The sequence below is a fragment of the Bacillus sp. 3255 genome, from assembly GCF_031456485.1.
Classification (GTDB): Bacteria; Bacillota; Bacilli; order Paenibacillales; family NBRC-103111; genus Paenibacillus_E.
Genome location: NZ_JAVDUS010000037.1, coordinates 1 through 43,268, shown reverse-complemented (window position 1 = coordinate 43,268; position 43,268 = coordinate 1). Strand labels below are relative to the sequence as shown.

The following is a 43,268-nucleotide window of genomic DNA, read 5'->3' as shown; positions in this document are numbered from 1 at the left end:
CCCCGTTTTGGGCTAAATAACGGATCGTATTTCCGCTAACTTACATACAAGAGCAGCCGCTTCGGCGGCTGCTTTTTTCAACTTATACATTCCTGTCCCGCGAGTTCCCACGTTGACATTCATCGGCGCATAGGAAATACAGTGCGCTATTTCACCAAGGACCACCCATTCTGCGAATGAAGAGGAAATACGATTCGTTATTAGGTGGTTTTTCATAGAAATTGGAGGGAAAACCGTGAGATAGCGAATCGTATTTCCGCATCTTCCCTCAAAGGCCCCGTTTTGGGCCAAATAACGGATCGTATTTCCGCTAACTTGCTGGTGAGTGGTGAGTTATACCCTTAGAGTGCAACCGTACCCGCACCTGCCCGATGGATACCGTAAGGATGTGTTTATGCGTCTGATGCTGCAGGTGATAACTGGAAAAACTCCAGTTAATCGAGTGTCCGGGCGGCCCTCAGAAGAGTATAAAAGGAATTTCTCCAGTTAAAATTTGCGATTGATGAGCCGGCATGGCAGTTTTTGCGAAATTAGCGGGAGATTTTCCAGTTACCGCTTCAGTTTAAAGGGAAAGCGGCTGGAATAACTGGAGAAATTCAAGTTACGGCTCATTCTGCGCTCGCCCCGCGCCCCCTGGCGCTCGTCCCGCGCCCCCTGGCGCTCGTCCCGCCCCCTGGCGCTCGCCCGCGCCCCCTTGCGCTCGCCCCGCGCCCCCTGGCGCTCGCCCCGCGCCCCCTGGCGCTCGTCCCGCCCCCTGGCGCTCGCCCGCGCCCCCTGGCGCTCGCCCCGCGCCCACCGACGCTCGCCCCGCGCCCCCTGGCGCTCGTCCCGCGCCCCCTGCCGCTCGCCCCGCGCCTTCCGGCGCCCACGCGCCCGCCGTGGCTCACCCCGCGCCCGCCGTCGCTCGCCCTCGAACTCTCTCCGATCGAGGAGTTTTGAAACGGCGCGCCTGTAATTTATAATAGAGCAGATGCAAGAGAGGGAGGTTCTCCTTCCAATACGAGTAACGAGGATGATCACAGTGGACAATCTGATAACCATTCAAGCAATGAAGTACGGAAATCGGCGGCATTATGAATGGAACACGAGCTTATTGGAAAAGACCGATTCCCATATTTTCGTTTTAGGCGAGTACGGCAGGCAATTGAATCATTATACGAAGCAAAAGGTATTTACCGTCGAGGCTTGGACGATCGAATATTTCTCAACAGAGTCGTGGTTTACGGTTAGTGCGGATGTCGTGAACGGCGCGATCCAGCACTATTATTGCAACATTAACCTCCCTGCGGTGATGCAAGGGAACACCGTTTCTTTCATCGATCTGGACCTTGACTATGTGTTCAGGAATGGGGAATGGAAAGTCGTTGATGAAGATGAATTCATTGTGAATGCAAGCAAGTTTCACTATCCGGAGGATTTGATTCATCGCGCGAGGCAGGAATTATTGAAGCTGCAGGAGCTTGTCGCGAAAAAAGGGTTTCCGTTCGACGGCTCGCTCGAAAGGTTCGTCGAGCGTATTCCTAGATAGAGGTTCTTACCGCTGGGGAGGTCGAAGAGAGCTAGTCATTGCGAATAATCAAATACACAATCAATCCAAGGATTGGAAAAAACAGCATGGTTAACAGGATCAGGATAGCGAATTCCGTGCTTTTTCGTCTCCGTATACAATCCCGGTAAGCCCAGACGCACAAGACGATGTGCGCTGCGAATAGCAGCAGAGAGATGACAAAAAACAAGATAATGAGGCCTGAACCAAAGGCAAAACCAACACTGCTGGACAAGTGTGCATCCCCCTTTTCGAGACCCGCACTAAGCCGCCGACGGTGTCTTTTGTTTATCTTTTTTTAAGATATGGTTTAGATGCAGTTTATTTCAATTTATTATCGTAAGGGTATAAATATAACAAGGGGGTCATGCGGCTTGAAAACCCTGACAATGACACAGAAGAAGTGGCTTCTGAGCCTACATCTCCTATTCGCGGCCATCATGCTGGGGACCAGTGTAACGTTCCTCATCTTGAGCATTACCGCAGCGAGCACGGAGGATTCGGGGTTGCTGCTTGCATGCTACAAAGCGATGCACGTGTTATCCGCAACATCCGTGCGGGCCTCTGTCATCGGGACGATCGTAACCGGCGTTCTGCTCTCCCTATGGACGCATTGGGGGCTGGTGAAATACTACTGGATCATAGCCAAAGAAGTCCTAAGTGCAATCGCGATCCTCCTCGGACCGATAGGTATGTATATGTGGACGCTGCGAGGAATTTCGTATTTGACAGATACAGGGGTGGGGGCTGCGGATCAAGGCGCGTACGTGGTAAATACAATCTCGCTATTCATAGGTATCGGATTACAGATCGCCTCGTTAGTTGCCATGTTTTTGCTATCGGTATTCAAGCCTTGGGGGAAGCGCAGAAAAGGGTGAATACAAATGAAAGGCCGCCGGCTTCAATAGCCAGGCGGCCGTTCCATCTTGTTCTACTTGAGTGTGTTCAAACGCTCTTCCAAACGATCCCAAGTTTCGGTGATGCCTTGGAGCATACCCATGTCCATAACCGTTTTAAGAGCTTCTGCGGAGACATATTCGCCACGGTTGATCAGCTTCGTTTTGCCGCCAAGATCGACGAACTCCAGCGTAACCTCGGTCGAAGGCATAGCGTCATTCGAATTGCCTTCCGCATCCGAGAAGTAATCGGTGTAGATAATTTTCTCCGGCTCGACGATCTCTTTATAGATGCCTTTGCCCCAAGATTCCATGCCATAGAAATCGCCATGATTCTTATCCACGCATTTCATGCAATAATGCCAAACGCCTCCAGGACGGAAATCGACGGTGCATACGGGAATGTCCCAACCTCTCGGTCCCCACCAGTGCTTGAGATGCTCAGGCTCCTTGAACATTTGGAACACGAGCTCGCGCGGCGCATCGAACACACGCTCCAGTACCAGTACCCGATCGTTCTCTACCCTCGAAAGCATTGCATTGTTTGACATTGTAATTCCTCCTTGTATTTTTGAATGATTTGGAATGGTTCTATGATTGATCCTTGTTCTGCAGTTTTCGCAAATAGGCTTCCAAATGATCGAATCGCTCCTCCGTGATGCGATGAAAGGATTTCACCCAGCTCTCCAATGCTTGGAAGGGTTCGGCACGAAGCTTATAGATGCGGCGGTTGGCTTCAGCCTTCACTTCCACAATCCCGTTCTCGCTAAGCACCTTCAAATGTTTGGAGGCCTGGGGCTGGCGAAGTCCCAAGCGTTCGGCGATTTCCCCAACAGTCAGGGGGCCGTCGCGCAAGAGTTCGACGATCTCGATTCGCTTCGGTTCGGCTAGAGCGCTCAGTATCGTCATGTCCATGCCCGGATCGTTTCCTGACATGCCAGTCACCTCGTTAATGGTTGATTTCTCGGTATATGCTCAACTCCTTCACCTGAAAGGTTACCTTGTTGTTGATCTAAATATACCCCATAAGGAATATTCCTGTCAAGGAATATTAAAAATTCCACATCTCCTAAACAGCTCAAACATGGGAATCCCTACGCAGGTAAAGTCCCTGCACCCCTTGCCATAATCGGACTGCCGTAAGTAAAATGTGGAAGTAACCAATCGGCGCAACAAACTGGCAATAGCAAACTTTCAGTTATGGAGGGGAACCCATGCGTATTCGCAACGACCGATTTCCAAATGGCGTCCACAAGGCGCTGACCATCAGCTATGACGATGGCAGAGTGCACGACCGCAGATTCGTAGGTAAGCTTAATGAGTATGGTCTCAAAGGGACGTTTCATCTCAACAGCGGATTTCTGGGCAAGGAAGGGTATATTACAGCGGAGGAAGTGGCTGTGCTCTTCAAGGGGCATGAAGTTTCGGCGCACACCGTCGATCATCCGTTCCTGGAGCAATCGCCGACGGAGCAAATCCTTCAAGAGATTAGCGAGGACCGGAAAGCGCTGGAGCAGCTCGTCGGCTATCCGGTCAGAGGGATGAGCTATCCGTTCGGAACTTATAACGATCACGTCGTCTCCATGCTGCCCGCCCTGGGCATTGAGTACGCCCGGACCGTGGCAAGCCATGGCAAATTCCATGTTCCCGCGGATTTCCTCCGGTGGCATCCGACGTGCCACCACAAGATGATGGTGGAGCTTGCCGAGCATTTCGTCCATCTCGAGCAGCGGCATAGCCGCATGGCGTTATTCTATGTATGGGGCCACAGCTACGAGTTTGAGAACGATAACAATTGGGAGATCATCGACCGGTTCGGGGAGCTGGCCGGCGGCCGCAGCGATATCTGGTATGCCACGAATGCTGAGATTGTCGCTTATATGCAGGCTCTGGACAGGCTGCGTTATTCGGCCGATCGCCGGATCGTGCATAATCCGTCGGCAATGTCCGTCTGGATCAGCGTGGAAGGCGAAGCCGTAGAAATTGCCGGCGGACAGTTGGTTCAGCTGTAGGCCTATGTGCTAATCTCTACATTTTCAGGTATACTATAGCCTGCAGATGTTAAAGGGGGGGATTCGATGTTTACGATTACAAGCTATACCGTGGAAATCGTCAAAGATCCGTTCGGCATTTTGAGCGGACAACGGTATGAATTTCTTATCGATATTGAAGTGGAAGAAGACGATGAGTTATTTTCCGAGAGCGGGCTGTACATTCGAGCCATCTATAACGTAGATGAAGACAAGTCGGGCTTGTTGAAATACGAGATTTATGAGAAAACGACTGAGCTGTATCTGGATTTTGACCTAGAGGACGATGAGGTTGCGGTTGTGGAAGCTTTCTGCAAGGAGCATGTGCTGGAAGCGGACGATGAATAGAGGATGAGTGAAAGAGTGAAAAAGTGAAAGAAAGGGCTGTCTCTGCCGGTCAAGCGACCGCTGATAGGACAGCCCTTTGTCTTGCGCCTAATTACGCATATTTGACGACTTTGTTTTTACCTGTTGTTTTGGCTTTGTACATCGCTTCGTCCGCCTGCTTGATCAGCTCTTCGGCGCTCAGTCCATTCTTGTACTTGCTGTAACCGATGCTGGCGGTGACGATCGTTTCCTTCTCGATCCGGCTGCGAACCCGTTCGGCGAAAGCCTCCATTTTGACACTGGGATCGGTGACCATGACGACCATTTCCTCTCCCCCGTAGCGGCCGGCAATGCCGCACTCCTCGACCTCTTCCTTCATAATCTGGGCGACCTGCTTGAGCACATCGTCCCCCATCTGGTGGCCTTGGGTGTCGTTCAATTTCTTGAAGTTATCGATGTCGCTGAACAGAATGGACACGGGAAGATGTCTTCCGACGTATTGCGTGACGCGGTTGTAGAAAAATTTGCGATTATACAGCCGTGTTAACCCGTCCGTGATGGAGGAATTGTAAATCGCTTGCATCAGCTCGACGACTCGATCGAATAGTAGCATGAACAATAGGAAGTAGAACACGATTGGCAAAACATTGCCGGCGACGGTTAACCAGGGCTGGGCATTCCCATACATGTAAGCATTGACGAGGTGGCCGGACTGCATGAAGAAGTAGACGGTTAACGCCGATTGGTACTTGACCTGCTGGCCGATGTAAGGCGGAATCATATAAAAGCAAAGGAAAATCAGCACGAATACGTACAGTTCAAGTGCGACATCCTGCAGCAGCCGGACCTGCTGAGGGGTTCCGTTATACATTTGCGGTACGCTGAAGTGCAGGATGGAAACGACCAGACCCATCAGAATCAAGCCATAGAAGAATATGTACTGTTTGCGGCGGGTACGGTTGTATAGCTGGTAGATGCCCAAATTCAACAGAACGAAGGAAACGATTTTGAGCATGAGCAGCAGATAGGACGTCAAGCCAGTATCCAGAGCCGTCAGGATGACATATAGTTTCAGAAGGTAATGGACGCCGACAAAAACAAGCGAAATCGTCATCGACATATAGCCTTTCTTCCGGCGGTCCAGAAATAATCGCAATGAAATCACGAACATTAGTGTAACAATGACCACTACGATAGCATTCGATAATAATGAAGCCAAATCACCGAATAAGAGATCAACAGGTCTCATGCGTTCCCCCATAAAAACCAAGATTTCGACAAGCTTTGCTACCTATTATAAAGGAAAATGAAGGAGAGGGATAGAATCGTTTCATAGAGCGCATATTTGTTGTTCTCTTTTCTATTCGACCCGCACAAGTTACAATAAGAAGGTAAGCTCAAGGATTTGGGAGAGGGGCTCATGCAATGAACATCTTGCAAGCTTTGTTTTTCCCCCCGGAACAGCCGGGTGGGGTGTCATCCATGGTTCCCTATATTTTGGACCGTTTCAATAAAAAAGGCTGGGAAATGGAGTTATTTTCGCTGCCTAAGCGGATTCGCAACAAGGGCACAGAGGAAGTGGAATTCGTCACTTTCGATTGGCGGAAATATGCCGGAAACCCGATCGTAGATAAATACATTCAAACGTACAAGGATTATGTTTGGTGGACGAAGCTGAGATTGACGAAGAAGTATGATATTATTCATGCGCATCATCCGATTGCGGCGATGGTGATGAAGCAGCTGTATCCGGAAACGCCGGTCATTCTGACGATTCACTCGAGCTTCGAGAGGGAGCTTATTCTGAACGGGCGCATTCAAGAGAACGGGGTCGAGCATCTCTTCCTGACTCAGATTTATGGAGAGCTGGAAGCGAGGGTCGATCAGATCATAACGGTCTCGAACTCCTTCAAGCAATACGTTGCGGAATATGTTCAGGACAGCGAACGAATCGGCGTGATTCCGAACGGCTTCGACGAGAAGCGCTTCCGTCCGATCTCCCACGAGAACGCCGTGACGCAGTTCATTACCGTATGCCGTCTTGTACCGGCCAAAGGGCTGGATACGCTGCTGATTGCTTGCGGGGAACTCAAGAAGCGGGGCCATCCCTTCGTTCTACATATTATCGGCGACGGACCAAGCCGGCCGGAGCTGGAGAAGCTGGCCATCGAGCACAATATATATGAAGATACGATTTTCTACGGCTATATGCTGCATCCGGAAGAATTTATGCCGTTCTTCGACGTCTTCGTCCTGCCGTCCCGAGCGGAAGCCTTCGGCTCGGTGTTCGCGGAAGCGGCGCTATGTTGGTTGGCGCTTATCGGCACGGATGTCGGCGGGATCGCCGAACAAATCGAGCACGGGCACAACGGGCTTCTGGTGCCTGTCGGCGATGCGATGGCGCTGAGCCATGCATTGGAGAAGGTCGTGATCGATCCGACATTCCGCTACAATCTGGCGAGAACCGCATGGGAGAAGGCGAAGAAGACGTATTCCTTGAACCGTGTGCTCAGACAGCTCAAGAGTGTGTACGAAAGCTATCAGATTGAGGGAGCAAGCGGCGAACAGAACGATAAAAGCTAAGGCGGGAAGGCGTTAGGGACATGAAACGACTGCGGTTTATGCATGCCGCCGACTTGCATCTGGATTCACCGTTCAAAGGCATGTCGGCGCTGCCCGAAAAGGTTCGTGAGCGAATGCGCGAATCGACGTTCAGCGCGCTCAAGGAGCTCGTGGCGGTTGCCACGCAGGAGCAGGTGGATTTTGTTATGATCAGCGGGGATGTCTACGATCTGTCGGATCGTTCGCTGCGCGCGCAAATTCGGTTCCAGAAAGCATTGGAGCAGTTAGCCGCGCACGGCATCCCGGCTTATATTATTCATGGGAATCATGACCCGGAGGATGGACGCGCCGCGAAGCTGGTTTGGCCGGCAGGCGTCCATTTTTTTGCGTGCGACCGGGTGGAGACGGTTCAAGTTGAGAAGCCCGGACGAGGCGTGATCGCCGAGATTCACGGGATTTCGTACCGCCATTCCGCGGTCACCGACAACTTAGCCTTGCAGTTCCGGGCAAGCCGCGTGGACGCAGCGCAGATTGCGATGCTGCATACGAATGTTGACGGCGACCCGGGTCATGACAATTACGCCCCTTGCAGCAAGACGGATTTGCTTGCGGCGGGCATGCATTATTGGGCCTTAGGCCATGTACATACGAGAAAGGTGCTTCACGAACGCCCGGCGATCGTATATCCGGGCAATCTGCAAGGCCGGAATATTCGGGAAACGGGCCCGCGCGGCTGTTATCTTGTGGAGATGTCGGAGGAAGGACAAGCTCACTTGACCTTCCGGGCGCTGGATGCCGTCCGGTGGTTTCATCAGCGTCTGACGATTGCAGGCATGCAGACGGAGCAGGATTTGAAAGACCGGGTCGGCGAAGCGCTGGAGCGTATCCGGGAAGAAGCGGACGGCCGCGATGCGGTCGTTCGGCTCACGCTGGAAGGGCGCGGCCCGCTCTCCGGTCTGCTGCGCCGGGGCAAGATGCTCCAGGAGCTGACGGCGGAGCTGAGGCTCGATGAAGAGGAGCGAAGCCGCTTCGTTTGGGTGGAATCGATCGAGGACCGCACGGCGGGCGAGCTCGATCTGGCGGCGCTGCGCCAGGAGAAGAGCTTCCTCGGCGATCTCCTGCGGTATGCAGAAGCGCTGCAAGGCGACGACGGCGCGCTTCACGCTTTCGCCGGCGAGGCGCTCGCCGCGCTGCAGAGCTTGCCGCAGTCAGCCGGCAACCCGGCTGCGGCGGATCCGGAGCGGCTGCGCGAGTGGCTGCGCGCCGCCGAAGCATTAGCCGCGGATCTCTTGTCCGCGGACGGGGGGTGGGCTGGATGAAGATCGTATCCATCCATGTGGAAGGCTTCGGCAGCCTGCGCCAGCGGCAGCTCGAAACGGACAGCCCGCTGGTGCTGTTCTACGGCGCCAACGAAGCGGGCAAGAGCACGCTCATGGGCTTCGTCCGCGCGGTGCTCTTCGGCTTCCCGCCCCGGCAGCGCGGGGCGGAGCGCTACGAGCCGCTGGGCGGAGGCGCCCATGGCGGCGCACTCACCCTGCTGGACGAGCAGGGTGAGCTCATTCGCGTCGAACGGTTCGACGCGGCGGCCGCAGGCGGGCGGCGAGCCTCTGCAGGGCTCGTCAAGGTGACCCGCGGTGACGGCACCACCGGCGGCGAAGAGCTGCTGAACACGCTGCTGGGCGGGCTGTCGCCCGACCTCTTTCGCAGCTTGTTCGCTTTCGGGCTTACCGAGCTGCAGGAGCTGCGCACGCTGCAGACAGACGAGCTCAGCGGCTATCTGTATAGCGCTGGGCTCGGTGTAAGCGGCTCGGCGATCATGGAGGCCGAGCGCAAGCTGACGGCGCAGGCCGACAGCCTGTATAGACCCCGCGGACGCAATCAGGAGATGAACCGTCTCCTGAGAGAGCTCGAGGGTCTGGAGCAGTCGCTGCGCCGCAGCAAGGATCTGGCAGCCGATTACGACCGGCTGCAGGAAGAGCGCCGCTCCGCGGAGGCGCGCATCGCTGCTCTGGAGGAGCAGCAGGAAGCGCTTCGCGCGGAGCAGCAGCGGCTCAGCCTGGCCGGCAAGGCCCGCAGCGGCTGGATCCGGCTGCGGCAGATCGGCCAGGAGCTGGCCGCGCTGCCGGAGCTGGCGGGCTTCCCGGAGCAGGCGTCGGCGCGGCTGGACGCGCTGGAAGCGGAGCGGGAGCGCATCATGGCGGAGCGCGCGAAGCTCGGGCTGCGCCGGCAGGGGCTGACCGAGCGGCTGCAAGCGATCCGCATTCAGCCGGACGTGCTGGCGCATCAGACGGAGCTGAACCTGCGGCTGGAGCAAGCGGCGGCGTACGAGGAGCAGAAACGCGGTCTGGATCAGCTGCGCGTGGAGCAGGAGCACCTGCGCGAACAGTTGGACAGGCTGCTGAAACAGATAGATACTCACGGCGATGAGAACGGGGAGGAGCTGGCGGCATCGTTCGCGGCGACCATTTCCTTGCGTGAGCAGATTCGGTTGTATAAGGAACGGTTTCAGACCGGCCGTGCGGATGAACTAAGGGTTCAGACCGAACGGGATACTTTGGAACAGCAAGTTCAGCGAACGGAAGAGACGGTCCGGCTGCTGGAGCACGAGCTGCGGGCCGCTCCGGTGCTGCCGGGAGGGGCGGACCCAACCGCAGCGCTGCAAAGCATGGCAAGGGATTATACGCGATGGCAGACGTTGGTAAGAGATATTCAGCACCGGCAGGAGCGGGAAGCGGTGCATAACCAGCTTCAAGCCCGGCTCGAGGAAGCGGCTAAAGCCAACCAAGCCGCCGCGCGGAAATTGCGCGGACGCATGGCCGCGATGACCGGCTTGCTGTCGCTCGTGGTGGCGGGTATCCTCGCCTGGCAAGGGAACTGGGCGCTGGCGGGTGGAGCGCTGCTGCTGCTCGCCGTTGCGGCGCTCTTGATTCTGCGCGGGAACCGCACCGTTGAAGGAGGCCGCGCTGGCCGGACGATGGCCGCGCCTTCGGAGCAGCCCCCTGGCGATGAAGCTCGCGAGCTTCAAGAGCTGGAGCGGCGGCTGCAGGAGCAGATCGCGGCGTTCATGAAGGCGGCGCAGGGGCAGCCCGGTTGGCGCGAAGCTGCTGCGGCTTCCGCCAGTCCGCCTTCCCAAGCGGCCCAAGCAGCCAAGATCCCGCTGCATGGCTTTCAGCCGCAGCTCGATGCGTGGCTGAGAGAGGCGGAAGGGAACAAGCAGCGGATCAGCCAAGGGCTCCGCAAGCTGGAGAAGCTGCAGGATGCCCAAGAGGAGCTGCAAGCCCTTCGCGGTCAAGCCGGACAGAGAAGCGCTGCCGCCGATCAGCTCGCCGGAGAGGCCGCTAGATTGCAGAACGAATGGCGGGGCATGCTGGAGTCGCTTGGACTAAGCGGGCGTTTGTCACCGGATGCCGCCTTGGAAACGATCCAAACGATTGAGCAGGGGCAGGAGAGCATCCGTCAGCTGCATAAGCTGTCTGCGAAGGCGGCGGCTTTGCGGCTTCGTGTAGAGCAATTTGAGGAAGCTGTCGGTTCCCGGCTTGGGGGCGCATACGGACACGAGCCTCTATTTGCGTTGAAACGCTGGAAGGAGGAGGAGCAGGAGCAGCTTCGTCTTCTCGAAGAGAAGCGGCACTGCGAGACCCAGCTCGCCGAATTGGAGGAGGAGCTGCTCCTGCTCCGGGCGAGTGAGGAGCGCGTCAGCGAGAGGCTGCAGCTGCTGCTGCGCGAAAGCTATGCTCGCGATGGCGAGGAGCTGCGCCTTCACCAGCGGGCCCAAGAAGAGCGCCTCAAGCTGATCGAGGAGCGGAAGCTGCTGGAATCTTCACAGGAAGCGCTTCTGGGCCGGGCTATGACGGATAGCTATTCCGAGCTTCTGGAACAGTGTGGAGATGAGGATCTGGCAGACCGTTTGCAGTCGATTGGCAGCCAGTTGGCGGACACGGCCGCCCGAACGAATGAATGGCGCGAGGAAGCCGGCAAGCTGGCCGCACGCATCGAGCAGCTGGAGCTGGGCACCGAGCATGCCGATGCTCTGCTCCAAGCCGAGTCCTACCGGACTACAATCCGGTCGCAGGCGGATCAATATGCCATCGCTTCGTTCGCTTCCCTGCTGATGAGGAAGGCGCGCGAGGTGTACGAGCAGGAGCGCCAGCCCGGCGTGCTGCTGCGGGCTTCCGAGTACTTCGCGAAGATGACGAACGGCGCCTTCGTGCAGGTGAAAGCACCGTTCGGCGAACAGCGGCTGGTCGCGATCCGGGCCGGCGGACAAGCTGTCGAGACGAGCCAGCTCAGCAGGGGGACGGCCGAACAGCTGTATCTGTCCATGCGGTTCGCGCTTGTGGAGGAATACGCCGGCAAAGCCGTGCTGCCGCTTGTCATGGACGATATTCTCGTGAATTTCGACGAGGCGCGAATGGAAAGCTGCCTGCGCGTGCTGGAGGAGTTAAGCGGCAGGCATCAAGTGCTGCTGTTCACCTGCCATGGTCATGTACGGGATGCGGCGGCTCGGGTCGTTCCGGGCCACCGTTTAATTCACTTATAGCAGCGTTTTCTATATGGATGGAAATCGCATTGGGAACATTTACGTTAGAAACAAAAGCGGGAGGTAACGGAACGTGGAGCCAGGGAGCGGGAAGAACAAAGAGCATCGGGAGATTACGTACCAGGTCGGTTGGAAGAAGGGCAAGATCGAGTGGAATGAAGGAGCGGGGGAAGCTTTCGCCCCGAAAGCCCATCGTGCGGAGCCTACCTGGGAGGCAGCCGCCCGCAGGCGGCTGCAGCTGATCTGGCTTCCGGCCATGAAGCTTCCCGGCTGGCTGCTGCTGCCGCTTCTTTATGCGCTTCCTGTACTCTGTTTCACCCTGACGCTTGTTCTTATCATTGGATTAAGACACGGATAGTACACTTGAGAAAGTAGAGGAGGACGTACGGATGAACCTGCTACTCGCGATTATCGGCGGGCTTGTCGGGCTTTTCGTCACAGGGGCGGCCTTGTATACGGCATGGATGATTCACCAGCTGTGGCGGCAGCAGGCTGCAGCCCCCAAAGCATTGAGCCAGGTGGACATTGCGGTCACCTATTTATCGCGCTGGACGGTGTTGGATTATGCAGCGATCGGGTTGTTTATTCTAGGTCTATTGCTGCTCCTGGCAGAGCTGTTCGCGCTTCTGCGCGATGAAGCGGCGACATCGGCTGCCTTTCATTATTCCTATTTGCTTACGGGCATTATTTTTTGCGCGATGGGCATGCTGCTGTTGATTTCCCGCTTGGCTGTCGTCTTGGGCTTCGCCGAGAGGGGGGCGCTACACCGCACGGCGCCGGTTGCGCCATACCATCAGCACGAGCCAAATCACGCTAATGAGGCCGAATAATGGATAGAGGGCGGCAAGCAGCACTTTGAAGCCGATTTGACTGACCAAATAGCTGAGTGCCAAGATGCTGAGGAGCAAGATCTTGGGATGCAGCTTCGTGCGCTGGCCGAGCTGCAGGGACAAGCCGTAAGCATCGGCGATGAACGTCGTGAAGATTTCACCGTAAATGACGAGCAAATAAGCAATCTGCGGCGCGGAGCCTAACCGGTTGATAATGTTTCCCATCGGGATCTCATATTGGGCGATTCCCGGCATCTGTGCGGAGAGCGCATAATGAGCGGACAGCAGCAGCAGACCGATGCCTGCTCCCCCGACCAGACCGCCCCAGATGAGATCGGAGCGCTTCTCGATGGAGGCTCCCATGGGGACAAGTACGGCTTGGGCCATAGCCAGGTTGAAGGCGGTATAGAGAAACGGTGAGAACCAGATTTTCCCGGGCGATGCATCGGTCGTTATTCTCAGCCAGTTGTCGGAAGCGGGCGAGTGCCACGTATAGACGACAATCACGATGCTGAAGACCAGCATAATGGGCACGACAATGGAATTGACCGTCATAATGGCTCCGATTCCGCGGGATAAGACGATGTACGCAAGCACGAGCGTCACCAGCAGTCCGGTTTGGTACGAGAGATGCAGCTGCTCCTCGAAGACCGTCCCTCCGCCGGCCAGCATGACCGTTGTAATGCCGAATAGCACCACCATTGTGAACAAGGAAATCCAATTGCCGATCTTCGGCCCGAATATAACCCGGTTGAGATCCTCGTACGAGGCAGCTTTCAATTCATGCGCCATCAGCATCAGCTTAATTCCGATCCATATGAAAAGCACGCAGGATAGCGCTATCGTGAGCGTCGCCAAATTGCCGTATTGCGTGAAAAATTGCAGAATCTCTTGCCCGGAAGCGAAACCGGCCCCCACGACAGTCCCGATATACGTAAAGGCAATTCGGATGATCTGTGAACCTGTTCGCATGGATTGCCCCGCTTTCTTTCGTTTGGTATAGTACAAGGTATGTTCGCGAAGACAGTCGCATGACTGCAACTTGGGGCAAGCCTTCGTTTCTGGTAAACTGGTTGTGAATGGGAACGAAGTAGAATGTGGGAGTGTGGCTCGGATGAAAGAAGCTCTTTATGACTTCATTGGCCATTATGGCTATATAGCCCTGTACCTTTTGCTATCCGCCGGCATTGTGGGCGTTCCGATACCGGATGAGACCTTGATGGCTTTCGTCGGTTCGCTAACCGCGCCGGGAGGCCCCTTTGAGTATGTGCCTACGCTCATGGTGATTTACGCGGGGACGATGACGGGCATGATCGTGTCTTATATCATCGGACATCGTGTGGGCAAACCTTTTCTGTACCGGTATGGCAAATGGTTCAAGCTGACGCCGGGGCGAATTGAACGGGCGGAGGAATGGTTTCACAAATATGGGCTTTGGACCGTATTTTTCGGATATTTCGTGCCGGGGGTCCGGCATTTTACCTGCTATTTATCCGGTGTCAGCGGCGTGAAGTTTTATAAATATATGCTGTTTGCGGGGACAGGCGCGCTGCTTTGGTGTACAACCTTCCTCACCCTGGGGCATTTTATCGGAAGCAATTTGGATGAGCTGTTTCAGCTGATACATAAATATATGGGAATGAGCTTGATCATAATCGCGGTCATTGCGGTCATTGCCGTGCTTGTGTATTTGCGGTTTCGGAAGAGACGTGCTGTTTGAGGAATGCCAAAAAAGACCATGCTGTCATCATTGCGATGCTGCATGGTCTTTGCTGTTCGGGTCAACGGTCCGCGAAAAGCTTGATGGATTGAATGGTGTTCTCGTTCGGGTCCACATCGATCTTGAGCAACGTGCCCTGGGATTTGTAAGAGAGTACATAGGTCGTGTTAGCATCCGGTTTGCCCAGGATGTCGATGGCTTCCTGCACGCTCTGGCCAAGATGCAGCCCGCGCAGACCCGGATCAATATCGGTCGAATGCACGTCGACGAACTCGAGCGCGTTCTTCATGTTGAAGCCGACGGAGAAATCGCCGAAGTCGTAGACTTGAATGGCGTCGTCATCTTCATCCATCACAAATTGTTTCTTCGCTTTACCGAATCGCTCCAGCACCACGTCCTTGCTCGTACCGAGCTTCAGCCCCATCAGAGTCGGCTTCTCCTGCTGGTACACATCCTCCGCCTTCACCTTCGGCTTTGTCGTCGGTTTCGCGCTGGCTGACGATTGCGGAAGATCGGACAAATCCGTTTTGTTCGTGTTCGCCACTTGGGCTTCATGCTTGGCCGGCGTATCCTCCGCCGGAGCAGACGGAAGCGGTGACTCTACCGTGATAACGGTTGGCGAGGCTGACGGTGATGTGCTCGGCGTCTGGATCGAGATGGCGGAATCTATGGTAGGCTGAGGGGAAGGCGCAGATGACTTCTCGCATCCAGCTACGACGAGCGAAGCAAATGCGACTGGCACGAAGCCAAGTATGATGGGTCTCATCGGATTGTTCATCGTCATCTATCCTTTCTGCCGCATATTTATTGGAAAAAAAGTAACATTACTTATCATACCGCTTTCTACAGCTTGAACTCAACCGATCTGGTGAAATATTTGTGAGCAATCTTAGGCAAATTCATATAAGTAAAACCTTGTATTAGTATAGACACCTATTGCGGCGTAAAAGTTTCACTGTGCCAGGGGATATTCGCAAATTGGGACTTGAAACCTACTTCGTCATTATGGTAACTTACTCATAATAGACAGGATTAAGGGGGCCAGTAGCATGGAATTGTTAAAGCAGCGTATCCTAGAGGTCGGTGTCGTTGTATCGGATAAAGTACTCAAGCTGGATGCCATTCTTAATCATCAGGTGGATCCGGCGCTAATCATGGAGATGGGGCGGGAGTTCGCCCGGTTGTTTCGGGAAACGAAGCCGGATAAGGTGTTGACGGTGGAATCTTCCGGAATTCCGATTGCCTATACGACGGCTCTGCATCTCGAAGTTCCGATGATTTTCGCCCGCCGTAAGAAAACGCTGACGATGGATCAGGATACATACAGCGAACGCGTGCCGTCCTTTACCAAAGGGATCGTCACCGATATTATGGTATCCTCGCATTTGCTGCACAAAGGGGAACGCATTCTCCTGATTGACGACTTTATCGCCAATGGCGACGCAGCACGGGGCTTGATTCGCATTATTGAGAAAGCGGAGGCGGAACTCGTCGGCGTAGGGATTGCGGTGGAGAAAATGTTCCAATCGGGGGGCAATTCCATCCGCGAGCGGGGGATTCGCGTAGAATCATTAGCCCGCATTGCCTCGCTGGAGAACGGGCAGATCACTTTTGACTGATTTTACATCACGTCAATGGCTTCCCTGAAACCGAATTATCCATTATAATGGTTACAAGGTGAGAGAGGAGGCTGACATCTATGGGTATCGAAAATGGTTCCATTGAATATTTCATGACTAAGCTAGGGGAAGCCAAAACACATTTTGAGCGTGCTCTTGATTGTAAGCATACGGAATTTGATGATCTGTATCCGTATATGATCGAACATCCTCAATTTTTTTGGTACAAACGCTATGTCGCCTGGTCAGAGTTGTTAACGATCGTGAAGCTTTGCACAGAGCTGAATATCGAATGGGAACAGCAATTTACCGCGGCTCAAGTGGAATATATTCAGAAGCGCGTCATGTCGAGCAAAGTGCTTGATTTCTGGTTCGAAACGAACGATTCGAAAGAGCATGTAAGCTAACGAAACGTATAACAAGAGGCCAATGGATCCGTGTAGGATTCGTTGGCCTCTTTTTTTACTGCTATATCCCGTTTTCTAGAATTTCCATGCTCTCGATGTGCTGTTTCGTCTGATCATTGCCCAATCGGTGTAAGGTTCTGTAGATTTCGGTCAAATAATAATCGTAATCCTGATTAAACTCACTGGTTTCCGTGGAATAAACCTTCCAAGGGTACCATGAAGTTGCGTAGCTGGCTTGTGAAGAGTTGTCAATTTCCTCGAGGAGCTCCTGCAGCTGGTCAATTTCTTCGTCCGTTGCCGAGATGGAAAATTCATAATTCAACGCGGAGGGGTCTTCCAGTACCTCGCCGGTACCGACGTTCACGTAGTAGGTTTTTTTGTCCAATCGAATACCTCCCAAGGGGTAAAATAGCGATCTCCTTCTTTCGTCTAGGTTAAGTTAACCTGAGTCCGGAGCATTTATGTAAGTTTCATCGGGACAGGAATTGGTGTATGCTAAGGGGGTAGAAACGGATATTGGAGGTAAAAGGTATGATATCGGAAGAGCAGCTGGATCAGTTCCGTATTGAGAGCACATTACTCCGCGTTATTCGCGACGTTTCCCCCAGAAATGATGTCCGCGGCATCGTAGTCGCCTGGGACGACGAGAGCGTGCTTATCCGCAAAAAAAATCGCAGAGTCGTCAAGCTCTCGCGTCATTATGTATATCAGCCCTATGAGGCGGAGAGACCGCCGGAATTCATGCTGCCGCAGGACCCGATCGAGCCCGATGACCTCTCCGATGAGGGATAACGGGAATAATCGTGGTGCTCATTCCGCGGCGGGCATCCCGATCGCAGGTCTGCGAATGGAACTGGTGAATGCTGCTTATGGAAGCTATTTGCTGATTCGCTGTGATACGGCGCTCCGGACGTTGAATTCGTCCCCGTGGGGCGGCGGTTTCGGCATGCATACGGCCTTGATGAACCGGCAGGTGGACAAGCTGTATAATGAGGCCGATCCGCTAAGCGAGATGGACGCATTCATGCGTCGGGAGGGGCTGTCGCCGGGCGAAACCGCGGGGATGCTTACCGCGGCTATGGTGAAGGATGCCGGCTACCGGACATTGACATGGACGGGGGACGGTGTAGAGGAGCTGGGCCATGCACGCAGCAGCGCGCATGAGCAGGAGCGCTTGCACGTCTGCGCATGGGTTACCGTCGGCTTGGGCAATAAAGCCAGGGCGGGTGCGGTGCTTCCCGCAGCATCACTTTATCCTGGCACGATCAATACGATCCTCGTGATCGATGCCCAGCTGACGGACGCCGCGATGGTCAATGCGGTGATCACGGCAACGGAGGCCAAGGCCGCTGCGCTTCACGACCTGGGCATTGTAACGGCGGATGGCAAGCCGGCAACGGGGACGACGACGGATGCGGTTCTCGTCGCGGCAACAGGGCGCGGGCGGACGTACAGTTACGCAGGAACCGCTACGGCAGTCGGCTACATGATCGGCCGAACGGTGTACGAGGCGATTATGGCATCGGGACGAATCTATGAGAAGACGCCCTATTAGACCGGCAAGGATCTAAAGGGCGTCTTCGGTTGGGGATGCAGGTAGAGCAGCGCTTGTCAGCTTCTGCGGAAAACGCCAAAGGCTAGTCCCGCTGTTACCGCGTCTACGCCGTCTTCGTCGTTGTCTTCATTCTTGAAGTTGGGGTCATGCACAATCGCTTGAGCTTCCCCTTCCGTAAGATGGCGCTTATTGCCGGTATATTTCGGTTCGAGCGCCTCAATTTCTTCTTTATCCATGGGTATCACTCCTTCGGCAATAGGGTTAGGAAGTAGCAAGGGAATTATTCACGAATTGTAAAAGAGCATTGACGAGCCCCCATAATCTATGGTATATTAATTCTCGTTCCACATTATATGCGGTCATGGCGGAATTGGCAGACGCGCACGGTTCAGGTCCGTGTGGGCTAACCCCCCGTGGAGGTTCGAGTCCTCTTGACCGCATCCAACCACAACAACCCCTTCAGCTATCTGGAGGGGTTGTTTTATGTTATGCTTCGGGAAAGTTAGCTTGCTAAACGGGCATGTCATGGAAACTTGGCCGTTAATCGACTCAAAGTCTGGCGGGCGTTTCCCCATTATCGCATAGAATCGCCCGAGGGGCGGGGGAAACTGGGCTGGCGAAACTGGCAAATGCGCTCGCGTTCAGAGCCCACCACGGTGCGCTAGAGCAGCTCCCGGGAGGAGCTCTCGCCGAACGTCCGATAGGAGCAGCGGGAACCATGTTCTTTTTTAAAGGAATGGGGAGGGAAGGGCGCTAATATATAAGGTAGATAATCGGGCAAGGAATGGGGGACCACCTGTGGAAGAGGATTGGAATTTGTTTGAGCGCATCCGGGATCAAGAGCAAGTGCTCATTTTCATGAACACGGCTTTGAAATCCAGGGTTCCTTTCATAGGCTATGGTCATCGCATTACGATCGTATTCAATATGTACAGCCTCTGGGATCTGTCGGGCAGTTCGACTCAGAAGGCACAGCGGTTGTTTTACGAGCTGGAGGACAGGCTGATTTGCCGGATGAAGGTTAAGGATTTTGCGATCTACGCAGGACGGATTTCTTCCCACAACAAAATGGAAATGTACTTCTACGCCAGAGAAGATTGGGATTGGGAGCCCGAACTGAAGAGAATTATGGCCGATTTCCCAAGCTTTCGCTACTACTCGGCAATGACGGCGGATCCGGAGTGGAGCTTTTATTTGAATGAAATGGCGCCCTCTGCACTCGAAGAACAGTGGATGCGCAATGCCAAAATCGCTTATGCGCTCAAGCGCCGCGGGGATAATTTGGAACTCGTGAGGGAAGTTCAGCACTGGATGTATTTCTCGGATAGCAAGCGGATGAATGAAGTGAAGAGCAAGGTCGGTCAGCTGGGCTACCGCGTGATCGCCTCGGAAATGGATACGGAGCGGGTCGTGGAGCCCTACGTTCTGCAGATTAGCAAAATGCACACGCTCGATGTGCCGACGGTCAATGAAATTACGAAAGAGCTGTTCGAATTGGCTTCCGAAGGCGGGGGGACCTATGACGGGTGGGGGACAAGGCTGAAGCTGAAACTTCCGGCGAAAATACGCGCACGCGTGAAGCGGATCTTCCTGAAGTTCATCTCGACTTTCCGGTAAGAGGAGCTGGAATCCCAAGCCTGTAGCGGTTTTCATGAAATTTAGCTATAATACATAGTATAGATTGTACATGTTTTTTAATAAAGGAGCTGGTATCGTTCATGGATAGAACAGTCACGGTTTCACATTCGGGCAGCTTTGCCCACGTGCTTCAAACTTTTGCCATCTCGCTCCTCGTTTCCTTCCTGGGAACCTTGGTCGGAGCTATGGTCGTTCCGCCTTCTATGGTCATGCTTTTCGTCATCGTCGAAGTGGTGATGCTGGTAGCGGCCATCGTGATTCGGATTCGCGGCAAGCATATCGGATACGGATTCCTGTATGCCTTCACAGCGATTTCCGGCGTTACCTTGTACCCGGTCATCATGATGTACGGCGGCATGCTCGGAGCTAACGTCGTATCCGGCGCATTCTTCGCAACAGCGGCCATTTTCGGCGGACTGGCCTTCTACGCTTCGCGTTCGCAGCGCGATTTCAGCTTCCTGGGCGGGTTCCTGTTCGCAGGAACGATCGGTCTTGTGCTGATGAGTGTCATCGGCATGTTCGTTAATTTTGGCTCGATTACGAATCTGGTATGGTCGATGATCGGGATCTTAATTTTCAGCGGATGGGTGCTCTACGATGTTGCTCAATACCGCAACGGTGTGGCATCGGAGGAAGTGCCGCTGGCAGCGCTCAACATTTATCTCGATTTCATCAATTTGTTCCTGTATATCTTGCGTTTTCTGGCCTCTATCGCCGGCATTAACAGAGACTAAGGCTTCATTCACCCAAAGCACGCTCGAAACCCGCATCGGGAATCGAACGTGCTTTTTCGCGTTATTCCGGCGAGTACGGCGGTTGGCTACAAGCAGCCTATTTTCATGATACAAGCACGATTTGCGCCCTCCCTTCATACAATTTAGTGATCCTATATGGGGAGAGAGGAGAATGACCTATGGCGGCTTGCAGTACATGGACGTATAGAGGGATTTCATCTTCAGTATTCAGATCGTTACAGCAAATAGGCAGGAAACAGGGCTTTTCCATTCCTAACGCAGCATCCGGCAAGTTCATGATAACCGTAGTAGGGATGAATGTCGGTTTTCAATATGCATGGGATATGAATGCCCAGACGCTGCTCTTGCAGTGCGATAACAAGCCGATGCTCCTGGGGTGCGGCACGATCAAGTCATTCGCGGACAAGATCATCATGGAGAGCGGCGGCAAGGTCGGTTGAATGCATGCTTCCACCTGCCTGTACGGTTTAGGGGCCAGTCTCTCTGGTTACAATAGGGAGAAAAGGCAGGTGGGCATATGGCCAAAAGTGATGAGCTGGTTAAATACATAACGCAGCAGGTTGTGACGTATATCGATACGCCGAAGGATGTTCGCCAGCAGGCAAAAGCGGTGAACAAGGAGAAGCGTGAGCATTGGCAAACACGCTGGTTCGGTATGCTGCCGCTGGCGGCCCGGATGTTGTTCGATCAGTTTAAGCCCAAGAAATAAGTTGAACGAAAAAACTGCTTAGCCATTTCGGCTAAGCAGTTTTTTTAGTATAAATGCCCTTGCTCCAGAGCAGGTGTCATCCGGACGTACCTTGGGCCTGCATGATCCAGCACGAGATACGTTTCCCCCGCCTGCCAAGCTTGATAGCCGAGCACGGCGAGCGGCAGCGTGACCTGCCCGTCATATAGCTCCGTGACATAGGTGAGGTGCTCCTTCAGATTCATAGCGCTCTGAAGAGCCGGGAGTCCGGTGATCGCAAGCGGCGTACCGGTGATCCAAGGCATGCGCTCATAAGGATCGAAGGTCGGCTGCAGGGCGGTCTGGGCGCTTTCTGTCAGATCGGAGTAAGCATTCTGGTCGTCCTCCGTCTTAGGGACGGGATCTTCAGTCAGCGGCAGCACCTCGCCGGACTTGGCATCCGCGTACAGGATTTGATCCTGCAGCTTGATTTTCCAAACGGCGGTTAAAGCATCCATATATAATCGGGCTTGGACAATCGTTTCATCAGCGGCGAAATCGGAATAAGTAAACGAAACAGGAATGAGTTCTTGCTGTACCAAAGAACGATACAGCGTGTTCAAGCTGAAAAGCGGATTCTTGCCGGTTCCGTACTCCGTTAGGCGGAAAGAACCGTTCTCTGCAGCATGGACAATCATGTAACCGACGTCTTCGCCATGCGAAGTGAGGATAACGACCCAACCATGCGTGCCAGGGCCGAGCGGGTAGCTGTTCCATGCGGCAGCCTGCCAGTCCTCGAAGCCTTCCTCGCGGGCGAGCGTATGTCTCCACTTGTCGATGGTAGCGGGCAAGGTAGCCTCGCTCTTCAGATCGGGTACAGATTTGGCGGAAGCCGCAGCCAAGCTGTCCCCGGAGGGTCGATCGGCTGTAAGTATAAGGCTTGTCCGGTCGGAATGGTCGCCTGCAGAGCTTTGGAGCGGTACGAATATCAAACTGCTGATGCCAATGACGCATGCTGCCGTCCATGCGGTCCACAGCTTCATATGCATTCACCTGCCTATCCTTAACCTCTCATTTGTATGAATCTATTGTAATGCTTATGCTATAAAAAGATTGTTAGAACCTGGAGCGAACATTTTGCGATGTTTTAGCGACTGGCGTCAGTTCCTGTGTGATCGTCCGGCATTCAAATGAAATAATCCGCCATTGATGACAGTTACCGTAATGCGCGGTTTATGCTGCCAATCGATTTCCTTCAGCCGGTTCCGGCATTGCATCTCGATCTCATCCCGCTGCTCGGGTTCTGCGTTCAGCAGGAGACCGTTGTAGTACGATTCGACGCGGTCGATCTCGCTGCGGTGCTGCTCGTTCGCTTCGTCCGCCCAGCTGTGGTCGTAGGCGCTCACTTTGCGTTCCAGCGTCTCTTCCAAAGCGTTGATGGCTCTGGGAAGCGAGATTGTGTCCGGCAAAATATGGCTGTTCGCCGGCAGCTTCGGAGATAAGCTTTTGGTCAGCAGATGCTTGTGGAAATGCTCCCGGATCTCCCCGCTGTTCAATTGGATGGCCAACGAATGAATCTCGCTGCGCTTGCGGTCGCAGGCCAGCTCGACCTTGTAGTTGACGCAAAACCAGGTATCGTAAACGAGCGCCGCTTGATAGGTGGCTCCCATCGGGAAAGGCTCTTCGAAGAGATGCACGAATCTGCCGCGTTCGCGGACGATGTTGAACATCTGCTCCAGCCGTCTGCTGCCGAAAGTTACGTCATCCTGCGGCACGCGCGCAGCGATCGCCGTCGGCACGAAGCCGAAGTAGCGGCCGAGAATGCTGTCCGACGAGCCGTCAGGGGCTTGGCCTGCGGGCTGGTTCGGCGGACCTGCGGGGGGCGGTGCCTGCTTGACCGCTGTGGCGGCGGGCTTGGGCTTGGCTTCGAGCTTCATCTGCTCCGGGTCGAAAACGAATTTATATGTCATCGTTTCGGCCGGAGCGCCGGTTCGTTCAACGAAGCTCCAGTAGTAAGGCCTGCCGGTCATCTCCTTATCGGCCTCGGGCGAGAGCTTGGCTGTTACGTAGGCAGGGGACTTCTCTAAAATGGTGCAATTGTAGGCTTCCAGAAATCGCATGACGAACGTATGAATGTTGCGTTTATTCATGGTCTGACCTCACCGCTCTGTGCCCCGCCGACGGCGTCGAGAATGTCCTGGAACGCAGCGCCATAGTGCGGATTCTGTTCGATTTCTTCCCGGACTTCGGCGAAGGAGTGGCCGAGCTCGTCGATTTGACGGCGAATATCTTCCTTGGACCCGGACTCCATCACCATCCGGAAGAGGGAGGCTTCGAGCGAGCCTTTCTTCTCGATTTTCTCAAGAATCGTATCCAGCTGTCCGATGACCATCTCGAACATGTTGATCTTCTCGTGCAGCAGCGATAGGATGTGCTCTTCAATCGTGTTCGTCGTGGACAAGTTGTAAATGTTCACGTCATGGGTCTGGCCCAGCCGGTGCACACGGCCGATTCGTTGTTCCACGCGCATCGGGTTCCACGGCAAATCGAAATTGATCATGTTGTGGCAGAATTGCAGATTAATGCCTTCGCCGCCGGCCTCCGTTGCAACCAGCACCTGGACGCGGTTGCGGAACAAATCCATCATCCAATCTTTCTTGCCGCGATTCATGCCGCCGCGGTAAGGGACGGCCGTGATTTTATGTTCTTTCAGGTAGTTGAGCAGATACTCCTGAGACGCGCGGTACTCCGTGAAAATGATGACTTTGTCATTAATCTCCTGAACGAGCTTCATGGTCGCTTCGGCTTTGCTGTTCGCCTTGATGCTGCGGATGAGCTCGACCAGCTCCCATATTTTGGCGCGGGCCGGCGAATCCTCAGCCGTTTTCTTGAACAGATTCACAAGCGTGATGAAGACGGCATCCCTGGAGGAACAGACCTCCCGCTGCAGCGTGATGAGCGAGAGCATGCTGGTCAGATCGCCGGCGCTTTCCTTGTACCGGGTGCGAATGAAATTCGTCACCCCGTCGTACAGCGCTTGTTCTTCGGCCGAGAGCGTGATCGGGATGTTCCTGACCACGCGTTTGGTGTAATGCACGCCTCCGTCGCCGCGCCGGTTCCGGATCATTACCTTGGAGAGCTCCTGCTGGAGCTGAATCTCGTTCTTCGGAATGCGTTTGCCGACGACGAAATTGGACTTGAAGGAGCTGTGAACGCCAAGCTGCCCCGGCTTGAGCAGGGTGATGAGATTGTACAGCTCCTTCAAATCGTTCTGCACCGGTGTGGCTGTGAGCAGCAGGCAGTATTTTTTGCGGAGCTCGTTGACGAACGTGTAGTTCGTCGTCTTTTTATTTTTGAGCTTGTGAGCCTCATCAACAATCAGCATGTCGTACTCGAGTCCCATCACGATTTCCCGGTGCGGATCGCGCTTGGCCGTGTCCATGGAGGCGACGATGATGTCGCTTTGCTGCCACATGTACGCCTTCTTGTGGGCGACGGCGGGAATGCCGAACTTGGTATTTAGTTCCCGGACCCATTGCAGAACGAGGGAAGCCGGCACCAGGATGAGCGTTTTGCGGACCAGGCCGCGGATCATGTATTCTTTTAAAATCAATCCGGCTTCGATCGTTTTCCCGAGACCGACTTCATCGGCGAGAATCGCGCGACCGCGCATTTCGTTCAGTACTCGCTTCGCTGTGTCAATTTGGTGAGCCATCGGCTCGAGCTGTCCAAGGTGAACGAGGCATTGCATTTCGTCGAACGTAGGAATAAGCCCGGATTCTTCCGCTTCATAGGCTAGCTGGTACAATGTCCAATCGTCCCATGGACCACCTCCGCGCACGCGATGATCCAGCTCAGTAAACCAGTCCCTCTCAAAGTGCATATCCAACTGATGATGAATGGGGCGAATGTTTTCTTGCTGTTCATGTTGACGCATGATGTGCCCTCCTAAATAGAGTTCTGCTAGGTATTGCCAGGCAAAACGGTAACTAAACGCCGAATACGTGTTAGTATGTCCATTAGAGGCGCTTTCATAACTTTTTCCAATGGAAAACGGCAGTGTGGGGCGTACGTCCTCCCCGGAAGGTGGCTGCAATCGTAAGAGCCGGTGAATTTGTGGTATGATAGAGGTTGTCATTGGGAAAGCAAAGCGGGAAAGGTGGACATTGGAAGATGACGTCATGGCGATTCATACATACGGGAGATCGTTCTCCCGCTGAAAATATGGCTTTGGACGAGGCGATTCTGACTGCGCACAGCGAAGGGCTCGTGCCGCCTACGGTTCGTTTCTACGGATGGAATCCGGCGACGCTGTCGATCGGCTATTTCCAGAAGGCCGCCGAGGTCGATCAGGAAGCCGTCGCCGCCGAAGGGATCGGCTTCGTACGCCGCCCGACGGGCGGAAGAGCTGTGCTGCACGACCGAGAATTAACCTACAGCATCATCGTCGCTGAGGATTATCCGGGCATTCCCCGGAATGTGACGGAGGCGTATCGCGTGTTGAGCGAAGGGCTGCTTCAAGGCTTCCGGGCGCTCGGGCTCGGTGCCGAGATGGTGCAGCTGGCCAGCGAGGAAGAGAAGGAGAAATACGCTTCGGCCGGCTCGGCCGCTTGCTTCGATTCTCCTTCTTGGTACGAGCTCGTTGTTGAGGGCCGCAAAGTTGCCGGCAGTGCTCAGGTGAGGCAAAAGAACGTTGTGCTGCAGCATGGGTCTATTCTGCTGGACATGGATACGGATCAACTGTTCCGCATGCTGCGCTTCTCGAACGAGAAGGTGGCGGAGCGGATGAAGCAAAGCTTCCTGAAGAAAGCTGTGGCGATTAACGAACTGCTGCGGGCGCAGGGCAAAGAGCCGGTTACGCTGGCACAGGTCGAGGCGGCGTTCCGCCGGGAGATTGCGCTGGGGTTAGGCGTGGAGCTGGTAGAAGCGCCATTGACGCCTTTCGAGACGGAATTGGCGGAGCAGCTGGTGCGGGAGAAGTATGGCACCGACGATTGGAATTTGCGGCGGTGAAGTTTGCTGAAAAAGAGGGGCGGCCTCTTCGGCTCAGTTAGCTCTAACGGACACAGGAGCCGCTAATCGGTCGAAAAGAGAGACGTTTCGGCGCTAACGGACAAGGGAGCCGTTATTACCCGAATTCTCCGCGATATGGCGGGATTTGAGGGGAAATAACAGCTTCCGTGTCCGTTACAATTGCTGGGCGGCTCCTAAACGCGGAATAAGCGCGGCTGTGTCCGTTAGAATTTGAAGAAGGCGGCTAAAACAAAGGAGCTAAGCAAGTTAAATTGCTTAGCTCCTTCTTTAATGCTAAAAACCCCTTGATGAAGTTATTTAGTAATCCTCCACTAAGCGAAAGTCCGAACGAATTCCTCCTGCAGCCTGCGGGTTTGCGGCCCGGGTACGCCGGTGCCGATGGCGGCGCCGTCCACTTCCAGAATCGGAGTCACCTCAACGGTCGTCCCCGTAATGAAAGCTTCGTCCGCCAGCATGAGCTGCTCGGTCGTAAAGGCTTCCTCGCTGACCGGTATGCCTATCGAGCGGGCCAGACGCAGAACAACCGCACGGGTAATACCGTGCAGAATCAAATGATTGGCCGGATGCGTATACAGCACGCCGTCCTTGATCATCATGATGTTGGAGGCGCTGCACTCCGTCACGGTTCCTTCGCGATGCAGGATGACTTCCTGCACACCGTGATCGAGCGCTGCCTGCTTCGCCATCACATTGGGGAGCAGGTTCAGCGTTTTGAGATCGCAGCGGAGCCAGCGAATATCGGCGAATGTAATGGTTTTGATGCCGTTATGTATGGTTGCGGCGGGGCGGGGGACCTCCGTGCAGTAAGCGAGCATTACCGGTTCGGATTGCTGCGGAAAAGGATGGGCGCGAGGCGCTTCGCCACGGGTCACTTGCAGATAGACCGTGCCTTCAATGAGATGATTGCGCGCCACAAGACCGGTTAGAATTTCCTCAATCCGCTGCACGGGATAAGGCAGTTCGATGCGAACCTCGCTTGCAGTTCTTGCAAGACGCTGCATATGGGCATCAGCCTCATACAGATGGCCGTTATATACGCGGAATACTTCATAGATGCCATCCCCGAAATAGTACCCGCGATCGTCCGGCGAGACGTGAAGATCCTGCTTGTTGATGAACTCATTTTTATAAAAATACATATGGCTTGCAGCCCCTTTCGATAAAAAAAACGAACAAATGTTCTAAAAATGATGGACTTATGATATACTAAGTATAGGTTAGCAAAGGAAATCGCGAACGTCAAAAATTGCAGATCCGGTACAAATCTACGAAATAACGAGAATTGAACAGCTTATCCGAGCTAATGTGGCGATAGTTTCTCTTTTCGTATCAAAATTGGTCCTTTAGCCATTCGAAGATCAATATCTGGTGGTGTATAATGAATATCTCACACCATATATTGTAATTTTTATTTTAGTTGCAGCTGAATCTGTAGCTTATTGGGAGGGCATTTATCGATGGGGATTGCGCAATCAGGGAAGAAGCTGGAAGGTTTAAGCGAGAAAATATTTTTGGATCGCTATGCACTCAAGAATGCGGATACGAGCCTTGCGAAAGTCGGGGATACCGTTCTTGTATTAACGAAGGATGACCCTAAATTCCCAGCCAAAGAAGTAGGAGAAATTATCAGCCGTGACGGCGGCACCGTTCAAGTGCGCACGCGGAGCGGCGAAACGGTTACATCCCAGGTAGAGAAGCTGACGCTAAACATAGAGAAGACACCGGAAGAAATGTGGGATCGTTTGGCGGGTGCCATGGCATCCGTGGAGGCAACGCCGGAGAAACGCAAAGAATGGACGGACAAATTCAGATATATTCTTGATGATTGGAAGCTTGTACCGGGCGGGAGAATTGCTGCCGGCGCCGATGCCAGCGACGAATTAACGCTTTTCAACTGCTATGTGATCCCGTCTCCGCATGACAGCCGCGGCGGCATTATGAGCACGCTGTCGGAGATGACCGAAATCATGTCCCGCGGCGGCGGAGTCGGCATCAACCTGTCTTCGCTGCGACCACGCCGCTCCGTTGTGAAGGGCGTTAACGGCTCCTCCAGCGGCGCCGTGTCATGGGGAGGATTGTTCAGCTACACGACCGGTCTGATCGAGCAGGGCGGAAGCCGCCGCGGCGCGCTTATGCTGATGATCAATGACTGGCACCCGGATCTGGAAGATTTCATTACGGTCAAATCGACGATGGGCCAAATTACGAACGCCAACTTATCCGTTTGCGTCAGCAATGGATTCATGAAGGCTGTGAAGGAAGATTTGGAGTGGGAGCTTGTATTCCCGGATACGACGGACCCTGAATACGATGAGAAGTGGGATGGCAATCTGGACGCTTGGCGGAAGCTCGGCAAAGCCGTGAAGCCATACCGTACGGTGCGGGCGCGCGAAGTCTGGCATACGATTATCGAGTCTGCCTGGAAATCGGCCGAACCCGGCGTCGTATTCATGGAATACTACAACCAAATGTCCAACAGCTGGTATTTCAATCCGATCATTTGTACGAATCCGTGCGGAGAGCAAGGGCTTCCAGCTTGGGGCGTATGCAACTTGTCGGCGATCAACCTCTCGAAGTTCTACGATGCCGAGAAGCATGACGTCAACTGGGCGGAGCTGGCGACTGTTGTCCGCTACTCCACGCGTTTCCTTGACAATGTCATCGACAAGACGCCGTATCATTTTGAAGAGAACCGTGCCAACCAGCAGAACGAACGCCGTGTAGGATTGGGGTCCATGGGCCTTGCCGAGCTGATGATCAAATTGAAGATCCGTTACGGAAGTCCGGAATCGCTGGTATTTCTGGACAAAATCTATGGCTTTATAGCCAAAGAAGCCTATCTGGCATCGGCGGAAATTGCCGGCGAGAAAGGTTCATTCCAAGCGTTCATCGCGGATAAATTCCTGGAGAGCGGCTTCATGAAGAACATGACCCGAGTGTTCCCGGAGGTCGGGGAGGCTATCCAGCAGCAAGGCATGCGGAACGTCACTGTGATTACACAGGCTCCTACCGGGAGCACGGGAACGATGGTCGGTACATCTACGGGGATTGAACCGTATTTCGCCTTCGAATACTACCGTCAAAGCCGTCTCGGCTTCGATAAGCAGTACGTGCCGATCGCGCAGGAATGGAAAGATGCGAACCCGGGACAAGAGCTGCCGGATTATTTCGTGACGGCGATGTCGCTTACGGCCGAAGATCATATCCGCGCGCAGGCAGCGATCCAAACTTGGGTAGACAGTTCCATCTCTAAAACAGCGAACTGTCCGTCCGATTTCACAGTGGAAGAGACGAAGCGGTTGTATGAGCTTGCGTTCGATCTCGGCTGCAAAGGCGTCACCATCTATCGTGACGGAAGCCGTGACGTGCAGGTGCTAAGCACAAGTACGGATAACAAAGACGAAGCCAAGGAAGAGAAGAGAGTGGAAGAAGCGGCTCCTGTAGCTGTCGCTGCGGAGGCGGTCAAAGAAGAGACTAGCTTCGCCAATCTCTCCGGCAAGCTTGCTGTCCAAGTAGACGCGAAGACGGAGCAAGTCTTCGACAGACAGTACAAACGCCGCCCTCAAATCTTGCGAGGCGCTACGTATAAAGTGAATACGCCGTTCGGCATGGCGTACATTACGATTAACGATATGGACGGAACGCCGAGTGAGATTTTCCTTAACGTGGGCAAGGCCGGCTCCGACGTATTCGCCATGTCCGAAGCGCTCGGACGCGTGTGCTCGCTGTTCCTGCGTTACGGCGACCACGGGGATAAAGTGAAGCTGCTCGTGAAGCACTTGAAGGGCATCGGCGGTTCCGGCGCCATCGGGTTCGGATCCAATCGCGTCGAGTCGATTGCCGATGCGGTTGCGAAGGCGCTCGAGCAGCACGACGAAGTGATGAACGAGCAGGACGACGTGCGGAACTATGTGACCGCGACGAGTGAAGTGGTTGAGGCGCCGGCGCCTGTACCGGCTGCAGCCGCGAGCGGGCACGCCGCGCATGGCAGCGTGAGTGCTAGTGCTAATGACGCGACGAAGGACTTATGTCCGTCGTGCGGCTCCGCTTCGCTGATCAACAGCGAAGGGTGCAAGAATTGCGCGAACTGCGGATATAGCCGCTGTTCGTAAGGAGACCAGGGGCTGGGGCCCCTGGTTTTTTGTTATTTTTCATAAATAACTGTAAATGTTTCAAAATTTGTTGTAGGTTTTGTTTCAAAAAACCATCCATGCATTAGATTGCATAAAAATACAGAGAAAAAAAAGGGAACGAGGGATTACAAAATATCCTTCGTTTCCTTTTTTATTTAATTATCATATTACTTCGCTTGTAAACATAAAAGCTACTAATAGAGTTCAATTTTAGTAATTTAAGGAGGTTATTGATTTGCTAAGAATCCTAAGGAGGCCAGATCCAAATTTAGATGAAAGCCTAAGAGGCTATTTAGCAAGACTAGCAAGTGTTAATAATATCACTACTATGGAATTATACAAGGAATTGGGTTTGAATTCTGGAAGACATCAAATGAATGTATTTATGCTGAAGAAGGCCTTTTCTTTAGACGAAATCGCAATGAAATTACAAAAACAAGTAAAAATATTATATGAATTAACATTTCATAAAAAATTCCTTTGTTTTACTGGTAAGGAGGAAATTGTTAATTATATCGGGAGAATGGGGATTAATTGCGGCGGAACGAAGGTGTGCCCATTATGTTTAAAAGAATCACCTCATTTTCGTAAGGTATGGGACATTAACTTAGTAACTGTATGTCCAAATCATAACATTCTATTAAATGCTGCATGCTCTAATTGCGATCGAGAAATTAGAATAGATAATAAAGTTTTTTTAAGGTGTAAATGTGGATTGGATTATATTAAATTGACTACTCAAGTAGTAGATAATTGTGAATGTTATTTTGCTGAACAAGTGAATTCTGTTCTTTCAGGGGCAAGTATAAATATGAATTCTGATTTAAAAACCTTCAATTTTGCTGATCTAGTTTATCTGATTATGCGATTGGCAAATGTCATATCATCAATTCGATTTGAGGAGTATTTACAATTTAGAAGTAAGGAAATATTAAAACTGCATCAAATTATTCAAAATACGGTAAGGATATTTATTGGTTGGCCAAATAACTTTTTTTCTTTTTTGGATGAATTAATGACACTAGAAAAACAAAAAAAATATGATCATTATAAAAATTCTTTTAGACGATTATTCAAATTGTTTTATTATGAATTAATAAATTCAAATTACGATTTTATCAGAAATCAATTCGAATCCTTTATAGTTAATAACTGGAAAGAGGGCTTAATGCCATATAATACACTCGTTAAAATATCTGCTAATAATTCCAGAACTATTTTGGCAGGGGGTTATGCAGGGAAAATCCTTAGAATGTCATTAAGAGGTATTGTCTCACTTATTGAAAAAGGAGATATTGAAGGGATTGTAAGTGTCACAAAAAAGCATAAGACTGTATTAGTTCGAAGAGAATCTCTCGAAAAATATCAAAATAAAAGAGAAACCTATATGACCAAAGAGGAGATGATGAGATTTCTCCAAGTAAATCAGAAGGTTGCAGAGAGATTAATTTCTAGTGGAATCATTTCTGGAAACATAACTAGTTATGGGAAGAAAATTTGGTTATTATCTAAAAATGACATTAGGGATTTCTATCAAACATTTTATAATAACTCTAACAACAACCAAATCGATATGAGAGATATTATCTCATTCCGGGATTCAGTTCGTATATTAGGTTTGAACCGTATAAAAGTAGAAGAGCTGTATTACGCGGTTAAAAACAAGAAAATAACTCCTATATTTATAGGGGGAAACGGATTTGAAATGAATAGTTTTTATTTTAAAGTCCAACAGATAAAAAATAAATCATTATTCATCGAAAAAATGATATCGGTTAGAAGGGCTTCTTCAATCTTAAAAACCAGTCCATTATATATAATGTCGTGGATTAAACGAGGTTTCATCAAGGCGTCTACGACTAAGGGGAATCATACTCGAATAAATTTAGAAGAACTTTTTAGATTTCAAAATAAATATATTACTCTAAAAGAAATAATGAAAATAAAGGAAATCAATACTTTAAAATTATTAGAAGAGTTCGAGAGAATCAATATTAAGGCATTAACTGGCCCACAGGTGGATGGTGGGAAGGGGTATCTCTTTTTACGAGCTGATTTTGCAAAACTAAACTTATTCCTAGAGGAATAGGTTTTATGACATTAAGTTCCTAGATCGAATAAATAAAAACACAACAATTCCAAAAATGACTAAATACATTAACTCCTCCATTCTGTGGGGGATTTAACTTTACAAATATATTAGTAAATCAAATTAGTAATATATTACTCAAACCAATTAACTAATATATAACTTACTTAATATTATAATCTATTCTCTGGTAATAGATCGTAAATTGAGACTTTAAGTACATAAGAGATTTGATATAATGATTGAATTGTAACTTTTTGTATTCCATTTTCTATATTTGCAATTGAAGATCTTGAGAGACTTACTTTAGTACCAAACTCAGTCTGTGTTAGTCCCCGTTTACGTCTAGCAACTTTTACTCGTTTCCCAATCTCTTGAAATATTAAATCCTCAGCTCTCCGAAAATTTAAGTTTGTCATTTCCAACACTCCTTGCGTTCTTTTATTTATATTATTTCCAATCTATAAATCTTTAAAACTACTTTTATTCTGTTTCTAATAGAATATGTTTTTGTGTTAGTTGTTATTCATAATTCTTGTATATTATTTAGTTATCTAATTAGTTATCTAATTAGTTAATTGATTATTTAGAATGGATTTTTAGAGTATACATATTAATTTTGTTAGGGAGTGTTTATTAAATTAATCAATTGGAAATGAATGATAGAGAACATACTCTAGCTTCGAATATAAAAGCTGGGTCTAGTTAAAAAGGCTTATAAGGAGGTGAACTATGCCATCTAGAAGAATCGGCCCTAAAAAAGGCGTTAACAGAAGGTGTCTGGTTTCACATAATTCAGACGCCGACGCAATGAGTTTTGGTGAAAGCTTGTTAGAACGAGATTTTATCAAATTCTGTAACTGTATCCCTAATGTAATGAAGGTGGAGTATCAACCTCGCTGTTTGGCGTATAACTACAACGGAAAAAGGAGGAGATATTTTCCTGATTTTTTGATCTCAACAAGAGATGGTAATAAGATCTTGGTTGAAGTAAAACCTTCGAACAGATTGGATGATGAAGAAAATCTGATTAAGTTCAAAGTAGGGGAAATGTTTTGTGAGCAAAAAGGGTGGACCTTTAAGGTAATAAGTGATAGTGACTTATATCGCGGTCATCTAAAACATAATGTTAATTTATTGCTGGAAGTTCAGCGAATTAATATTGAAACTGAAGACCTATTTATTATTTACCAAATGATTCAGAATTTTGGCCCTTTAAGAATCAAAGATCTACATAATGCATTCTCGGAATTGGATACAGGAGTAATTAATGCTTCAGTATATAAACTCCTTCTTAATCAATTGTGTAAGACAGATTTAATAAATCAGCTTCTAACAGAAGTTTCTATTATTGAAGTTAATGAAAAAAAGGAGTGGTGAAAATTGGATGTAAACGTACAGTTTGTGCAATTAGACGTTGTTTTAAGTAATAATGAATGCCCTAGTTTAATACTGGTATTTGATCAGTATTCACGTTTAATCATCGGTTCGGAGCTGCCGCTAAAAGATAACATAAAAGAAATCATGACAAGGGGAAGTGAAGATAATGTCACTTCATGACTTTTCACATGGTGCTATGTTTCTTCTGCAAGGCAAGGAATATGTTGTTAAGAAATCCGGATCCACGGAGGTAGTATTAGAAAACATTCAGTACGGATTACGAGAAAACTATCTGCTCGATGAGCTCCTTAATGCATGGAGATTGGGAGAACTTCACTTTAAATTAGCTTCGGATAACAAAGTGGAGGAAATTGAATATGAGTTCGAACTCGTACCAGAAAAACAAAAGGTTGAAGCCATACGACGATATGCTATTCTCGAGCCTTTCATAAAAGGGGAGAAGATTTATGCTGATTTGGAGGCTCATTTAATTGAGCATAACATTTCGCAAGGGACCTTCTATAATTGGTTTCGAATTTGGTTGAAGTATCGTGACATAAGGCATCTAATACCAATTAATCGAGGTCCTAGGAAAGCAACATCAGATGCAACTGTGGTTTTAATTGCTGCAGAAGTAATTAATGAAATGGCTTACGAAGGAGTGAAGATTTCGGTTCGCAAGATGTATAGAGAGCTAGGCCTCCGAATAAAAGAAGTAAATGAATTTCGATCTAACGAGGACAAGTTAGAAGAAATCTCAATGACTACTTTTTGGAGGATCTATCGAGCTGAAAAGGATCTTCACAAGCAAAACACTATAAAACATGGTAAGCAGAAAGCAGATTTGATCCGCAAAGGATCAAGAGGTAGGATACATACCGAAAGAATCTTAGAACGTGTGGAGATTGATTGGACACAAGCCGATATTCTATTGGTGAATCCGATCACATTGAAAAGGCAACGGCCCTGGCTTGTTTATGCAATTGATGTACATTCAGGGCAACCTTTAGGTTTTCATACAACATTTGAAGTTCCTGATACTGCTGCAATTAAACAATGCTTGCTTCACTGCTTCTTACCAAAAACATATATAAAAGAGGTATATCCATTAATTCAAAGGGAATGGGCGGCTTACGGGATTCCTAAGGAAATTATTTTGGATAATGCTACTGTAAATGAATCCTATGACTTGCGGGATGTTTGTCGCATTTATGGGATTGATATTCAATATTGTAGTATTGCTTCTGGTCATCAAAAAGGTACCATTGAACGTGCTTTCAGAAGTTTAAATCAGAAGTTAATTCATGCATCCCCAGGAACTACGTTTTCAAACCCCTACGAGAGAGCGGAGTATGATTCGGAAGGAGAGGCATGCATTACCCTCCAAGCTTTTAATTATTTAGTTCATATTGCGTTGGTAGATATGATTTCACATGACTGGAGGCATTCGGTTACTCGTTCAGGTGTACCACATGTATTATGGCAAAAAAGTCTTGCAGAGAATCCACACTTAAAACTTGCGATTCCTCGTAATTTAAAGGAATTAAAAATTGTAATGGGCTCCGGACTTGAGTTCAGTAAGATTACTAATAAAGGGATTACTCTCAAAGGAGTTAATTTTCAAAGTGGATCTTTAGCAGATCTTCGTTATGAATTAGATAAATTGAATAGAGCTAAGGAAGAGGTTCGAGTTAGATATGATATAGATGATCTACGTGTAATCTACATCCGTGATCCAATTAACGAAACTTATGTTGAGGCATATCCTGACGAAGATATTCTTGTTGATAAAAAGATTAGACTTGATCTCCCAGTACCATTTTATCAAATACAACTTCGATCTGTGGAAAAAAGTGGGGAGCTTACGCAGCATCATAAAGACAATGATGATTATGTAGGCAAGGCCGAAAGAGCTGTTGCTTCTATTATTAAACAGCAGCAGAAGGATATGTCCAAGGGTTATCCAGAAACATTGGCAGAGATAAAATCGCAATTGCTTGAGTTCACAGAGCTTGGCGAAAGCTTAGACAAACTAAACTTCCCGGCTGATATTACATCAATTAACTCGATTGAAGAAGTAGAGGAGCCACAAATAAACAAACCGAAGCGACCTACAACTAAAAATGAGAAAATTAATACTGAAGAATCAGGTTCCGTGGATAATGATTCCGAGAAAAATGAAGATCAAGATGAGATACCAACATTTAAAAGTGCTGTTAAGGGGGTTAGCTAAATGGAAGGCTTTTACGATGACTTTGAAATTGATCCTGTGCTCTTAGAGAAGCAAAGGGAAGCTATGGAGAAGGTGAAAAATATTATTATTTTTCACCCTCTTTTCAAAAGTATTTACCAAGAAATGCTTAAGTGTCATATGTTGTCTAAAAATTCTACAAAACCAGAATGCCTCTGCATTCTGGGGGAATCTGGGGCTGGTAAGACAACAGTGCTAGAACACTATCGAGATAAGTTTCCTCGAAGGGAGGAGAAGGATGGGTCTACAATTCCAGTACTACTTGTTGAACTTCCATCAGGGGCAAAACCCAAAGACGTTGCATCGAAAATTCTGTTTGAAATGGGAGACCCTTTCTTTGATAAGGGAACAGAGAAAACTATGAAAGTGCGTATTGTAGATTATATCGATAAATGTGGTGTGCAACTTCTCATTCTGGACGAATTTAACCACTTAATCGATAGTGATACAAAACGTGTTCTTCAGAAGGTTGCAGATTGGATAAAAGGACTCGCGAATACTGTGAAGATCCCCATCATTTTATCTGGTGTGCCTGCTGCCGAAAGGATTTTTAAAGTAAATATCCAGTTGGATACACGCTTTACGAATAGGCAGAGATTAAAACCATTCAAGTTCGATAAAAACTTTCGTGGGTTACTGAAGGGGATTGATGAAGAACACCCTTTCACAGAATCCTCTCACCTTTCGGATCCCAAAATGGCAGAAAAACTCTATTATGCAACAAGAGGAAATATGCGTATTCTGATGCGGTTAATCGAAAGTGCCACCTACGAGGCAGTAGCGGCGGACAGGAATAAGCTGACTGAAGATGACTTGTTTGTTGCCTTTAGTGGAATCGAACTCTCAGCTAGACCGCATGCTGTTAATCCGTTTAATAATGCCTCCTTTAATTTCAAAGTAGCTATTGCCGAAGAGAAGAAAAAGATGAAAAAGGATGATGAAGATGAGTCCACGTCTTGAAGACGACGGGCATGTGAGGAGAGAAATTTCAATTCTCTCCTTCTTCATTTCGAAGGGAGATAAAACATGGAAGAAATAGTTTCGTGGGTAGAAAATAACATTCGAGTACTCAAATGTTTAATTGAGCGGAATAAGAAATATAGTGACTATCCATTTACAAGCGATACTGCTCATTATTACAAACTAATGCTCTTACATAAAGAGCTGGAGTGTATGATGCATTTTAATGATGTCCTAGAACGATTTAAATTAAAACGTCCTACACCAAATGAAAGAAAAAGTGAGTACTTCGAGGAACTCATCAAATTTGAAAGGAAGCAAATGCCGGGGTTTATTACTGTTAAAACTGAAGAAGAGTTAATGGAGTATATTAAACAGTTAGAATGGGAGATAGATATTCAAACTGTTTAAAAAGGTGTACTAGCTAGTTGCTCACACGTTAAAAATTCCAAAAAGCGAAGATCTCTAAGACCAGATCTCGAGCGGAACGATCTGTTTGATCATAGTAATTGAGTCGTTCTCGCCGACCAAGGGGACGAAGCTGACGACATTCGCAATATTGGATGAACGCGAGTAGTAGTCATTGTCGGGCGATTCTGTTTGGAGCGGAACGGACGCAGAGGTAAATTGCGAAGGAGCTGGGGATTAGTCGTTCCTATGTATCACGGATTGAAAAGCGGGCGCTCATGAAGCTGTATCATGAGTTTTATAAGGTGAAGCGAAAAGGTCGGTCTGGCGGGTCAGGTGAAACGCGTACTTCATTTATTTGGTTTCAGATAATGGAAGCGAAGCGTATGACCTTAATCCAATTGCAGCATGTGAGCAAGAATTATGTAATGGGTGGAGAAACAATTCATGCGCTAGATGATGTCACGTTAGAGATTGACCTCGGCGAGTTCGTGGCGATTATGGGTCCGTCGGGGTTAGGAAAGTCGACGCTGATGAACATTTTGGGGTACTTGGACGTTGCGGATCGTGGGGCGTATGTACTGGATGGGAAGGCGATTAATCAGCTGAAGGATTCTCAACTGGCTGAAATAAGGAACCGGAAGATTGGCTTTGTCTTCCAGAGCTTTAACCTGCTTCCTCGTTTAACCGCATACGAGAATGCAGAGCTACAGAGCTACCACTAATTTACCGGGGCATGAGCAAGAAAGAGCGGTAGCCGCTAGTGATGCAGGCACTCGAAGCGGTGGATCTTGTGGACCGCAGGCGGCACTTGCCGTCCGGGCTGTCCGGAGGACAGCAGCAGCGGGCTGCGATTGCGCTGACGCTGGCCGGTGGATCCGGCGCTTATCCTGGCGGATGATCCGACTGGGGCGCTGGATTCGAATACGGGTACGGAGATACTGGAGATCTTCAAGAGATTGAATGAACTGATTACGCACGATCTTGCGATTGCGCGGCAGGCGAAGCGGGTTGTGCATTTTCGAGATGGGAAGTTGAGTGAAGTTGGATAGGATGAGGAGTGGGATCCCGTTGGGGTTTCGCTCCTTTTAATTTTGTGGTTTTTCATTACAAAACTTCTGCTCGAGCTCAATGCCACCTTAATTACAGGTGAAATATTAATAAATTCAGCTATTTTGTGGATATCTTTATTTGAGCTATTCAGCTACAACTGGATGCGGTTGATCTATTGGACCGCAGGCGGCATCTGCTGTCCGGCAAGCAGCAACAGCGGGCTGCGATTGCGCTGACGCTGGCCTGAGAACCGGCGATTATCCTGGCGGATAAGTCGACGAGAGCGCTGGACTCCAAGACGGGTACGGAGATTTTAATATATTCAAGGTTTTAAATGAGCTGGGCAGGACGATTGTGCTGACTACGTACGATCTGGGGATTGCGCAGCAGGCGAAGCGGTTGTGTATTTTCGGGATGGAAGGTTGAGTGAGATTGGATAGATGAGAGCCGGAGCTCCGTAGGGTTTCGTTATTTTTTGGTTGCATAACTACAATATATAACATAGTAAACGGAATTGATTATAAAAGTTAAATTTATCGGTATTCAATAGAAAACAAGGAGCAAAACAGAAGAACGTAATTTATCTCATTGTTGATCCGGGAAAATAAAGATCGTTAGTGGAAAATAGAGTTCGTTAATGGAAAATAAAGTTCGTTAGTCGTTTTAACTTTTGTAAACACGTGCTTTTTGTGGTCAAATCGAGGGTGAATATTGAATTTTAATAATAAATTACTCAGATTTTTAGTTTTTTTTAACGGTTTGAGTCCAATGAAGTAATTAAAAAGTCCAATTCCAAAAAAGATATATAAGGGATTTTTATAAGTAAATTGTAAAAGGGTGGAGGAGAGCAGTGATATGAGGATCATGGCTAAGACCGATTCGTTTGTGAAGGCTCGAATAATCAAAGGGTTCTCCCAGAGGGAGCTGGCAAAACACTCGGGTTTAAGTCATTCCTATATCAACTTGCTAGAAAGATCATTGAAGTCAGTGGGGCCAGCGACTGCAAAGAAATTGAGTGACTTGTTGGGGAAGGATTTGGAGGAAGTTTTTCGGATTGATTAATGGTAGTAAATCGAGAAACTTAGTTCAAAGCAACAGATTAAAACCTCTCATTAGAAGAAACCCTAGATTTAATAGGACTAATGGGAGGTTTTATTATGAATATAAGTCAATTGTGGAAGCTATATGAAGCCGATAAGCGGATCCAGGGATTCAGTACAAATACACTAAAAGCCTACGCCCTGCAGCTAAAAATGCTGGTTAATGAAATTGGCGATATTCATATTTCAGATGTTACCCTACAGCTGTTAAAGGAATACTTATCGAAACAGTCTGATCGACTGAAGCCAAGTAGTTTAGGGCATCGTATCCGCTTTGTTAGATCCTTGTTTCGCTTTGCATACGAGGAAACCTACCTAACATCAAACCCCTCTCTTAAATTAAGAGAACCTAAGATGGAGAAACGTATTCCTAAGTATTTAATTGAGGAAGATGTGGTCCATTTAAAGATCTCTTGTCTATCCATTCGGGAACGTGCTCTTCTTGAGTTCCTGTATACTACCGGTTGCCGAGTTGGAGAAATACAAAAGATAAACATTGAAGATTTGAACTGGGAGAATTGCTCTGCCATCGTTAATGGCAAGGGATCTAAACAGAGAGAAGTTTATTTCACTACAGAGTGCAAGGTATGGTTGAAAAAGTATATTACAAGTCGCAAGGACTCCTGCAAAGCTTTGTTTGTTACCGACACTCATCCTACTCGTCGAATGGCCATTCCTACGATCAGGTGGTCATTAAAACGGATTGCAGATCGGGGAGAAGTCACAGCCAATGTATACCCTCATCGGTTTCGCCATACTTATGCGTGTCAGTTGTTGGACAACGGAGCTCCTTTGGATTTTATTCAGGGTATGCTAGGGCATGAGAAAGCATCGACCACTCAAATATATGCCCAGCTTCGCGGCGAGCGCCGAAGGGAACTTTATCGTCGGTTCTTTTAGAATTTCTTTGCACTTCAGTAATGATGGTTTTCAGAATATGAGCCCCTTTACTAAACTAACGGGCAGTTTAATGGAATAATATGTATGGTACATTGGTGTTCTGGAGGTGTATTCATGCAAAAGGCAATTGTAGTTCATTATTATAACGATAAAAAGAATAACTATCCTGGGAGCAACTCGCTACACGGCAGCTGCTCCCAGGTTTAAATTAATGGTGATTAATTGCTGAATTCTTTTAAAGGAGCTGTAGGTTCTTGAACTATTCTATACACTGCTTCAAAAAAAGGAACAGCTACCGGCCCGCGGTATTCTGCTCCCTTATTTTGAAAATCATACCACATTAGTCGAGCGAACACGGCTTTTTGGTTAAGCACTTATTTGTTTAATAATTTACTACGATCAACTGTTTCTGGTGGTTTTTCTAACCATCCGTTTTCAATCATGAGATTTGCGCCATCTTCCACATATAGCATTACGTCCGATTGGCATTTCAAAAATAAAGCACCAATATCTATTCTTCCGTTTAGCGATAAGCCATTGGCATATTCCCTAATTTTGACATTGAACATGTCAACTTTGTGAAAAACCATCAGCTTGTCAGAAAATGGTGAGATTGAGGAAGAAGTCACCAAATGATCTTTTAGTGTCGGGTAAGGCAATCCATCCTGAGACAATTTTTCTGTTAACAATTCGATGTGCTTTTGATTAATATTCTTTCCGCGCTCTAGAAATGTTCTTACCTTGCTGTCATTTGTTACTTGAGCAAACCCTATAATAAGTGCTTTACTAGTGATATCGTTATTCAAATTTCCGAAGATATGCGCAATTTCCAATCCTTGTAGGGGTCTACCTTCTTGGAAAAAAGAGCCTAAAAACTTTTGGCTATGAACAAAATCAACTTTTTCGGGGGGCTGAATAACAGGCGAATTCATAAGCTCATTCTTCTTTTCTGAAACCACCGCAACCACGGACTGCAATTTCATTGTATCTTCAACGCATTTGATAAAAAAATCCCGAATATCTCTTCTTGTTACCAATGGTACAGCAATTGAATAGAGACTCATACCACCTTTGCTCGCATACTTTAAATAATGAAGGTAAAACTCATCAATAAATAAACGAGGTGCTTTCAAGTCCACGTCACTATCAGTAAACCCAATAGGTATAGGAAAGTCTGCTTGATTAAAGAAAAGCTTAATCGTTTGGATATAATTATTGCTTAAATCTAATGCATATTCTAAAACTGCTTTAATCTCGGGATCATCTACATGCTTTAGATAATAACTGAGCACGCACTTTCCCATTGTGTTTCCAACATAAGTCGCCCAAAGTTTCCCCATTTCAGTTCCTGTGAGCACTGACTTCATAATGCATAGACCTCTTTTCTAGAGTTAAAAGGTGTAAAAGCTATTATTAATCTTACCCAGTGAGACATACAATATGTATAATTATGTGTGATAGATCAATCACGAGATGATAGCAGCGGTCCACGAACGGCTGCCGTTGTCCATTAAAGTAACGGGCAGGTTTGCATGGAAGAATATTCCTTTACAAAACCCATATTGTGGTATTATTTTCTAGAGCGGGGGGGGGATAAACTACATGGCTGAGCAAGGAGTTTTAGTAAATGTGGGACTTCTGGAACTATATTTAATTGTAACCGTTTCAGGAAAGGGAGTTATCTCCCACACAGCTCTTTCCTAAGAGGTGGTATACTTTACAGTTAGTTATAGATGGGGGCGGCAAGATGGGGGTAAATTTCACAGCAACTTTTCAACATTCATTTGACTTCAAATCAATTGAGAAATTCAAAGAAGAGCTCGTTAAAGGTGATAGGTTTCATAATACTGTTCAATGCATTTTACAAGTGAATGAACATAACCCACACCTTAGAAAGGACTGGTCAATAAATCGTGAACGAATAATTGAATCAATGAACTTCGGTCCATTTGATCCAATCATAATTGGAGATGAAGAATATATTGAGGTCTACGGTCCTGGAGGCTTTGACTTCACTTTTAATAAAAATATATGTGAATTTAACCCATGTTTTAGGTGGTACAGTTTTTTAGTTAATCCGAACTTACAACAAGAACTTAGAAATATCTGCAAAGAAATTGCTGATTACTTTGGCTTCAACTTTTCAATCTATATTGGTGATAGTTACTGTACACTAGATTATGTTTTTGAAGGTCGTGATATGGATTATTTTAAAGAAGCTGTTAAGAGAAGATTTGGTGAATCAACGGAGACACTTAAAGAACTTCTAGAGAGAGCTGATAAAGCGGGTAATTCAGGTGGGTACTACATAGATAATTTTCCCGATCTTACGAACAAATGAACTGACCACAATGTAAAAAATTGATTCAACAAACGGCGAAAGATAGCACAACAAAACTTTCGTCAGAAAATCAAGGCTGGAAGTAGATAAATTTAATACGGGAGAGACAAGGGAAATTGAAAAAAAGATTTTCGGTTGGCAAAGCGGAGTGGTCAGATACAAGAGAAGAACAGTATAGAAAAGACAGTCTAGATATTGCTTTTGGATTTGGCGATACATTGGAAACCAGAGATGGTACAGTTTATATAATTAAAAATGATGTTGAGATTGAGATTTCGAAACCCAATAAAGTGAAAACTTATTGGTATGAGACATGGCTAAAGGTAAAAAGTTTCTACGGAGTCTAACACGATTCAACTAACGGGACACGATAGTTTAAAAGTAAGGGAGTAGATTGCCGTGGCTGGCAGCTGCTCCTTGTTTTATTGGAAGTAACGGGCAGCATTCCTATTATGAGGAAATACGAGATTTGAGAAATAAAAAGACTCCTTGGTATGATGTTTAGGGATCCCTGATGCTGGCCAGCG

General features: G+C 49.1%; 44 protein-coding genes, 1 tRNA gene and 2 pseudogenes. 33 read left to right on the top strand and 14 right to left on the bottom strand.

Going from position 1 to position 43,268, the window contains the following annotated elements; all coding sequences use genetic code 11:
• Positions 1 to 1,048 precede the first annotated feature (1,048 nt).
• Entirely contained in the window at positions 1,049 to 1,528 is a 480-nt protein-coding gene (locus tag J2X61_RS35815) for a DUF402 domain-containing protein (protein WP_310195219.1), read from the top strand.
• A 31-nt stretch (positions 1,529 to 1,559) separates the two neighbouring features.
• Here the strand turns inward: J2X61_RS35815 and J2X61_RS35810 are convergent, their stop codons facing one another.
• The gene (locus J2X61_RS35810) at positions 1,560 to 1,781 is read right to left on the bottom strand and encodes a PLDc N-terminal domain-containing protein (protein WP_310195216.1); all 222 of its coding nucleotides are present in this window, start codon (positions 1,779 to 1,781) and stop codon (positions 1,560 to 1,562) included.
• A gap of 139 nt (positions 1,782 to 1,920) precedes the next feature.
• On the opposite strand from J2X61_RS35810, the gene J2X61_RS35805 reads away from it, so the two are divergent.
• The gene (locus tag J2X61_RS35805; protein ID WP_274465795.1) at positions 1,921 to 2,424 is read left to right on the top strand and encodes a hypothetical protein; all 504 of its coding nucleotides are present in this window, start codon (positions 1,921 to 1,923) and stop codon (positions 2,422 to 2,424) included.
• Positions 2,425 to 2,477: 53 nt separating this feature from the next.
• Here J2X61_RS35805 and J2X61_RS35800 read toward each other — a convergent pair whose 3' ends face one another.
• Together J2X61_RS35800 and J2X61_RS35795 are read right to left on the bottom strand one after the other, a co-directional pair.
• The gene (locus tag J2X61_RS35800; protein WP_274465794.1) at positions 2,478 to 2,993 is read right to left on the bottom strand and encodes an SRPBCC domain-containing protein; all 516 of its coding nucleotides are present in this window, start codon (positions 2,991 to 2,993) and stop codon (positions 2,478 to 2,480) included.
• Between the two features lie 40 nt (positions 2,994 to 3,033).
• A complete protein-coding gene (locus J2X61_RS35795; RefSeq protein ID WP_310195213.1) occupies positions 3,034 to 3,378 on the bottom strand; it encodes an ArsR/SmtB family transcription factor in 345 nt (114 codons plus the stop codon).
• A gap of 278 nt (positions 3,379 to 3,656) precedes the next feature.
• Between J2X61_RS35795 and J2X61_RS35790 the strand changes: the two genes are divergently transcribed.
• Together J2X61_RS35790 and J2X61_RS35785 are read left to right on the top strand one after the other, a co-directional pair.
• Complete coding sequence (locus J2X61_RS35790) at positions 3,657 to 4,454, top strand: polysaccharide deacetylase family protein (protein ID WP_310195211.1); 798 nt, start codon at positions 3,657 to 3,659, stop codon at positions 4,452 to 4,454.
• A 66-nt stretch (positions 4,455 to 4,520) separates the two neighbouring features.
• On the top strand, positions 4,521 to 4,820 hold the full coding sequence (locus tag J2X61_RS35785; protein WP_274465791.1) for a DUF6509 family protein: 300 nt from the start codon (positions 4,521 to 4,523) through the stop codon (positions 4,818 to 4,820).
• Between the two features lie 91 nt (positions 4,821 to 4,911).
• Here the strand turns inward: J2X61_RS35785 and J2X61_RS35780 are convergent, their stop codons facing one another.
• Positions 4,912 to 6,060 (bottom strand): GGDEF domain-containing protein, encoded by a 1,149-nt coding sequence (locus J2X61_RS35780; RefSeq protein WP_310195206.1) that lies wholly within the window; start codon positions 6,058 to 6,060, stop codon positions 4,912 to 4,914.
• 164 nt (positions 6,061 to 6,224) lie between these two features.
• Here J2X61_RS35780 and J2X61_RS35775 point away from each other — a divergent pair, with 164 nt between their 5' ends.
• The 5 genes from J2X61_RS35775 to J2X61_RS35755 all read left to right on the top strand — a co-directional run bounded on the left by J2X61_RS35775 (position 6,225) and on the right by J2X61_RS35755 (position 12,731).
• Entirely contained in the window at positions 6,225 to 7,382 is a 1,158-nt protein-coding gene (locus tag J2X61_RS35775) for a glycosyltransferase family 4 protein (RefSeq protein WP_274465789.1), read from the top strand.
• A gap of 20 nt (positions 7,383 to 7,402) precedes the next feature.
• Positions 7,403 to 8,680: a metallophosphoesterase family protein gene (locus J2X61_RS35770; protein ID WP_310195203.1), complete on the top strand. Its 1,278-nt coding sequence runs from the start codon at positions 7,403 to 7,405 to the stop codon at positions 8,678 to 8,680.
• Positions 8,677 to 11,901 carry an AAA family ATPase gene (locus J2X61_RS35765; RefSeq protein ID WP_310195200.1) on the top strand — a complete coding sequence of 1,075 codons (3,225 nt, stop codon included), beginning with the start codon at positions 8,677 to 8,679 and terminating at the stop codon, positions 11,899 to 11,901. Before J2X61_RS35770 ends, J2X61_RS35765 begins: the two co-directional genes overlap by 4 nt.
• Positions 11,902 to 11,974: 73 nt before the next feature.
• Positions 11,975 to 12,259 carry a hypothetical protein gene (locus J2X61_RS35760; RefSeq protein WP_274465786.1) on the top strand — a complete coding sequence of 95 codons (285 nt, stop codon included), beginning with the start codon at positions 11,975 to 11,977 and terminating at the stop codon, positions 12,257 to 12,259.
• A gap of 31 nt (positions 12,260 to 12,290) precedes the next feature.
• Positions 12,291 to 12,731 (top strand): hypothetical protein, encoded by a 441-nt coding sequence (locus J2X61_RS35755; RefSeq protein WP_274465785.1) that lies wholly within the window; start codon positions 12,291 to 12,293, stop codon positions 12,729 to 12,731.
• On the opposite strand, the gene J2X61_RS35750 is transcribed toward J2X61_RS35755, so the two are convergent.
• Positions 12,663 to 13,703, bottom strand: coding sequence for a YkvI family membrane protein (locus tag J2X61_RS35750; RefSeq protein ID WP_274465784.1), 1,041 nt, complete (start codon positions 13,701 to 13,703; stop codon positions 12,663 to 12,665). The two genes, J2X61_RS35755 and J2X61_RS35750, sit on opposite strands and share 69 nt — an antisense overlap.
• A gap of 142 nt (positions 13,704 to 13,845) precedes the next feature.
• On the opposite strand from J2X61_RS35750, the gene J2X61_RS35745 reads away from it, so the two are divergent.
• A complete protein-coding gene (locus J2X61_RS35745) occupies positions 13,846 to 14,451 on the top strand; it encodes a DedA family protein (protein WP_310195195.1) in 606 nt (201 codons plus the stop codon).
• A 61-nt stretch (positions 14,452 to 14,512) separates the two neighbouring features.
• On the opposite strand, the gene J2X61_RS35740 is transcribed toward J2X61_RS35745, so the two are convergent.
• Positions 14,513 to 15,217, bottom strand: coding sequence for a hypothetical protein (locus J2X61_RS35740; protein WP_310195192.1), 705 nt, complete (start codon positions 15,215 to 15,217; stop codon positions 14,513 to 14,515).
• Between the two features lie 283 nt (positions 15,218 to 15,500).
• Between J2X61_RS35740 and J2X61_RS35735 the strand changes: the two genes are divergently transcribed.
• Both J2X61_RS35735 and J2X61_RS35730 read left to right on the top strand, forming a co-directional pair.
• On the top strand, positions 15,501 to 16,070 hold the full coding sequence (locus J2X61_RS35735; RefSeq protein WP_274465781.1) for a xanthine phosphoribosyltransferase: 570 nt from the start codon (positions 15,501 to 15,503) through the stop codon (positions 16,068 to 16,070).
• 80 nt (positions 16,071 to 16,150) lie between these two features.
• Entirely contained in the window at positions 16,151 to 16,477 is a 327-nt protein-coding gene (locus J2X61_RS35730; RefSeq protein WP_274465780.1) for a hypothetical protein, read from the top strand.
• 61 nt (positions 16,478 to 16,538) lie between these two features.
• Here J2X61_RS35730 and J2X61_RS35725 read toward each other — a convergent pair whose 3' ends face one another.
• Positions 16,539 to 16,862, bottom strand: a complete 324-nt coding sequence (locus J2X61_RS35725) for a hypothetical protein (protein ID WP_274465779.1) — start codon at positions 16,860 to 16,862, stop codon at positions 16,539 to 16,541.
• Between the two features lie 146 nt (positions 16,863 to 17,008).
• Here J2X61_RS35725 and J2X61_RS35720 point away from each other — a divergent pair, with 146 nt between their 5' ends.
• A complete protein-coding gene (locus J2X61_RS35720; RefSeq protein ID WP_274465778.1) occupies positions 17,009 to 17,269 on the top strand; it encodes a hypothetical protein in 261 nt (86 codons plus the stop codon).
• Positions 17,259 to 18,032 (top strand): adenosylcobinamide amidohydrolase, encoded by a 774-nt coding sequence (locus J2X61_RS35715; protein ID WP_310195189.1) that lies wholly within the window; start codon positions 17,259 to 17,261, stop codon positions 18,030 to 18,032. The genes J2X61_RS35720 and J2X61_RS35715 overlap by 11 nt, the downstream gene beginning before the upstream one ends.
• Positions 18,033 to 18,088: 56 nt before the next feature.
• On the opposite strand, the gene J2X61_RS35710 is transcribed toward J2X61_RS35715, so the two are convergent.
• Positions 18,089 to 18,268 (bottom strand): hypothetical protein, encoded by a 180-nt coding sequence (locus J2X61_RS35710; RefSeq protein ID WP_274465776.1) that lies wholly within the window; start codon positions 18,266 to 18,268, stop codon positions 18,089 to 18,091.
• Positions 18,269 to 18,387: 119 nt separating this feature from the next.
• Here J2X61_RS35710 and J2X61_RS35705 point away from each other — a divergent pair.
• From J2X61_RS35705 to J2X61_RS35685, 5 genes are all read left to right on the top strand, one after another.
• Positions 18,388 to 18,472: transfer RNA gene (locus J2X61_RS35705), tRNA-Leu, on the top strand.
• Positions 18,473 to 18,830: 358 nt separating this feature from the next.
• The gene (locus J2X61_RS35700; RefSeq protein WP_274465775.1) at positions 18,831 to 19,649 is read left to right on the top strand and encodes a DUF695 domain-containing protein; all 819 of its coding nucleotides are present in this window, start codon (positions 18,831 to 18,833) and stop codon (positions 19,647 to 19,649) included.
• Between the two features lie 101 nt (positions 19,650 to 19,750).
• The gene (locus J2X61_RS35695) at positions 19,751 to 20,404 is read left to right on the top strand and encodes a Bax inhibitor-1/YccA family protein (RefSeq protein WP_274465774.1); all 654 of its coding nucleotides are present in this window, start codon (positions 19,751 to 19,753) and stop codon (positions 20,402 to 20,404) included.
• A gap of 179 nt (positions 20,405 to 20,583) precedes the next feature.
• Entirely contained in the window at positions 20,584 to 20,865 is a 282-nt protein-coding gene (locus tag J2X61_RS35690) for a hypothetical protein (RefSeq protein ID WP_274465773.1), read from the top strand.
• Positions 20,866 to 20,942: 77 nt separating this feature from the next.
• Positions 20,943 to 21,134, top strand: coding sequence for a YqzE family protein (locus J2X61_RS35685; RefSeq protein WP_274465772.1), 192 nt, complete (start codon positions 20,943 to 20,945; stop codon positions 21,132 to 21,134).
• 44 nt (positions 21,135 to 21,178) lie between these two features.
• On the opposite strand, the gene J2X61_RS35680 is transcribed toward J2X61_RS35685, so the two are convergent.
• The 3 genes from J2X61_RS35680 to J2X61_RS35670 all read right to left on the bottom strand — a co-directional run bounded on the left by J2X61_RS35680 (position 21,179) and on the right by J2X61_RS35670 (position 25,029).
• Positions 21,179 to 22,135 (bottom strand): hypothetical protein, encoded by a 957-nt coding sequence (locus J2X61_RS35680; RefSeq protein ID WP_310195186.1) that lies wholly within the window; start codon positions 22,133 to 22,135, stop codon positions 21,179 to 21,181.
• Positions 22,136 to 22,252: 117 nt separating this feature from the next.
• Positions 22,253 to 23,242: a YqhG family protein gene (locus J2X61_RS35675; RefSeq protein ID WP_274465770.1), complete on the bottom strand. Its 990-nt coding sequence runs from the start codon at positions 23,240 to 23,242 to the stop codon at positions 22,253 to 22,255.
• Positions 23,239 to 25,029, bottom strand: coding sequence for a DEAD/DEAH box helicase (locus J2X61_RS35670; RefSeq protein WP_274465769.1), 1,791 nt, complete (start codon positions 25,027 to 25,029; stop codon positions 23,239 to 23,241). Before J2X61_RS35670 ends, J2X61_RS35675 begins: the two co-directional genes overlap by 4 nt.
• Positions 25,030 to 25,265: 236 nt before the next feature.
• Here J2X61_RS35670 and J2X61_RS35665 point away from each other — a divergent pair, with 236 nt between their 5' ends.
• A complete protein-coding gene (locus J2X61_RS35665; RefSeq protein WP_310195180.1) occupies positions 25,266 to 26,105 on the top strand; it encodes a lipoate--protein ligase family protein in 840 nt (279 codons plus the stop codon).
• Positions 26,106 to 26,437: 332 nt separating this feature from the next.
• Here the strand turns inward: J2X61_RS35665 and dat are convergent, their stop codons facing one another.
• Positions 26,438 to 27,265, bottom strand: coding sequence for a D-amino-acid transaminase (dat, locus tag J2X61_RS35660; RefSeq protein ID WP_274465767.1), 828 nt, complete (start codon positions 27,263 to 27,265; stop codon positions 26,438 to 26,440).
• Between the two features lie 318 nt (positions 27,266 to 27,583).
• Here dat and J2X61_RS35655 point away from each other — a divergent pair, with 318 nt between their 5' ends.
• On the top strand, positions 27,584 to 30,238 hold the full coding sequence (locus J2X61_RS35655; RefSeq protein WP_310195177.1) for an adenosylcobalamin-dependent ribonucleoside-diphosphate reductase: 2,655 nt from the start codon (positions 27,584 to 27,586) through the stop codon (positions 30,236 to 30,238).
• A gap of 256 nt (positions 30,239 to 30,494) precedes the next feature.
• On the top strand, positions 30,495 to 32,348 hold the full coding sequence (locus J2X61_RS35650; protein ID WP_310195175.1) for a TniQ family protein: 1,854 nt from the start codon (positions 30,495 to 30,497) through the stop codon (positions 32,346 to 32,348).
• Positions 32,349 to 32,521: 173 nt separating this feature from the next.
• Here the strand turns inward: J2X61_RS35650 and J2X61_RS35645 are convergent, their stop codons facing one another.
• Positions 32,522 to 32,767, bottom strand: coding sequence for a helix-turn-helix domain-containing protein (locus J2X61_RS35645; RefSeq protein ID WP_310195172.1), 246 nt, complete (start codon positions 32,765 to 32,767; stop codon positions 32,522 to 32,524).
• Between the two features lie 313 nt (positions 32,768 to 33,080).
• On the opposite strand from J2X61_RS35645, the gene J2X61_RS35640 reads away from it, so the two are divergent.
• The 9 genes and pseudogenes from J2X61_RS35640 to J2X61_RS35600 all read left to right on the top strand — a co-directional run bounded on the left by J2X61_RS35640 (position 33,081) and on the right by J2X61_RS35600 (position 40,400).
• Positions 33,081 to 33,728, top strand: coding sequence for a TnsA endonuclease N-terminal domain-containing protein (locus tag J2X61_RS35640; RefSeq protein ID WP_310195169.1), 648 nt, complete (start codon positions 33,081 to 33,083; stop codon positions 33,726 to 33,728).
• A 3-nt stretch (positions 33,729 to 33,731) separates the two neighbouring features.
• Positions 33,732 to 33,908 carry a hypothetical protein gene (locus tag J2X61_RS35635; protein WP_310195166.1) on the top strand — a complete coding sequence of 59 codons (177 nt, stop codon included), beginning with the start codon at positions 33,732 to 33,734 and terminating at the stop codon, positions 33,906 to 33,908.
• Positions 33,895 to 35,961 carry a Mu transposase C-terminal domain-containing protein gene (locus J2X61_RS35630; protein ID WP_310195164.1) on the top strand — a complete coding sequence of 689 codons (2,067 nt, stop codon included), beginning with the start codon at positions 33,895 to 33,897 and terminating at the stop codon, positions 35,959 to 35,961. The genes J2X61_RS35635 and J2X61_RS35630 overlap by 14 nt, the downstream gene beginning before the upstream one ends.
• Complete coding sequence (locus J2X61_RS35625; protein WP_310195161.1) at positions 35,962 to 36,939, top strand: TniB family NTP-binding protein; 978 nt, start codon at positions 35,962 to 35,964, stop codon at positions 36,937 to 36,939.
• Between the two features lie 66 nt (positions 36,940 to 37,005).
• Complete coding sequence (locus tag J2X61_RS35620; RefSeq protein WP_310195156.1) at positions 37,006 to 37,350, top strand: hypothetical protein; 345 nt, start codon at positions 37,006 to 37,008, stop codon at positions 37,348 to 37,350.
• A 58-nt stretch (positions 37,351 to 37,408) separates the two neighbouring features.
• Positions 37,409 to 37,661, top strand: a pseudogene (locus J2X61_RS35615) (sigma factor-like helix-turn-helix DNA-binding protein); the annotation flags it as partial.
• Positions 37,662 to 37,733: 72 nt separating this feature from the next.
• Positions 37,734 to 38,399, top strand: a pseudogene (locus J2X61_RS35610) (ABC transporter ATP-binding protein).
• A gap of 856 nt (positions 38,400 to 39,255) precedes the next feature.
• Positions 39,256 to 39,462: a helix-turn-helix domain-containing protein gene (locus J2X61_RS35605; protein WP_310195154.1), complete on the top strand. Its 207-nt coding sequence runs from the start codon at positions 39,256 to 39,258 to the stop codon at positions 39,460 to 39,462.
• A 95-nt stretch (positions 39,463 to 39,557) separates the two neighbouring features.
• Positions 39,558 to 40,400: a tyrosine-type recombinase/integrase gene (locus J2X61_RS35600; RefSeq protein ID WP_310195151.1), complete on the top strand. Its 843-nt coding sequence runs from the start codon at positions 39,558 to 39,560 to the stop codon at positions 40,398 to 40,400.
• A 374-nt stretch (positions 40,401 to 40,774) separates the two neighbouring features.
• Here the strand turns inward: J2X61_RS35600 and J2X61_RS35595 are convergent, their stop codons facing one another.
• Complete coding sequence (locus J2X61_RS35595; RefSeq protein ID WP_310195148.1) at positions 40,775 to 41,767, bottom strand: DUF3231 family protein; 993 nt, start codon at positions 41,765 to 41,767, stop codon at positions 40,775 to 40,777.
• A 380-nt stretch (positions 41,768 to 42,147) separates the two neighbouring features.
• Here J2X61_RS35595 and J2X61_RS35590 point away from each other — a divergent pair, with 380 nt between their 5' ends.
• Both J2X61_RS35590 and J2X61_RS35585 read left to right on the top strand, forming a co-directional pair.
• On the top strand, positions 42,148 to 42,741 hold the full coding sequence (locus J2X61_RS35590; RefSeq protein WP_310195146.1) for a hypothetical protein: 594 nt from the start codon (positions 42,148 to 42,150) through the stop codon (positions 42,739 to 42,741).
• A gap of 116 nt (positions 42,742 to 42,857) precedes the next feature.
• Positions 42,858 to 43,088, top strand: a complete 231-nt coding sequence (locus J2X61_RS35585) for a hypothetical protein (protein ID WP_310195142.1) — start codon at positions 42,858 to 42,860, stop codon at positions 43,086 to 43,088.
• Positions 43,089 to 43,268 lie beyond the last annotated feature (180 nt).

What these genes read in the sequence shown, in the direction of transcription:
- J2X61_RS35620 (WP_310195156.1), top strand. Translation starts at nt 37,006, where the DNA reads ATGGAAGAAATAGTTTCGTGGGTAGAAAATAACATTCGAGTACTCAAA.
- dat (WP_274465767.1), bottom strand. Translation starts at nt 27,265, where the DNA reads ATGTATTTTTATAAAAATGAGTTCATCAACAAGCAGGATCTTCACGTC.
- J2X61_RS35745 (WP_310195195.1), top strand. Translation starts at nt 13,846, where the DNA reads ATGAAAGAAGCTCTTTATGACTTCATTGGCCATTATGGCTATATAGCC.
- J2X61_RS35640 (WP_310195169.1), top strand. Translation starts at nt 33,081, where the DNA reads ATGCCATCTAGAAGAATCGGCCCTAAAAAAGGCGTTAACAGAAGGTGT.
- J2X61_RS35815 (WP_310195219.1), top strand. Translation starts at nt 1,049, where the DNA reads ATGAAGTACGGAAATCGGCGGCATTATGAATGGAACACGAGCTTATTG.
- J2X61_RS35690 (WP_274465773.1), top strand. Translation starts at nt 20,584, where the DNA reads ATGGCGGCTTGCAGTACATGGACGTATAGAGGGATTTCATCTTCAGTA.
- J2X61_RS35710 (WP_274465776.1), bottom strand. Translation starts at nt 18,268, where the DNA reads ATGGATAAAGAAGAAATTGAGGCGCTCGAACCGAAATATACCGGCAAT.
- J2X61_RS35795 (WP_310195213.1), bottom strand. Translation starts at nt 3,378, where the DNA reads ATGTCAGGAAACGATCCGGGCATGGACATGACGATACTGAGCGCTCTA.
- J2X61_RS35755 (WP_274465785.1), top strand. Translation starts at nt 12,291, where the DNA reads ATGAACCTGCTACTCGCGATTATCGGCGGGCTTGTCGGGCTTTTCGTC.
- J2X61_RS35730 (WP_274465780.1), top strand. Translation starts at nt 16,151, where the DNA reads ATGGGTATCGAAAATGGTTCCATTGAATATTTCATGACTAAGCTAGGG.
- J2X61_RS35735 (WP_274465781.1), top strand. Translation starts at nt 15,501, where the DNA reads ATGGAATTGTTAAAGCAGCGTATCCTAGAGGTCGGTGTCGTTGTATCG.
- J2X61_RS35605 (WP_310195154.1), top strand. Translation starts at nt 39,256, where the DNA reads ATGAGGATCATGGCTAAGACCGATTCGTTTGTGAAGGCTCGAATAATC.
- J2X61_RS35770 (WP_310195203.1), top strand. Translation starts at nt 7,403, where the DNA reads ATGAAACGACTGCGGTTTATGCATGCCGCCGACTTGCATCTGGATTCA.
- J2X61_RS35715 (WP_310195189.1), top strand. Translation starts at nt 17,259, where the DNA reads ATGAGGGATAACGGGAATAATCGTGGTGCTCATTCCGCGGCGGGCATC.
- J2X61_RS35750 (WP_274465784.1), bottom strand. Translation starts at nt 13,703, where the DNA reads ATGCGAACAGGTTCACAGATCATCCGAATTGCCTTTACGTATATCGGG.
- J2X61_RS35765 (WP_310195200.1), top strand. Translation starts at nt 8,677, where the DNA reads ATGAAGATCGTATCCATCCATGTGGAAGGCTTCGGCAGCCTGCGCCAG.
- J2X61_RS35680 (WP_310195186.1), bottom strand. Translation starts at nt 22,135, where the DNA reads ATGAAGCTGTGGACCGCATGGACGGCAGCATGCGTCATTGGCATCAGC.
- J2X61_RS35600 (WP_310195151.1), top strand. Translation starts at nt 39,558, where the DNA reads ATGAATATAAGTCAATTGTGGAAGCTATATGAAGCCGATAAGCGGATC.
- J2X61_RS35790 (WP_310195211.1), top strand. Translation starts at nt 3,657, where the DNA reads ATGCGTATTCGCAACGACCGATTTCCAAATGGCGTCCACAAGGCGCTG.
- J2X61_RS35595 (WP_310195148.1), bottom strand. Translation starts at nt 41,767, where the DNA reads ATGAAGTCAGTGCTCACAGGAACTGAAATGGGGAAACTTTGGGCGACT.
- J2X61_RS35695 (WP_274465774.1), top strand. Translation starts at nt 19,751, where the DNA reads ATGGATAGAACAGTCACGGTTTCACATTCGGGCAGCTTTGCCCACGTG.
- J2X61_RS35740 (WP_310195192.1), bottom strand. Translation starts at nt 15,217, where the DNA reads ATGAGACCCATCATACTTGGCTTCGTGCCAGTCGCATTTGCTTCGCTC.
- J2X61_RS35800 (WP_274465794.1), bottom strand. Translation starts at nt 2,993, where the DNA reads ATGTCAAACAATGCAATGCTTTCGAGGGTAGAGAACGATCGGGTACTG.
- J2X61_RS35630 (WP_310195164.1), top strand. Translation starts at nt 33,895, where the DNA reads ATGTCACTTCATGACTTTTCACATGGTGCTATGTTTCTTCTGCAAGGC.
- J2X61_RS35665 (WP_310195180.1), top strand. Translation starts at nt 25,266, where the DNA reads ATGACGTCATGGCGATTCATACATACGGGAGATCGTTCTCCCGCTGAA.
- J2X61_RS35670 (WP_274465769.1), bottom strand. Translation starts at nt 25,029, where the DNA reads ATGCGTCAACATGAACAGCAAGAAAACATTCGCCCCATTCATCATCAG.
- J2X61_RS35685 (WP_274465772.1), top strand. Translation starts at nt 20,943, where the DNA reads ATGGCCAAAAGTGATGAGCTGGTTAAATACATAACGCAGCAGGTTGTG.
- J2X61_RS35645 (WP_310195172.1), bottom strand. Translation starts at nt 32,767, where the DNA reads ATGACAAACTTAAATTTTCGGAGAGCTGAGGATTTAATATTTCAAGAG.
- J2X61_RS35785 (WP_274465791.1), top strand. Translation starts at nt 4,521, where the DNA reads ATGTTTACGATTACAAGCTATACCGTGGAAATCGTCAAAGATCCGTTC.
- J2X61_RS35675 (WP_274465770.1), bottom strand. Translation starts at nt 23,242, where the DNA reads ATGAATAAACGCAACATTCATACGTTCGTCATGCGATTTCTGGAAGCC.
- J2X61_RS35625 (WP_310195161.1), top strand. Translation starts at nt 35,962, where the DNA reads ATGGAAGGCTTTTACGATGACTTTGAAATTGATCCTGTGCTCTTAGAG.
- J2X61_RS35720 (WP_274465778.1), top strand. Translation starts at nt 17,009, where the DNA reads ATGATATCGGAAGAGCAGCTGGATCAGTTCCGTATTGAGAGCACATTA.
- J2X61_RS35655 (WP_310195177.1), top strand. Translation starts at nt 27,584, where the DNA reads ATGGGGATTGCGCAATCAGGGAAGAAGCTGGAAGGTTTAAGCGAGAAA.
- J2X61_RS35775 (WP_274465789.1), top strand. Translation starts at nt 6,225, where the DNA reads ATGAACATCTTGCAAGCTTTGTTTTTCCCCCCGGAACAGCCGGGTGGG.
- J2X61_RS35780 (WP_310195206.1), bottom strand. Translation starts at nt 6,060, where the DNA reads ATGGGGGAACGCATGAGACCTGTTGATCTCTTATTCGGTGATTTGGCT.
- J2X61_RS35590 (WP_310195146.1), top strand. Translation starts at nt 42,148, where the DNA reads ATGGGGGTAAATTTCACAGCAACTTTTCAACATTCATTTGACTTCAAA.